The organism is Thalassobacterium maritimum (genome assembly GCF_031127805.1).
GTDB classification, from domain to species: domain Bacteria; phylum Verrucomicrobiota; class Verrucomicrobiia; order Opitutales; family Coraliomargaritaceae; genus Thalassobacterium; species Thalassobacterium maritimum.
Genome location: NZ_JARXHW010000005.1, coordinates 57,672 through 115,342, shown reverse-complemented (window position 1 = coordinate 115,342; position 57,671 = coordinate 57,672). Strand labels below are relative to the sequence as shown.

Here is a 57,671-nt window from a genome sequence, read left to right as displayed (position 1 = left end):
ACGAGCTATTGCTACCACGATATGATGCTGCAAGTGCTCCTGTCCCTGGCCGGAGAGGATACTACAGTCATGCTCATCTCAGATCACGGATTTGAAAGCGGGCGCCATCTACCTCGCAAGCTGCCCAACCAACCTGCCGGTCCCGCTCAAGAGCACAGCCCATACGGCATATTTTGCTTAAAAGGCCCCGGCATTCGCGGCGCTGAAGAAATACATGGTGCCTCGATTCTCGATATCACACCTACCTTACTGCAGCTATTTAACTTCCCCGTGGGGCGCGACATGGATGGCAAAGCACTCGTTAATTGTTTCGCCGAAAAACAAACAGTTCAGTATATCGATAGCTGGGATGAGGTCGAAGGCGACGCAGGCTGCCACCCTCCGGAAATGCAACTCGACACAGTAGAATCTCAGGAAGCCATCCGCCAACTCGTAGAACTCGGTTATATTGAGGAACCGAGCTCAGATGGGCAACAAGCTGTCGATGAGTGCATTCGTGAGCTGCAAATCAACTTAGTCGATGCCTACATAGATGGCGGTCGCTATACCGACGGACTGCAAGCCGCCGAAAAACAATGGGCACGCTGGCCAGATGATTCACGCGTCGGCTTACAAGTCATTCGATGCTACCTGTTTCTGAATGAAACCACCAAAGCCAGAGCGGCCTACGAAAAACTCGTTCAAACCAAGCTTAACTTGGCTCAGGCAGCGCAACAAGAGCTCACCCAACTAAAAGAAAAACTAGCAAGGGAGCACCAGCAGCAAGCATCTGAAGCAAAAGCCGAATCGCTTCCCTTCGTTCCCCCAGGACCGACTCCTAAAGAACAGCAACGAATCAGAAAGCTAGAAGGACTCATCTCAGACGATCAAATCAATATGCGTCACTTGGAGGCCACTCTCTTGCAATTGGAGGAAAAGCCCAAACAAGCCATCGCACGACTCAAACAAATCGAGGACCTCCAAGTAGCTCACCGTCCTAGCTTATTTAACAAGCTAGGCGAGCTGCACCAACAATTGAAACAATGGGATCTGGCCGAAAAATATTACTTAAAGTCCTTATCTACCTACCCGAACTCTCACAATGCGCACTATGGATTGGCCAACATTTATCTAGAACAAAAAAAATACTTTGAAGCAGCTGCTTCCGCCATAGCCTCGATCAAATTGATATTTCACAATCCACGCGCACACTTTATCTATGCGACAGCGCTCACGCATCTGGATATGCTCGATCTGGCAGAACAAACCTTTTTAACCGCGATCAGCCAAAGTCCGAACTATCCCGCCGCACACAGGCGCCTGGCGATTCTCTACGTAAAAATGGGCGAGACTGAAAAAGCTGCCCGCCACCAAGCTTGGGCAGAAAAGGCTAAAGCCCAGGCAGAAATGATACGAACAGAGCCACTCTCAGAGTCCAAGTGGTTGCCGCGTTTCCCCGAAATATGTACGCAGACAAACCGATTAGCAGCACCCAGCGATGATGTGCTCATCATCGTCTCCGGGCTCCCTCGCAGTGGCACCTCCTTAATGATGCAGATGCTACAAGCCGCGGGAATCAAGGTTGTGAGCGATGGTAAGCGTACCGCCGATGAGTCCAACCCACGTGGCTATTTTGAAGATGAGCGCATCAAACAACTCACAACCACTCGCAATAACAAATGGCTCCACAAGCACAAAGGCCAAGCGGTTAAAATCGTCGCACCACTCATTCCCAATCTCCCTCAGGATTTGGCCGCTCGCATCGTCTGCATGCATCGCAAGCCCGCAGAGATCTTAGCCTCTCAACGCAGAATGCTAGAGCGCGAACAATCAGGCGGAGCCATCATCGAAGATCGAGCCTTAGCGAAAGTATACTCAAAGCAGTTACAGGCAGTAAACGATATGGTGGCTCAAAATAAAAACCTGGAAATGCTCCCCGTCGATTACTCAGAGGTAATCAAACAGCCCGAGCAAATCGCACAGCAAGTCTGTGCATTTCTGAAACTGTCCGTAGACAGTAAAAAGATAGCAGCTGTCGTCGATCAAAGCCTCTACCGCAACCGCGATGAGTTAAAATAAATACAACTGTAAAAGTTCATTCCCTATAACAGTTCCAATAGCCATTACTGCAGCAGCCAAAATAGCATAACAACCTTGACAGCAAATAGATACCACCCATAACCTGACATCGCACCAAACCTTATAGCCATGATAAATAAAGCTGATAAATCCAAAATCACCGCTTCCTCCATCTCAGCTCTCATCGCATCATCCGCTTCAGGCGCGATTGAGGTTAACGTAATCAACCAGTCCTTTGATATCGAATCACTACCAGTTAGCGACCTCACTCAGTCTGCAACTCATAGCGTGTTCGTTGACCCTGTAAACACAAGTGGTTACATTGCGATTGCCTTTCTAGATAACCATGGAGATGGAAGCGCTCAAATTGATAGTATCTATCTGTATGCCTACAACCTAGGCTGGGCACAGGGCGCAACTTGGCACAACTTAGGCACAACAGGAGTCGTCAGCTCTGCGATGATGACAGGATACCCTGGAAGCTACACTGGATATTCCAATTTCGTCTATTTGCCCACACCGACTTACAATAATATAGTGAATGGAGCAAACAACTACATGGGCTTCAGCACTGAACGCGGAGGCTCGATTCTCTACGGATTACTTGAATACAGAATCGATTTATCTGATCCAAAGACTGCCCACGTGGACTTCCTCAACTCCTACATTGAAACCAGTGGTAGCAGCCTCGATATCGCCGCGGCAGTTCCCGAACCTGCAAATGCAGCAACCGGGCTAGGACTTTTGGCTTTAGGCGCAGCTGGCGTGCTACGGCATCGTCGCCAGTGAGAAGCAAAGCACTTGAGCCCTTCAACAGTGCCTGGATTGATGACATGCTCACCGAGATCCGCCAACGCACCTTCGCCACCACCCCTTCGGCCCTGACGAGCACAACGCATCGTGCGCATGCTAAAGCAGCTGGCACATTCAGTTGTGAGACGCATTCGCATGCAGCTCGCGTCCGTAAAATTCAGCGGGCTGCTTCCTACCGATGCGCAGAAACGCTGATCGAATCGGAGTTATTTGGACACCGCAAAGGCGCGTTCACCGGTGCCAACCAAGACGGCGCGGACCTCTTTGCCCGCGCAGGTGCCTACGGCACCGTGTTTTTGCATGAGATCGGCGACGTCAGCGAGTCCATACAGGTCAAACTTCCCCCAACAAACGCGCGGTTAGATGCGTATGAAATGCACCCAAATCTCGCCAGCGCAGAGCCACTCTAGCGGAGAAAGCCCCCTGTTCATGGCGACGGGTAAAGCCATCGTCACTCACATCGAAGCGTATTTGCTCGATCTCCAGCAAGTCCTCAGCATATGCGAGATAAACCGCCACACAATCGAATAGTATACTCGAGCGTAATGCGAAAAAATCGCAATGCATCCAAGACACACGCGAAGCGAAAAAACAATAATTTTCAATGATCGATCGTAACATCGGATCATCTGTCGCACTCCAAACACGACGATAATTCGCTCCATCCAAGATCACGGACCCGCAAGAGTCCAGTGGCGTGATCAGGATATCTCTCCACGGTGCAGACAGCACACGCCGAAGCGCTTCAGGAGCATTGCGGACATTCGATTCAGCCACCGCAGGCGCCTGCTCATGGTAGCCGAGATCGAAACTACCAAACATCCCCACCAGTCGGCAACGGCTCGCGATGCCTGGGGCACGTTCCAATGCAGCCGCGAGATTGATTGCGGGACCGATCGCAATGATGGTCACTGGCACCGGAGACGCGTCAATGAGCTCGATCATGCGCTCAACACCATCTTCCACAATCTCTCCAGGATAGTCCGCGAGTGCATAGCCCACCACCCAAGGCGCTTGATTGCGAGCGGGCAGCGGCGCATCTGTGACCGGCACACCGCAGCCGACCGGCACCTCGGTGCGCCCTGAAAGCTGCAAGAACTTGGCAACGATCCGACTACGGTAGCCACTGTCGCCGGCCTCGGTAAGTATCAGCTGAGGGTCTAGCTCGGGGCTACGAAGAAATTGCGCCAAGGCCCAAGTGTCGTCCATGTCCGAGCCTATGTCAGTATCAAAAATAACGGGAATGCGATCTGTAATCATGGGGCAATGGGGGTTCATTAAATCTTAAAATTTCGAGGCACAGCAGAACCAGACCTAAATTACGCTCGACTCGCAAGATATAGTTTTTTTTGAATACAGAGCCCCAGACGGCCGAAAGCCATCGCTCTGAATCTACATGTTTTTGAGACGTGTGCACGCATTTGCGCTCCGACAGCGATCTACTAGCTGCCGAAGCGCATCGAAATGTGCCATCCGCTGATTTCGCTAGCAGCGATCCGCTAGGCTTCCGCGCCGATGTTGGCGTGGAAGTTGTTGCCGGCAGTGGTCGCTTGAACGTAGCCTTTGCGGATGGTGAAATCGCCGAAGCGTTCGCCCTCTTCGCGCTCTTTGGCGTATGCAAGTAGGATCGGCTTGAGCTCATCGATGATCTGCTGGTGGGTGACGGATGTGCGGTAGAGCTTGTTTAAACGCTCACCGTCAAAGCCGGCACCTAGGTAGAGATTGTATTTACCGGGCACCTTGCCCACGAGGCCGATCTCACCCAAATACGGGCGACCACAACCATTGGGGCAACCTGTGGAGCGAATCACGATTTCGTCATTTTGCAGACCCGCTTCTTCGAGAATCACTTCCAAGTCGGAAACCAGTGTCGGCAAATAACGCTCCGACTCTGCCAGCGCGAGACCGCAAGTAGGCAGCGCCACACAGGCAATCTGACTGCGACGCATGCCGGACGCGCTCTTGTAGCCGTCCAGACCGTATTGCTCGACCATCGCATCGATGGTCGCCTTGTCTTCGGCCGCGACGTTACTGATGATCAAATTCTGATTGGCAGTCAGGCGGAACTCCCCCTTGTGCACTTTCGCGATCTCCAGCAATCCGGTCTTAAGCGGCTTGTCTGCGAGGTCGACGACACGCCCACCTTCGATGAAGAGACCGAGGTGCCATTTGCCATCCGCACCTTCAGTCCAACCATAGCGGTCGCAATTGCTGACAAATTTGTATTCGCGAGCCTCTTCCAGCTTATAGCCGAGACGGTTTTCCAACTCTTCGCGAATCCACTCCTTACCGAGGCGCTCCACGGTGTATTTGAAACGGGCGTTGGCGCGGTCTTCGCGGTTACCATGGTCGCGCTGAATCGTGACGATCTTTTCGGCCACAGCGACAACTTGCTCCGGTGTGCAGAAAGCGATGACTTCACCCAAGCGCGGGAAGGTCTTTTCGTTACCATGAGTCATGCCCATGCCACCACCTACGCTGACGTTGAAACCGAGCAGTTTGCCATCTTCAACAATCGCGATGAACCCGAGGCAATGCGCAAAGACGTCGACGTCATTGTATGGAGGAATCGCGATCGCGATCTTAAATTTACGCGGCAAATAAGTCGGCCCATAAAGTGGCTCAACCTCATCGCCCTTGCAGTCCTGCGAGCGCTCCGCAGCCTGCGGCACAGTCAGCTGGATCGGCTTACCGTCCAACCACATTTCAGAAAATGCAGGTGTCTGCGGCTTCAAATGCGCATCCACCTCGAGCGCCACTTGCTGCACCGCCGCATGCACTTCGGAAGCAAAAGGGTTGGGATTGCACATTACGTTGCGATTCACATCACCACAGGCGGCCAACGTTGTCATCGCCACCTCGTTGCAAGAATTGATCACATTCTTGAGGTTCCCCTTCAAGATGCCGTGCAATTGAAAAGCCTGACGCGTGGTGATCTTAAGCGTGTTAAAAGCGCAATAATTCGCCAGGTCATCCATCACGATCCACTGTTCGGGCGTGCACACGCCACCCGGCAAGCAAATACGAGCAAGAAAGGAGTAGGCTTTGTCCAGCTTATGCTTACGGCGATTCGCGCGCACATCGCGGTCGTCCTGCTGATAAATACCATGGAACTTGGAAACCTGCTGGTCATCAGCAGAAATGGAGCCCGTGGATACATCGGCCAGACCTTCAAGGATCGTGCCACGCAGATAGTTACTGCGAGTCTTGATACCCTCATTTTTGTGGAGTTGCGGAGCTGATTGGCTGTCAGAAATCATAATAAACCTCTTAGTAAGTGTCTCCCGTTCAGTGTTGCAAACGTAGAAACACCGCCAGGGAAAAAGAAATCTACTCGTAAACTGATTCTTTTCTTAGGTTTGTCACTCAAAAACCTAAGAAAAGACCGAAAAAGCAGAAAAAGTCTAGCATTTCGGTCGATGCGTGGTTTCATACCAGCTTTTCAAAAAGCAGAAATATGAGCACCACCGATCCAGTCGTTCCGCAAACAGCGCCGCTTGCCCCTGAGCAAGTCGCCTCGTTGAACAGCCTCCTCAAGGGCCTCCAAGCCGACCAGTTACTCTGGATAGAGGGCTTCATCAGCGGCCTACGCGCCGGAAGTGGCAGCGCGACGCCTGCCACAGTAGCACCGGCTGCGGCCCCCGTAGCCACACCAGAACTGACCGTGCTCTATGGCACCGAGTCCGGCAACTCCGAGAGTTTGGCCGATCTGACTGTGAAAGCAGCCAAGGCAGCAGGCTTCAAATCCAAAGCGGCCAACATGGCCGACCTCAAGCTCGGCAAGCTCAAAGACATTCAAAACTTGCTCGTCATCGTGAGCACCTGGGGCGAGGGCGATCCCCCCGAAACAGCAGCCGATTTCTACGAAGCATTCATGAGCGATAAAGCGCCCAAGCTCGCCGACACCCGCTTCTCGGTAATGGGCCTCGGCGACACCAGCTACGAGGACTTTTGCAAAATGGGCAAAGACTTCGACGCACGCCTGGAAGCACTGGGCGGCAAGCGGATCGCAGACCGCGTCGACGCGGATGTGGACTACGACGACGACTTTGCCAAATGGCACAAAGCGGCGCTAAAAGCGCTGAAAGCCGCCGCACAACCGGCCGCCGCCCCAGCCAGCGCCCCAGCACCGGCAGCCAAGCCGGCCGCCCCGATCAAATACTCTCGCAAGAACCCCTTCCCTGCCGAGCTCAACGAACGCGTGATGCTCAACGGCGAAGGTTCGGCCAAGGAAACCATCCACCTCGAATTCAGCCTGGAAGGTTCTGGCCTCGAATACCAAGCTGGCGACGCACTCGCCGTGGTTCCCCACAATGCGGAAGATGTGGTCGAAGACTTCATTCAGACCGCAAAACTTGACGCCGAGGGCCCCGTCCTAATTAAGGAGCGCGAATTCACACTGCGCGAAGCACTCACCAGTCAGCTGGACATCACTTCCCTCTCGATGCCCGTCATCAAGCGCTACAACGAGATCGCCAAGGACCCGAAGCTCACTGAGCTGCTAGATCCAAGCAACAAGGCAGAGCTACAGAGCTACATTTACGGCCGCGAGATCATCGATCTCTTACACGAGTTTCCTGCCAAGGAAATCAGCGCCGATGCCCTGGTCGGCATCATGCGCAAGCTACCACCACGCCTCTACTCGATCGCATCCAGCCCCAAGGCACACCCAGGCGAAGTGCACCTGACTGTCGGCGTGGTGCGCTACGATGCCCACGGCCGCAACCGCAAGGGCGTCTGCTCCACCTACTTGGCGGAACGGATCGCTGAGGGCGAAAAGGCCGACGTCTTCGTCACCCCCAACAAGCACTTCAAGGTGCCCGCCGACAATGACCTGCCGATGATCATGGTCGGCCCCGGCACTGGCATCGCTCCCTTCCGCGCCTTCATCGAAGAGCGCAAGGAGCTCGGCGCCAAGGGCGACAACTGGCTCTTCTTCGGCGATCAACACTACTTGACCGACTTCCTATACCAGACCGAGTGGCAGGACTACCTCGCTGACGGTATTTTGACTAAGCTCGACCTGGCCTTCTCACGCGACCAAAAGGAAAAAGTCTACGTGCAAGACCGCATGCGCGAGAACAGCAAAGAGCTCTACGCTTGGCTGGAAAAAGGCGCTTACTTCTACGTCTGTGGCGATGCCAGCCGCATGGCGACCGACGTCGACGTTGCGCTGCACGACATCCTCCAACAAGAAGGTGGCCTCAGCGAAGACGATGCCAAGGCCTACGTCAAAAAGCTTAAAGACGACAAGCGCTACCTACGCGACGTCTACTAGCACGGTTTTTACGCCCCGCCTGGCAATGGAGCATAGCTCATTGCCAGGCAGGCCCTAAAATCGAAGGCCATGCGCGAACTTAGCGCGACAAACCAAACAAACATCAACTTTGCCGAATTGTAGCCGAGTGCTTCAGCCTCGGTTCCGAAGGTCCAAAGCATCCGCTCCGGCATGACGCATACGGGGTCTAAAGCGCCCCGCCACTGCCGGCCTCACTCAAGCCGTAAGCTCGGACTACTCGTGATACCACGCTTCAACCAGCGCTTTCACCGCTTCGGGTGACTCCGCCGCCTCAAAGCTCAGCGAGGCCGAATTGATGCAGTAACGCAGCCCGGTCGGCTTGGGCCCATCGGGAAAGACGTGTCCCTGATGCGAGCCACAGACATTGCAGTGCACTTCGACACGCACCATCCCGTAGCTCATATCGCGGGTCTCCCCCAGTGTGCGCTCATCGATGGGACGCACAAAACTCGGCCAGCCCGTGCCGGAGTCAAACTTATCGGTGCTACTGAACAGCGGCGTATCGCAGCCGATGCAACGGTAGAGCCCGGTTTGCTTATTCGAATTGTAAGGATTTTGAAAAGGACGCTCCGTCCCCTGCTCACGTGCGACATGATACTGCAGATCCGTCAGGCGCTCCCGCCACTCTGCCTCCGTGCGTTGAACCGGATACTCACCGCTGGTCAAATCCACATGCGAAGGTAGGCCGCAGGCCGACGCACATTCGTTGACATTCACATCAGTCGTTGCGGGAGGAGTATTATTATCAGGCATAGCAAAAGAAAAGAGTGCACCGGCCAACAAGAGAAGAAGGACCACAGGGCCGACACTGCGGAATTTAAGATTCATATTCATAAAACCTAAGAGCCCCCAAACTAGCCAGTATTCCCACGAATGCAAATCACGAAGCCAGCGTAAGACAGGCGCCCCGCCTGTCCCCAATAAAGCGCCACGCCTGTCACCAATAAAGCGCCCCGCCTGTCACCCAGAGAGTCCCCCGCCTCTCACCCAACAAAGGCGCCCAACAGTCCCCCCAGACAAGTGTCCATCCCATGCGAAATAAACTTGAAGAATACGCAGCACTAAGACTTATGTACGCGCATGTCTAAAGTTATTATCATCGGTGCCGGGGGTGTAGGTAATGTAGTTGCGCAAAAATGCGCCCAACTCACAGATATTTTCACCGAAATCGTGCTCGCTTCGCGCACAGTCTCTAAATGCGATGCCATCGCAGCCGATGTGCTCGCCAAGACGGGCGTCACCATTCGCACCGCCGCCATCGATGCCGACAACGTCGCCGAGACCACCACTTTCCTCCAGGCCGAAAAGCCAGAGCTACTGATCAATGTCGCGCTGCCCTATCAAGACCTGACACTGATGGACGCCTGCCTCGCAGCTGGCGTGCACTACATGGACACCGCCAACTACGAGCCCTTGGACGAAGCCAAGTTCGAATACAAATGGCAGTGGGCCTACCAGGACCGTTTCAAAGAAGCAGGGCTCACCGCCCTACTCGGCTCCGGCTTCGACCCCGGCGTGACCAATGTCTTCTGCGCCTACGCACAAAAGCACCTCTTCGACGAGATCGAGACCATCGACATCCTCGACGCCAACGCCGGCGACCACGGCTACCACTTTGCCACCAACTTCAACCCCGAGATCAACATCCGCGAGATCACCGCCAACGGCCGCTACTGGGAAGAAGGCGAGTGGAAGGAAGTCGAGCCCATGAGCGTGCACCAGGTCTACGACTTCCCCGTCGTCGGCGAACAAGATGCCTACCTGCTCTACCACGAAGAGATGGAATCGCTGTGCCAGAACATTAAGGGCCTCAAGCGCATTCGTTTCTGGATGACTTTCTCACAAAAGTACCTCACCCACCTACGGGTGTTGGAAAACGTCGGCATGACCTCGATCGAGCCAATTGATTTCCAAGGCCAGCAGATCAAGCCCATCGAATTCCTCAAAGCCGTGCTGCCCGACCCAGCCAGCCTCGGCCCCCGCACCAAGGGCAAGACTTGCATCGGTTGCGACATCGTCGGCATCAAAGACGGCCAAAAGAAGCGCGTCTTCATTTACAATACCTGCGATCACCAAGAGTGCTACCAAGAGGTATCCAGCCAAGCAATCAGCTACACCACCGGCGTGCCTGCGATGATCGGCGCACAAATGATCTTAAAAGGCCTATGGCAAGAGCCCGGCGTCTGGAACATGGAACAGCGCGATCCCGATCCCTTCATGGAAGAGCTCAACCTGCGCGGCCTCCCCTGGCAGGTGATTGATCTGCCCCTGGAGAGCTAAAGAGCATCCACTACTGCGCACGTAATCCCGCCAGCAAGGCCTCGGTCTCGCGCTGGATGCCTTGGCGACACAGACGGCTGACTGGATAAATATCCTGCGCAGCGAGGTAGGCCGCCAGTGCGCCCGCATGATGCCCGTCCTCTGCTTGCCGTTCAGCACGGTCGACTTGGAGCACAAAATCCGCCACCCGCGGTGCCAGTTCGGCACGAGCCTGATTCATGGGGCCATCGCTCGAATCAATCTTGGCCGCTTCGACCAGTAGCTCCCAAGCCGCATAGGCTTCCCCTTGCTTCACGAGCTCCTGGCTCTGGCTGACCAACAAGTCAATTCGAGCCACCTGCTCAACCACTTCCATCAGCAGTGGACGACGCTGCGTATCTTCCGCCAAAGCAAAGCCGAGGTCCATACGACGCTCATATATCCCGCGCCGGTCCATCCGCTTATAGAGATCGTCGAAAATCTGCACCCCTTGTGAGCCAGCCGTGGCCAACTTGGTGGTTTCTTGCTGAAACTCGCGAATCGCTGGATTCGAAGGCCAAATATCGATCGCAGTCTGCAGCTCGGAGCGTGCCTTATCGATATCACCCAAATTACGATACTGTGAAGCTGCAAAAACCGCCATATCACTCATACTCTTGGCGGTCTCAACTGAGGACAGCACTCGGTTCTTGGGAAAATCTTCGGCCAAATCGGAAATACTCAGTGCCAGCTCCGAAACCCCGTCATAATCCTTGGCCTCCGCCAATTCACCCGCTTCAATCAAAGCACGATAAAGGTCAAGCATCGCGCGCCGCTGATCGGTCGGGATCTTATTCAGCTCGGTCAAATACTCTCCAAGGAAAAACACCTCCTGCAAGCGCTCCAATGCGATCAAATTGCGCTCTTCATTATAAGCCGCATTCACGGCATCCACCCCTTTGTTGACATCATTGATCGCCTCGCGCGCAATAAAAGTCATACTATCCACGGTGAAAGACAGGTCACTACCAGGCAGGAATTCCTGCAACTGCTCCTTGCCCACCTCAAGCGCCTGATGGGAACCTTTAAAGATCGATTGGTAAAAGCCTGCCAAGACCAAAGCATGCTCGAACCGGCGCTGTATCATAAAACTGACAATTTGACTTTGAAATTGTAGCTTCGCCTGCAGCCCGGTCATTGCCGACTGCGTCTCCAGCGCCAGAATCTTAGCCTCGGTCTCCGCCAGATCCAACATGCGAAAAGCAGCCTCCGAAGTGAGTGTCTCACTGCTATTGGCCGAGCTCTCACTATCATCACGCTGCCCTAAACTCGTCTCTCGTAAACGCTTCTCGCGAATGCTCTGCAGCGCCATCGCACGATTAGCGACCACTTCCTGCTGGTATTTTCGCAGCTGTTGGAGCTCCCGCTGATCCATACTGACGCCTCGGCTCTCTTTGCGAATACGCCACGCGTTAAAGACCTGATTGGCCACAATAGTGCTATTACCACCGTCGAGCTCGAAGCGGGACGCACGAAAGAGCAACTGCCATGTATCTAAAATCGCGTCGTCACTGTTATCGTTCGAGACCGCCAGACGCTCAATAATGTCCTCCATCAATTTCGCATATTGCGTCTCTTCTTCGGTTGGAGAGGCCAGTAAGAAACGTTCAAAGCGCGAGCGAAAAGCGCGCTGTTCGGAAAGGTTAAAACGCTTCCCCTTCCACTCGAAACTGCCATTCTCGAAATCCATCGAGTCACTGCTCGGATCAAACACACGGTTCGCCATTTCCAAGAAGGTATTACTCTCAAACATCCCATTCGCCGGTGCTGACATGCCCGCTTGTGCAGTTTGCGGCTGTGCTTGCGGCTGTGACGCCATCGAACTGCCCCCATTCATAGGAAAACCACCTTGCGCGAACGAGGATTGTGGCAACAGCCACAAAGCAATGCCCGATGCCAGAGCCAAGCCTAGAGGCTTCACTGGCAAAGACCGCCAAGCCCCCGCAATGTGGACTTCGCGCGCAATAGGAGTGAGACTCACCTCCTTTTGGCGATTAATATTTGCGCAATGCATCCACATAAATAAGTCCTCCCTGTTCAATAATGACCTGAAATTCATAGCGTTGCCCCACATGCAAGTTGCCTCCGACGGTTTCGGGCACAAACACAGGCAAACGCGCATCATGGCCCTCCGCCACAACTGCCAAGACACGCCCCAGCCCCTTTTCCCATTTCAACTGCTCATTAATCTGCGCCCGCAGCACATAACGATTGCCCAAGAAATCTCCCGGCTTCTCCAGATAGTTCTGAATCGGCAGCACCTCCAGATCCGAGCCAGCGCCCCCGCTGCAACCAGTCAGCCCAGCCAGCCCAGCCAGTCCGCCCCATCCGGTGAGCAGGCAAGCCGCCCATAAAGCACCACGTGAAATAGAAAATAAGCCAAGGCCTCGCAGGAAGCGGCGAATCAAGGGTATGGGGGAAAGCATGTAAAATGACATCGTAACAAAGTCGCAAAAGTTTCAATAAGAGTTAATTCCAACGTTTTTTCTGGCAACCCCAAAAGACCATCACGGCACCCATCAAAAAGTGTAACAACAAGATACTCGCCGCCAGCCCCGACGATGGAATCCATTCATTCGAGTCGACACGATAAGCATCATACAAGCGTGTGGCTCGCATGGAACCAAAATAGCCCGCCCAGCCCCAGTAGGCATTGATAAAAGGACGACACAGCCAAACCAACATATCCGGCAAGGCCAGCACGATACCAGAGAGTGGCAATTGGAAGCCGACTAAATACACAGAAAGCAAAGATGCCTTATCCGCCGAATTAAAGATCGCGGAAAAGCCGAGGCAAATGGCTGTCATTGAAACACAACTCAATACCAACACCCCCGCTTGCGGTAAACTTGCGCCAGGGAACTCACAAATATACTTCACAAAGCCCATCATCCAGAGCCCCTGCAGCACCGCAACGAATGAAGCAAAGATCAGCTTGCTAGACGCATAGGCCCCCGCACTGAGCCCTGCGAAACGCTCCTTTTCAAAAATTTGCCGCTCACCCGCAATCTCTCGCGCCCCGTTGTTGCTCCCCATCAAAGTCAGCAAAATGACTTGAAACAAGATTAGCCCCGTCACCAAAGAGGCCATCTCCAAAGCATCGACCCGATAGCGCAGGCTCGCTTCCATTTGCTCCAAAGCCCCGCCGCCCACATCCATAGACAAGCCGCGCAATTGGGGGATTCCATCCCAGGCAAAAATCGTCACCAATAAAGGAAAGCCCAAAGTGATCCCCAAGGTCAGCAACCAATAACCACGATCACGTTTGAAAAGCAGCGCACGTCGTATCAACAAGGTCCAGGTTTGCGCAAGCGCACCCGGCGCAGGCGGTGCCCGCACTGCTTCAATGGGCTCCGCAGGCGCCAAGCCAACAGACTCCTCGCCCCAGCGCGCACGCCAATGCTCGATGGAGTGCTCATTCAGCCGATCATAAAGGTGCAAGGCGTCGGGAATATTAAAATAAACATTCAGCGCCTCTAAAGTCCCCTGAAATACCACCGCACCCTCATAGACCACCGTAATCCAATCAAACACATCCAGCTTCGCCAAATTGTGTATGATACATATAAAGGTCTTCCCACGCTCATCGCGCAGCCTTTCCAACACAGCGAGAATTTGATCCTCCGAGCGCGGGTCCAACCCGCTGGTCACCTCATCGCAAACCATACATTGCGGATCTCCGACCAATTCCAAGCCCAGCCCCAAACGCCGAAGTTGCCCCCCGCTGAGATCCGAAACACGCTTATCACGATGTTCTGCCAGCCCGATACGTCGCAAAATCTCCTCCAGTCGCGCCAGCTTAACTGCGCGATCACGCACACATAGATCCAGCGCATAGCAGAGCGCCTCCGCCACCGAGAGTCGCTCATGAGCAATACTAAACTGCGGCGCAAAAGACAGCTTTCCCAGCAGATCCGAACTCTGCCGAACTGGCTCCCCCGCATAACTGATCGCCCCCTCACTCGGTAAAATGCCCAGCATCGCTTTCACCAAAGTCGTCTTGCCGCAGCCCGACGGACCAATTACCGCATTCAGCCCCCTCGGCTTAAAGAGCGCCGTGGCTCGATCCAAAATGCGTACACCAGCGGGCTGTATTTCAACGGTAAGATCCTTACAAGCTAACATTATTGAAACAAATTACCTTTGCCCACGATCAAAAGGCCAGCATTTTGATTCTTATGTTGTCATTACGAAATCTCCTGCCTGCCCTACTGCTCACGGTCTTGACCTGCCAACTCTCCGCAGTCTCCATCACCACCCGTGGCATCAAAAATCCTGCAATCTATGGAATCGAGTTTCCAGGCGACACACGCGCTTACTACGGTAAAGAAGATCATATTCAATCCATCTCCAGCCAAGAGTATATCACCGCCAACTTCCGGGTCACTGAACTAAACATCGTCACCCAAGGCACCGCTCTCGTGCGCATTTACCACAGCCGCCCACTACGCATCGGCGAGTTGCAACAAGCGATGAGCAACGCCGTCGACGCAGCCAGCACTCCCGGCGGCTCCTCGATCATTCAACGCCCGCTGCCCGCACAAATACAGGCCATGGCCGACCGCGCCGCCGGCATCACCGACGCCGTGACAGGCACCGAAGTGATGAAGGAATATCCCATCGCCACCCACGCGCACACTATCGAGTATCGCATCGGCAGCCGCAAAGAACTGCTCGAACTCCACGAACAAGTCAAAAAGCACTGGCTCAAAGAGCCCGCCTACTACGAAGGCGGCCAGATCGTCGACGAATCCGAAGCCGTAGAGACCAAAATGAAACCCCGCCACCTAGGCGGCACACTATTCAAAGTAGAACAATAAAAGAAGTTCGAATCTAACGTAGCGTGCTCGCTTGCATCTAATGGCTCAAGTGCTCGCTTTCAGTTGAAAATGGCTGAATGCGATCAAGCTCGACGCGGGGGAACCAATTGATGACTGCGGCGGCTTGACCGAGTTCGGTGTCGGGGCAACGCACCACCAAGAGTTTAAAGAGTCGGTCGGCCTCAGAGGGGTCGCGGTATTTGATCCAGCTGCCTGCCACACAATAGATGCGGGCGGCTTGCTCGCTGTTGTTGGGCAATAGGCTGGCCCCGAGCTCTGCCAGGCGCACGGCGCGATAGCGGTAATGGTAGCGTTTATCTGGCAGTATTTGGGTTTGCTTGGCTCGATCCACTTCCTCGCCGCTGGGCTCATTGATGGGATTTCCGTAGCTGTAGAGCCTATTTTGACGTGCCAGCGCCACATCCCCCCACTCCAACGAGCCTTCGGTCCAGGCGTAATCGGGCGCGAGCTCGGCGGCGAAGAGTAGCATGCCGTATTCACGCATCAAGCATGCAGCCTCCCAAAAATGACGAGCACGAGTGGCGGCCTCTTGACTCAAGTCGTTTGCGGAGCGCATGGCCTGCAAATAGGCCTCGGCTTGCTGGCGGGCATCGGGCTGAAAATGCTCAAGCGCTAGCTCAAATCGTCCTTCGCGCATTAAGCGCCGCGCCAAGAGTGCATGGGGATCACCATGATAATGGTCAGACTCTTCGCCAAACTCGCTGAGACGGCTCTGCACCCATTGAATTAATTCATCGATCGACAATAAACGCTCGAGCACGTAAGCGCAATCTTCCCAACTGTCGGCATTCCAAAAGCAATCGGCGGCTTCGACGAAGCGTGCCTCGCGCATCATGAGCAACCCGAGTTCGCCCCAGGCGCGTGAGGTGCTCAAGCGCCGCCAGTCGGTATCGGACGCCTGCATGTCTTCGGTGAGCGCGAGCAGCAGTGTGCGCCCTTCCTCGATACGCCCGGCTCGTAGCAGTAGCTTACTTTTGACCCAGAGTGCGAGTGCATCGCTGGCGGCGGCATGGCTGATCCACAAGCGGGCCGCGCTGAGGTTGTTCTGCTGGTACTCCATCAGAGCAAAGCGCCCAGCCTCTGGCAGATGTATTTTTTCGATATCAGGTAACAAGCGCAGGAAGCGCTCGCGCAACTCTGTGTTGGCTTCATCGTCTCGCTGAACCAGTAAATACGCGGTCAGCACGGCGCGACTGGTCTCGTCTGCTAACAAGGAGGCGAGCTTACGGTCATGACAACGATACCATATATCGCGCGCGACGAGTTTCAGACTTTGCTCGGCATTTTCATAGCCGGCGGCCCATTGCCGTAGGTAGAGTTCGATGGCGGCTTGGTAGTCCCCCTGATCTAAATACACGCGTGCTTCGCGCCCATAGCTGGCAGCGGCCAAGCCCTGCGAGTCGGGATAGCCGGCCTCGACGAGTTCGCGCACTTGTGGGAAATACGTGAGCGCGGCTTGCGGGCATGCCTTTGCAATCATGTAAGCCGCCATGACGGAACGTTGCTGCCGCTCGGCGGCGGGCAAGTCTAAGATGGCTTGCCAATTCTCACGCGCGGTCTGGTGCTCGCCCTGATAGTACGCGAGCGCTGCTTCGAGATAGAGCGCAAACTCGGCCGGCAAGCCCTCGGGCACAACTAGCGCATCCAAGCTAATGGGCTCGGGCGTGTCATCGGAGCCATCGGAGTCATCGCGATAGGCGGAGCGGCCGGGATGCTCATAAGCATATTTGATACGATTCAAGTGCGAACGAAAGCTCTGGTAATCGGCCACGATGGCATCAGCAGCGTCCTCTGTTACTTCGGCAAGGCTGAGCGAGGCGCGCAAGGCCTCCAGCGAGGACTGCCCGCCCAAGGGTTCGCTCTCTAACTGCGCCTGATGCGGCACGGAGTCTGGTAAGAGGTGGCGCAGTTCGTAGCGGAAGCCAACCTGGGGCGGCTGGTAAAAGACATCATCATTGCGCAAGACATAGGATTCCGGCAGCCAGGGACCACAGGCCTGAGCGAGCGGCAAGAGACTCAGCCAAATTAGGCTGCCGAGTGTGAGCGTGAAACTGTGCTTAGTCGTCATCATCATTTAAAATTGTAATTTGCAAGTTGGCGGCGTCCTGAATGCGCAACCAACCGATCGTCCAGCGTGTGCCTTGAGCTAAGAGCGGGGCTTCCATCCGAGTGGGCCATTGCCAAAGTAGTGCCTGCTCGGAGAGTGCCCGCACATTGTAATGACGCTGCCCATCCCAGGCCAGCGCCTCGCCACTGCGCCAGGAGAGCTGCACCGCACGCGGTGGCTCCGCGGCGACTTCGGAAGCTTGCAGCAACTCGATCTCCACCAGTCCGTCGGCTTGCACGCGAGCCTGGGCTTGCCAGCTGGCACTGGCGACGCTGCCTAGCATGACTGCCTGCCAAGTGCCGGGGTCCCAATTGTAGCTTTCCTGCCCGATCGGTAAGCGATACCAAATCACTCCACGACAGGTAGCGGGGCGCGCATGCTGCAATTGACGCACTAAGCCGGCCATCGCCTCAGGCTCAGCGCGCAGCACGCGGTAGCTCCAAGCTGGATTTTTTACCGGCGAGGCATTTTCGCCCGCCACCTCGACCAATTCGCCAGAGGCCGCGTAGCCCAAACGGTAGGCATAGGTCGGCAGTGCGACGTGATATGGCTTCACGAACTGCCCCGCCTGCTGCACCCAGCGCTGCGCAAGCTGAGGATCGCACAGCGAGGCATCTGAATCGATGCGATCGGCCCGCTGCACGCTGTGCACCTGCAAGACAAAGTGATCGACGGGCACCAACAATTGGGCGAAGGCAGCAGAACGCTCCATCCAGGTAGGTAAAGTGGTGATCGAAAGCGCAGGGCCGTCCAGTTGTGCGCGAATTAGGTGCAGCCAGTGGGCGTAGCCCTCAAGCTGGCGGGTCGCACAGTCGAAATCAATTTCTACCGCGGCCGGCTCGATGCCAGCCGCGCGAGCCCGGCGCAATGAATTCGCCACAGTGTCGAGTAGGCAGCGCGTCATGGCTTGATCCTGCTGAAAGGAGCCTGAATAGACGGCGGCTCGAATGGCTAAAGTGATCGGTAAACCACGCGCTTGCAGCCGTGCCCAATCGGGCACGATCTCTACCCGGGTCGGCTGAGCGGAGTCGCTGAGCTTGATTTCGGCACACAGCACAGTGAGGCCATCGAGCGCAGTGGTCTGCTCCGCGACCGCGGTGGATACCGCGGGAGTCCAGGCTCGCTGCCACAGATAGGCGGCCTGACTCATCTCGGCCCGAACACTGAGCAAGAGTGCCGCATAGATCAAAAGAACCGCCGTGAATCGTCGCATCCCAACAAATTAGAGATACGGGACAGTCAATAGCAAGCGAGCGTCTTTGATTGTGAATATCTTTTGCCGTCGCAAGCGACTCAGACGATGACAGCGCCTAGGACAAGCCGCGTTCGCTCGCTTCGACGAAGGCTAAAAAGGTTTGCACGATGGCGCAATCGCCGGCCATTTCCGCGCGCAGTTTTTCAGCGGCTTGGCGGCGGTTGAGACCTTCTTTATAAAACATTTTAAAGACACGGCGCACGAGATTGACATCCTGCGCCGTGAAGCCGGCGCGTTCCAGGCCGACCTTATTCGTCGTGCGCACCATCGCAGGGCTACCGTCAGCAATCATATAAGGCGGCACATCTTGCACCACCTTAGAGGCGGCGCCCACCATGGCGTAATCGCCCACGCGACAAAACTGATGCAAGCCGGCGCCCCAGCCCACATTGACATGATCCCCGAGTTGCACATGCCCTCCGAGGGCTGCGTGGCTACTCATCACCAGATGATTGCCCACGATACACTCATGCGCGATATGACTGTAAGCGAGTATCAGATTATGATCCCCGACGATGGTCTCGGTATTTTCAGTCGTGGCACAGTGCACGGTGGTGAACTCGCGAAAGACGTTACCGTTGCCCACACGTAGACCGGGGCAGCCGCCCCGATATTTTAAGTCGTGAGTTTTCCCGCCAACATAAGCGTAGGGGTGCACTTCGTTATCCTCACCCATGGTGGTGGCCCCATCGACTGTGGCGTGGTGCATCACTTCGGTGCCTTTGGCGATTTTTACCTGAGCACCGATGTAGGCGTAGGGCCCGACGATGACACCCGGCTCTAGCTCAGCGCCGGGTTCGATAATTGCAGTCGGATGAATGTCCGTTGACATGAGAATATGTGTTAGAATTAATCCGTAGCGTCCGCCAGCATGAACATCAGTTCGGCGCTAGAAACAACCTTGCCGCCAACGGTGCACTCACCCTTGGCAGTGGCGATTTTGTTGCCGCGAATTTTAATCAGCTTCACGCGAATCTCAATCGAATCCCCCGGCTCCACCGCTTGACGGAATTTCACCTTATCCACGCTCATGAAGAAGGCGATCTTGTTTTGCTCGACGGGCAGCTTGCGCAGCAGCAAGACGCCAGCGGCTTGTGCCATCGCCTCCACCTGGAGCACGCCAGGCATCACAGGACGGCCGGGATAGTGTCCCTGAAAATAAGGTTCGTTGATGGTGACGTTCTTGAGCGCGACCAGCTCGTCTTCGCTCACGATCTCGATCACGCGGTCGATCATCACGAATGGATAGCGGTGCGGCAAGATGTCGAGCACCCGACGGATGTCCATGACGGTCTCGGCAGAATCGACAGAAACGAGCTTTTTCTTACGCTCTTCCTTGCGCTGCTTGGTGCCTTTAATCTTTTCGATGAGCTTCTTTCGCAGAACTTTGGAAAGCTCTGCATTCAGTGCATGACCGGGGCGCACACCAACAAAGTGCGCCTTAATCGGCATACCGACGAGGGTAATATCGCCGATAATATCTAGCATTTTATGACGCACAAACTCGTCCTTAAAACGGAGCGGTTCCTTGGAAAGAATCTTGTCGCCCTTGATCACAATGGCGCTGTCGAGGCTGCCGCCCTTAATTTTACCGAGTTTGAGCAGCTCCTCGATATCCTCATAAATGGTAAAGGTGCGAGCGGGCGCGACTTGCGCAATGTAAGTCTCGGGGTCGATATCGAGACTGAGATGTTGCGTGTGAATGCCGCGGTCGTCGGCTGAGGTGCACGTGATACGAAATCCATCGTGCGGCAGCGCGATGATGGAGGAGTTGCCGCGGGTGACGGAGACGGGCTCTTCGAGCACGAAATATTCACGCTCCGCGTCTTGCTCCACAGGTTCCGCTTGCTGAATCAAGTTGACGAAGTGCTTTGCGGAGCCGTCCAAGATCGGGGGCTCGCTGGCATCCATCTCGATCACGACATTATCCACTCCGCAACCACTCAGGGCACTGAGCACATGCTCGATGGTGTGCACCTTGGCGTGACCATCCGCGATGGTAGTGCTACGCACAAGGTCGTCCACCAAGTCGATGAGTGGCTTGAGCTCTGGCTTACCGAAGAGGTCGATACGACGAAAGATCACGCCGGTATTTTCCGGAGCAGGTTTGAGTGTCAGGTTAACATCTTCGCCTGTGTGCAGAGATTTGCCCTTGATGGAAACTTCCCTCAGTATGGTGCGTTGTTTCATAAAAAATGGATAATTCGGTGTGCCAAGCAGTTAAGCCGCTCGCCTGTAAAAAACGTGTGAGCCTATGCTCGGTGACAATTATGTAAAGCTTGGGTTTTGGGTGCTAGAGGAGCGTATTGATGTCGATCACGGTCATGCCCGCATTACGTGCGGCTTGCACGCCCAGATCAGTATCTTCGAAAGCGTGGCAGCGCTTAGGGTCCACCCCGATCAACTCGGCTGCACGCAGGTAGGTATCGGGCGCAGGTTTGGGATTTTCCACATCATCGGCGCCGACGATAGCGCCAAACCAATCGGCAATGCCCAGCGCTTGCAAAATCTTATCGGCCACCCAGTGAGGGCTCCCCGTCGCAATGGCCATCGGGATCAACTCGCGGTGAAACTCGGCGATCGCCTTGACGGGCAACACAGGCTGCACGTCTTTGAGCAGATCGAGAAAAAGCTCTTCTTTAGCCTCGGCCACTGCGACAGCATCGACGCTTTTGCCCTGTTCCTTGGCTAAGAGCTCTACGATCACCGCAGCGGGCACCCCACCGAGGGCATAAAAGCGTTCTTCTGGGAACACGATGCCATGGGCAGCCATCGACGTCGACCAGGCGGTGAAGTGCGTGGGCATGGTGTCCGCGAGCGTGCCATCCATATCGAAGATGAGGCCGTCGTAGTGGTCGTGTAAATTGATCATAATATTTGCAGAAGATATATTTCTGCACAGACAGAAGACAGCAGCCGCAAATCAGTCAACGCCGGATCAGCCCCAGAAATGGGAGGTATTTAACGTTGCGGCCTCCACTTCCTTCGAAATCCTCTCCTGCACAGGCCATTTATACGCACTGCACATCATGCTCCGCTCACTTCGTAACGCATTCATTACAGGCATCGTCGTCGTCCTCCCGTTGGGGGTCACGATCATCGTCATCAATTTTCTGTTGGAACGGCTAGGCACCCCGGCGAGTAATTTCTTTTTTTGGTATCTGGACCCAGAGTGGCGCGATAAGCCGATCATCGAGTTCGGGCTAGAGGCGATCTCGGTATTGGTCGTGTTTTTATTGATCACGCTGCTAGGCTATGGCTCTCGCTTCGTGCTCGGACGCATTATCTTGAATGGTCTGGAGCGCCTATTGGACCAAGTGCCCTTTATCAATACAGTGTATCGCACCGTCAAACAGATCGTGGACACCTTCGGGCAACAGAAAAAAGCCGTGTTCCAAGAGGTGGTCTTGATTGAATACCCGCGCAAGCGCTGCTACGCGCTGGGCTTTTTGACCAGTAAGGCACGCGGCGAAACGCAAGAGGTCACAGGTGAGCATATCGTCAACATCTTCATCCCCACCACGCCCAACCCGACCAGCGGCTTTCTCCTCATGTTGCCCGAGGAGGACATCACCCGCCTGAGCATGAGCATCACCGACGGCATGAAACTCATCATTTCGGGCGGCGCACTGGTGCCCAACCCCAAGACTGGCGAGAACGTCCAAATCGAAAACCCGCCACAGGCGAAGGGCAACTCTCCGATCGATCATGCTTGAGCAAGAAGACGTGCTCGTGCTCAAGACGGAGCCCTCTGGCGAGTCCTTCCTGAAGCTGCACCTGCTCTCGATAGAGAGCGGCATCTTTCTGTGCTTAAAACGCCGCCCAAAGCAAGCACACACATCCACCACCCCCGACCTCTTCGATCGGGCTGCGCTCATACTGGAACGCTCACAACAGGGTACCATGCGCTTCGTCAAAGAGTATCAACTCACCCAACGACGCGAACAAATTGGCCAAAATTACCACAGCCTACGCCATGCGTGCCGACTGAGTGCCCTGCTAGTCGCCAATGCCACACATATGCCTGAGTCCGAGCGTTTATTTAGCCTAACTGAGCGAGCGCTGAACGCGTTTGCTGCCGGCAAAGCGCCCGAGGTCGTATTATTTAAAAGCCTCTACTTACTACTCAAAGACGAAGGTTACCCCGTCCGCGAGTCTTGGTGGCCCACGCTCCACGATGAATGGCGCAAGCACGCCCGCCAATTACTACGCGAACCGGCTCCCGCTCGCCAAGAACAGGCAGCTCAAAAATCTTGCGAGCGCATCGAGCAGCATTTGTCGCAATGGATGCGCTACAACACCGACTTAATCTTACCTGATTAAAAATTTGTCATTGTGCGGCCCAGCCGGCTCCGACTATGAATAGCAGCTACCCCGCCAGAATCATACACTATTTATGAAGTATTTTCTCCTAATCTTCCTCAGCTGCCTCGGGCTCAATCTGTTCGCTCAAAACTTGACTCCTGGAATGAGTCCACTAGCAGTCGAAGCTAAAATCGGCAAGCCTATCTCGACGATGGAGATCGCCGATCGCTCGGTTATCATATACGCCGATCAGCGCAAACTAGAATTCAAATCTGGCAAACTCGTAAGCGAGAATGGAGTGAAACTACAAGCGCCGACAGCCAGCTTGCTGAACGCCCAAGACAACTCAGAGCTCAAAATCGACATTCCCGTCATCCGCAACGACATGACCATCACCGAGAGCATTCAAGCGGAAGAACAAGCCGCCGACCAGCTAGACCAGCTCTACAACTTTGGCGGGATCAACGACAATCTCGACGCAGCGATCGAAAACTACGAAAGCGCCCACACATCCAGTCCCACCAACCAGGCCCGCGAACACCTGCGCGACGTGCTGATCGGCTTCATTCTCGAAATCATCATCACCTACATTGTGCTCCAAATCGCGTTCAGCCTGAGTGGCTTTCCTTGCTTATTTTACCAGATCGCCTCACTGAGCCTCGCAGTCGCCGTCGTGGGAGCCGGCTTGGATTACTTGCTTAGCATCGGGCTATTGAACCCCATCCGTCTGGGCCTCAGTTTCATGCTCTTACTGATATTGATACGTCAATTCACCGATGTGCGCGAATGGGCCACCGCCATCCGAATTGCTATATTAGCCCGCATGATCTCGATCGCCCTAATGTGGCTCTCGCTGGCGGGACTCATGGTGCTGTTTGGCCTCTAGCAAGCCTGAAAATACCCCTTCAAAGGCAAAATACATGCTCCACAGTCGCGTAGGCGGCATTTTCATTTATTCACTTCGGTTTGACAAAATGGCGCTAGGCGACCTTCTCTTAGCCTATGTCCAAACAAGGCGTCATTCTCCTCAACCTCGGCTCGCCCGATTCCACCGAAGTCAGCGATGTGCGCAAGTATCTGCGCGAATTCCTCATGGATGGGCGCGTGCTCGATGCCCCCTACCCCATTCGCTGGTTCCTGGTCAACTGCCTCATCCTACCGACACGCCCGCGGGAATCTGCAGAGGCCTATTCTGAAGTCTGGCTGGACGAAGGCTCGCCACTGATCGTCACCTCGCGCCAGCAACAGGCCGCCCTCGCCGAAAAGATCGACATCCCGGTCGGCCTCGGCATGCGCTATGGCAACCCATCGACGCCCGATGCTCTGAAAGAGCTACTGGATCAAGGCGTCGACGACCTCTTCATCATCCCGATGTATCCGCACTACGCGATGTCCAGCTACGAGACCGCAGTGGTGGCGCTAATGGACGCCGCGCGCGAGATGAAGCCCGACCTGAAAACGACACTACTGCCGCCCTTCTACCAAGATCCGGGCTACATCGATGCCATGGTGGAGCGCGCCATGCCCTCGCTCAAAGACGGCGACTTTGACAAATTGGTCTTTTCCTTCCACGGCATCCCACAACGTCATCTCGTCAAAGGTGACCCTTCCCACAGTCATTGCCTGACCACCCATGACTGCTGCAATACCTGCCACCCGGCGCATGCCACTTGCTACCGCCACCAGTGCGCGATGACTGTCGAAAAGTTCGTCGCAGCCGCCAAGATCCCGAAGGACAAGTACATGATCACCTTCCAAAGCCGCCTCGGCCGCGAGCCTTGGCTGCACCCTTACACTGACAAGGCATTGGAGCAATTACCGAAAGACGGCCATAAAAAGGTCAAAGTAATGTGTCCGGCCTTCACTGCTGACTGCTTGGAAACACTGGAAGAAATCGCCATGCGCGGACGCGAGAGCTTCCTCGAATCCGGCGGCGAAGCGTTTGAGCAGATCCCTTGCCTCAACGAATTGCCCGCATTTATCGATTTTCTAGCAAGCAAAGTCAAAGACTGGCAGAACGGCGCCTACGAGACTGCCCACGCCACACCGCCCGCCTACGTGGCACAAAAATAATAATCCTACTGTAGGGGCTTCATTGATGACGCCCGCGTTAATTAAGCTCTGATTCTCAATAGGCTTCGCTCTAAAGCGCGAAAAAGTGAATAAAGTTGACCCAAATCCGATGTCAGACACAATGTCTACCATGAAATCAATCAACACGCGCGAGCTGCAGAAGCACACCCGAGAGGTGCGTGAACGCGTCGTCGCGGGCGAGTCACTGCGCTGGGTCATGGGTGAAGACACCGTGGCCTACATCACACCCGCCCAAGAAACGAAAGAGCCAAAGCCATGGCCGGATTTGATGGCACGGCTCAAGAGCATTTACGGCGACCGTCCAAGACCGATGGATAACATGGGGTCCGACATTGTCAGCGAAGGACGCGGTGAAAGATACTAGCCTCTACTTCGACACCAGTTCCCTACTCAAACTTTACAACGAAGAAAATGGAAGCAGGGAAGTGATCGCCATCGCACAATCGCAAGCAATCATTCCTCTCAGCTTTATTGGTGAAATGGAGCTAAGAAACTCTCTGCGCGTCCTTTATGGTCGCAAGCGAATACACGCCGAAGAATTAGAACAAGCACTCCTCTACATCGAGGAAGACATCGCAAGCGGCAGACTACAACGGCTACACCCAGATCCCCTGCGGATCGAAAATCAGTGCTTCGAGCTCTCTCGGCTCTATTCTGCAGATAATCTTTGTCGCACACTCGACATTCTTCATGTTGCCACAGCGATCATTTCCAACATTAAACACTTTGTGACTTGCGACAAACGCCAAGCGCAACTCGCCGCCGAAGTCGGCCTGAATCTAAGCTATATCGACCTTTCCAAAACTTTATAAACTCAATCCCATGCTCAACGAAATCGCCATGACAGATCGAAACGCCTTTGCGGTGGCCGCGGCCATCTATGGCGGCGCGTTCGCGTTTGGCTTGGCCGCGCTGCTGATGCGCCGCGCCTATCCGCGCAGCGTCATGTTTGCACTGCTGATGGGGGGCTTTCTGATTCAAACCCTAGGCCTGAACTTGCGCGGTGCGGCAATCAAAGGCTGCCCGCTCGGCAACACTTTTGAGATTGCACAGTTCCTAGCCTGGTCGCTGGTTTTGCTCTTTTTCATCATCGGCCCCGCCTTCCGTTTGCGCTTGCTCGGATTTTTCACCGCGGGGCTGGCCACCTTACTGGCGGCAGGTGCCTTCATCGTGCCCTCCTGGGATCGCGCCTACCCGCCCGGCCTCTTCGGTGGCAACCCTTGGATCGAACTGCACGCCGCACTCGCCATCTTTAGCTACGGTGTTTTCGCCATCCTATCGCTGGTATCTATCATGTTTCTGATCCAGCAACACGGGCTCAAAAAGAAGCAATTCAAAGGCCTCTACCAATACCTGCCCTCCGTGCAACAATTGGATCTCATGGCCAAACGCCTACTGATCACTGGTGTAATTGTTCTCAGTGCCTCACTGATCTTTGGCTCCATATTTTGGGTCAATAACCACGAACTAGTGCCTGTATTTAAACTCACCGCGACTTGCCTAATCTGGCTCGGATATCTCACCGTTTTCGTGCTACGCATTCAAAAGAAACTCGTCACACGGCGCCACGCGATAGCTACGATTATACTCTTCGTGCTAGCAATCGCCTCACTCTGGCCGGTGCAATCTGCCCGCGATTCCGAACCTCAAGCGACTGGAGCGCCCCTCCGCGTCGAGCGTTAAGCACATTTCGTATTGGTCATGAGCGACGTATTGCAATCTCTGTTTGTGCTGGGCACCTCGCACCACGCGACGCCACTGGATGTGCGTGAGCGCTTTGCACTCACACAGCCACAGGCACTCGAACTACAACAACGACTGCACGCACACGAAGGTATTCGTGAGTGCTTAGTGCTCAATACCTGCAATCGCCTCGAAATCTACGGGCTGGCCGATCGAATCGAACGCGTGGATGAAATTCGTGAACTGTTTTGCGAGAAGCAAAACGTGCCGATCGAACTCTTCCAGCAATACGCCTACAGCCATAATAACCTCGAAGCGCTGCAACACGTGCTCGAGGTGTCCACCGGCCTCGACTCGCAAATGGTCGGCGAGACCGAAATCCTCGGCCAACTCAAGCAGGCCTATACCAAAGCACGCGACGCCAAGTGCACGGGCAATGTGCTCAACCGCCTCTTTGAAAAGAGCTTTCAAGCCGCCAAAGCCGCCCGCTCGCAGACCGGCATTACCCGCGGCCAAATCAGCATCGGCAACGTCGCTGTCGATCTAGCCAGCCGTATCTTCGGCCAGCTATCCAAAAGCCGCGTACTGCTACTCGGTAGCGGTGAAGTGGGCGAAAAGACCGCGCAAGCGCTCAAGAGCCGCGGCGCCGACGACATCGCAGTCAGCAGCCGCACCTTCGAGAATGCTCACAAACTGGCACACGAACTCGGCGGCTCTGCGATTGATTTTGAAGATTTCAAAGCGCAACTGGAACACTTCGACATTGTCATCTGCTCCACCGCCGCACCCGGCACCATATTGGATCGCAGCATCATTGCGCAAAGCATGAAACGCCGCCCCGAGCGCCCTTGCTTCCTCATCGACCTGGCCCTCCCCCGCGACATCGATCCCGCCGTCGAAGACATTGAAAATGTCTACCTCTACAATCTTGACGACCTATCCACCATCGCCAACGAAAACCTGACCGCCCGCAAAGCCGAGATCGATAACGCCCGCGAAATCCTAAAAAAGCACGCGTGGAACCTCTGGCTGCAGCTCCGCCGCCGGGAACTCATGCGCCGAGCATGAGATACACACAAGGCCACTTACTTTAGCTGAACCTAATCAGACAGTTGAGCCATTTCGAGCGCGTGTTCCAAACCATCCGGCTGCTGTGAACTAAAAGGAAGTAAACATAGCGTGACACAAGCAAGCGCGACTAAGGGGCGTAGCGCCAAACGCCCAGTCTCAACATAGTTACGACTCTGACTGCGCACGCAAAGAGCAAACACAGCGACTGCGATCGCAGACTCTAGCAGGCCCCAAACAGTCCCAGCAAAAAGCAGATGCGCGATTGAACCGCCCAGCATCACACTGACACTCAACGACGCAGCCATGATAGAGATAAAAGATGCGAAGGCCAAAGTGCCCACCTGAGCGACATCAAGTTGAGGCGCACGACGCCCTTGCAGTAAACGGAAACAGCCATATGCCACCCAAGGCGCGACCACCCCCATGTTTATAAAATTGGCTCCCAAGGTGCTCCAAGAGCCATCACCCAAGAAACCGACCTGCAAAGCCAGGATCGCTGCCATCGACAACATTGTCACTGAGGGACCAAAAAAAATAGCGAGTAAAGACGCCCCCACCAAATGGCCGGAGAAACCAAATCCGATCGAGCAATTCACCATCTGCGCCAAAAAGACGAAAGCACTCATCCCCAGCAAAGCCGGCACTTTCTTTGCCGGCAACTGCTTGCGTGCGCCATAAAACGCCGCCGCCAACGCAATCGCGCCCCCAGCGCTCGTTAATAAAGTCGTCGATGTATCCAGTGTGCCTTGAGTTAAATGCATAGTCAGTGGGTATTTAGTTAAAATAAGTCTGTGCGCGCAATAACGCGTGAGGAAATTTTTGCTGCGTTTGTTTGATCAGCAGATTTCGAACCAAGAAAACTGTTTTGCGCAGACTAATCCCATCTGCAGCAAGAATTTTAATCCCGAGCCCCCCGACACGCAAGGGGCTGGCTCCGATGGTCGCATCCGGCGTCTCTAACTCATGCAAAGTCTGAACCACATCGCCCAAGACTTCCGGACTTAAAAAATAAAAACTAGCGTAGCTGCCACTAGGATACATTGCCTGCCAATCGGATAAGTCGCCCCGGTCTGGTTGACAACTGAAATTCTCGTAAGCAAGCAAGCTGCCTTCGCGATAAATCCGTAATTGTGAACGCCATTCGGTAAACTCGAAGGCTTCGCCAAAGGCGGCACGCCCTGGAGTCACCACCTCGCAGAGCAGCACGGTCGCATCTGCAGCCACGTCCACTCGCGTCACCTGTCGTAGCGCCGCACCTTTCTGTAATATCAAAGGCGCGGGCCAAACATCAAGCGTGGCTCCAGCCTCTACAGTATAGTGCTGTCGCACTGTGGCATACCCCGCATGCATGGTATGCACGCGACAAGCAGCAGGACTGATTAAAGCGGCCTTGGCACCAGCCGCCACTGTCGCTTCGACTTCGAGCTGATCGTTATCCAGCAGTCCGGCGGTAGGGCTGGTCAGAATACTGATCTCCCAATCATCGGCATGATAGGCCTTAGCCAAATGCAGCGGCGGCCGCACCCATTGCCCCGTCAATCGTGTTCCCAACTCGGGCGCCCAGGTATACCGCAAACGCGCGCCTCCCAACACACCTGTGCGGGTCGAAGCATTCTCTGTAACTGTTGTCGACATTAAGCTTTAATGGCAAAAAAGCACTCTTGCTCCAGCCAGGCAATGACGGCATCCAACCCCTGATAACTCTTCAGGTCGCAGAAAACAAAGGGACGCTCGTCGCGCTGGATTTTTGAATCGCGCGCCATCACATCAAGGTCGGCACCCACATAGGGTGCGAGCTCTGTTTTGTTAATAATCATGAGGTCGGAATAACGAATCGCAGGCCCACCTTTACGCGGGATTTTATCGCCCTCCGCCACATCGATCACATAGATAAAGGCATCGACCAAATCGGGTGAAAAGGTTGCCGACAAATTATCGCCACCGCTCTCCATCAGCACAACTTGGGTGTCCGGATGCCGCAGGATGAGATTCTCGATCGCGACCTCATTCATACTGGTATCGTCTCGTATCGCGGTGTGCGGGCAGCCCCCGGTCTCCACCCCCAAAATGCGGCTGGCTTCCAGGGGACTGTTGGCCACTAAAAACTGCTCATCTTCTTTAGTATAGATATCGTTGGTAATCGCGACCAGCGAGTAGCGCTGATGCAGTTTTTCGATCAGCCGTAGGAGTAACATCGTCTTACCGGAGCCAACAGGGCCACCAATACCGATACGAACAGGGCGTGTGGGATTTGAATCTGTCATATTAAATCGTATTAAGAAATAAAAAGTCTGGAAAAAGCGGTGGCATGACGAGCTGAAGCGATGTCAAAGGCTGGGGCAAACCATCCGGCAGCCTCGCGTTCGACTTGCTTAGAGGCTGCCACCCAGTCTGGCAATTGCTCCAGCCCTGCCGCCAGTGCCAACTGTGCCGACTCGGGACTGATGCGTAGCAACTTAATCGAAGCGGACACAAAATTTGCAAGGCTTTGATACGCATAGGTCATCAACCCTGCCTCATTAGGCACGTTTAAAAGTTCGAATTGTAAGGCAGCGACCACTAGATGATGCCCGCGAGCGCGCCCAGTGGCAAAAGCAGCCGAATAGGTTTCGATCTCAGGTGATGCCTGCCATAGTTTCTTTAAAAGTCGTAAACGCCCGCGGCCCTGCGAGATGCTGGCTTCACGAATTTCGCTCGCCCACTTCCAAGCGTCAATTTCTGCATCTAATACCAAGACAGTCGCCCAATCTTCAGCGACGATTGCTTCGCGCACGTAGCGTAAATAAGGCAATTCCAAACGCGCCAAAGCGGGGCCCGCATGCTCCTGAAAAAACTGCACCAAGTCGTCACCAGTCTTAAACTTACAAGTCGCCGCCCACTGCTCCAGCCCCATTGAGTGCGCATAGGCCCCGGTCGGAAACAACGGATCCGAAACTTGTAAAAGTGCCGGCACCCACGCAGCGCGATCGCAACACTCTTGTTCTTGATGATTAGACGTCATCAATGGCTATGCCCGTGCCCGTGACTATGTCCGTGCTCGTGACTATGGTCATGATCGTGTGAGTGCCCCCCTTGTTTGCTGGGTTGAAACACTCGTTGCACGCGGTGATAGTGAATATGCTCGCGCTCTAGCATTTGCTCAACGGCCAAATCGTCTTGCACCAGCACGCCCTCTTCGCTGAAAGCAGCCTTAAAATGTAGGTTACCAATCATCCAGCCAATCCACGCGGCCTCTTTGGCTTCTTTAAGCGCGATTAGAAAACAGTCCTCCGCGCTTTGCTCGATCACATAGGCGACCGTATCCGTAGTCCAAATACAGTCGCCGTGCGCAAGTGATTCGTTCACATCGAAGCCGAAATCAGTACCATCGGCGGCCGCACCACGCCAGCGGCGGCGCGCTAATTTATGACGATCGACAACTAGCGGAACGTTGACTAGACCCTCGGGGATCGAAGGGAGTGCCTGGGTAATTAAATGCATGGCTAGAATAAGAAATAGCGCTGGGCCATAGGCAACAAATTTGCAGGCTCGCAGCTCAAAACTTCGCCATCTGCCGTCACAGTGTAGGTCTCTGGATCGATTTCGATATCGGGCAAGTAATCGTTGAGCACCATGTCGTGCTTTGAGATCTGACGCGTATTGGCGACGGGGCGAACGAGCTTTTTCAAGTCGAGCTGATCAGGCACCCCAGCGTCGATCGCCGATTGGCTCAAGAAGGTGATGGAAGTGCTCGAGACTGCTTTGCCAAAGGCGGCAAACTGTGGCCGGTAATACATGGGCTGGGGCGTGGGAATCGATGCATTGGGGTCCCCCATATTTGCTGTCGCGATCAAACCGCCCTTAAGCACTAGCTCTGGCTTCACGCCAAAAAAAGCGGGCTTAAACAGAACGATGTCTGCCAGTTTGCCCACCTCCAAGCTACCAACATCGGCCGCACAACCACAAGCGATGGCGGGATTGATGGTGTATTTAGCGATGTAACGCAACGCGCGAAAATTGTCCGCGGCAGGGTGGGTCTCGGACTCTAGTTTGCCAAACTGCTTCTTCATCTTATCCGCGGTCTGCCAGGTGCGAATGATCACTTCGCCGACACGCCCCATCGCCTGACTGTCACTGGACATAATGGAAATGGCGCCGCGATCGTGCAAAATATCCTCGGCGGCAATGGTCTGCGGGCGAATCCGTGACTCAGCAAAGGCCACATCCTCGGGAATCTTTGAGTCGAGGTGGTGGCAGACCATCAGCATGTCGAGGTGCTCGTCGATGGTGTTGACGGTATAGGGACGAGTCGGATTAGTGGACGAGGGCAAAACATTAGGCAGGCCACATACTTTTAAAATATCTGGAGCATGCCCACCGCCCGCACCCTCCGAGTGGAAGGTATGAATGACGCGATCCTTAAATGCGCCGATGGTGGTTTCGACGAAGCCGGACTCGTTGAGTGTATCGGTATGGATCGCCACTTGCACATCAAGTTCATCGGCGACGCTCAAACAGTGATCAATCGAGCTCGGAGTGGTGCCCCAATCTTCGTGCAGCTTCAGCCCCATCGCGCCAGCCTGCACTTGCTCGCGTAAGGCTTCGTGGTTAGAGGCGTTGCCCTTCCCCATAAAGCCAAGATTCATCGGAAAGGCTTCGGCGGACTCTAGCATTTTATGAATATTCCAAGCGCCGGGTGTGCAAGTCGTGGCGTTGGTGCCTGTGGCGGGCCCCGTGCCACCGCCGATCATCGTGGTGACACCACTGGTCAAGGCTTCATTGATTTGCTGCGGACAGATAAAATGAATGTGTGAATCAAATCCACCTGCAGTCACGATATGCCCTTCTGCGGCGATCACCTCAGTGCTGGCACCGATCACCATGCCCTCGCTCACACCAGTTTGAATGAGGGGATTACCCGCATGCCCAATGCCTGCGATGCGACCTGCTTTGACGCCGACATCGGCTTTGATCACTCCCAAGATCGGGTCCACAATGGTGGCATTTGTCAGAACTAGGTCGAGGCAATCAGCCCCAGTGGCCAGCGGCGATTGTCCCATGCCGTCACGGATGACTTTGCCGCCACCGAACTTAACTTCATTGCCATAGCCACCGGCTTCGGCGATCAAGTCCTTTTCAACTTCGATGAACAGTTCTGTATCTGCAAGACGGACTTGGTCCCCTACGGTAGGACCAAACATTTCGGCATATTGGCGGCGGGTAAATTCAAGACTCATAAGAATGAATGACTGATGACTAATAAATGAGGGCGGATCATTGAGGGCGAAAGCTAAGCGTCGAGCGGTGCATCGACCTTGTTATTCAATCCATAAACGATACGTTCTCCGGCGAGGGCAACCAACTCGACTTCGCGGATATCGCCCGGCTCAAAACGCACCGCGGTGCCAGCGGCGATGTTTAAACGGAAGCCCTTGGCCGCCTCGCGATCAAACTCGAGCGATTCATTGACCTCATAAAAATGAAAATGACTCCCAATCTGCACGGGGCGATCCCCCACATTGGACACTTTGAGAGCGAGGGTTTTCAGGCCCACATTACCAGTCAGTAAGGCCTCAGGGTCGGAGTATTTATATTCGCCAGGAATCATCGGATCGGATTGTGAACAGTGACTAGTTTAGTGCCATCAGGAAAAGTGCCTTCGACCTGAACTTCATGGATCATTTCAGGCACGCCTTCCATCACATCCGCACGCGTAAGAATCGTCGTGCCGTAACTCATCAGATCTGCGACCGTCTTACCATCGCGTATCCCTTCGAGTATCTCGTAAGTAATGACTGCGATCGATTCTGGATAGTTAAGCTTTAAACCACGCGCTTGCCGGCGTCGCGCCAGATCCGCCGCCACGACGATCATTAGCTTTTCTTGTTCTCGGGGTGTGAGGTGCATAGATAATTGGAAAATTAAACAGTCAGGTACTTGCCGATCACATCAGCTGTCAGTTCTTCGGACTCGCCCGAAAGAACCACGCTGCCACGATCAAGAATGTAAAATTCATCACTCGCAGCTTTAGCGAAATCGAGGTACTGTTCGACTAAAATAATACTTAAATTGCCCCGTTTCTTGAGCAGGTGGATGGCATCCTCAATCTGATCGATAATTGACGGCTGAATCCCTTCAGTCGGTTCATCCAGAATCAATAGTTTCGGATTCGTCAGGATCGCGCGTCCAATCGCGAGCTGTTGTTGCTGTCCGCCAGAAAGCACCCCGCCCTTGCGCCCCAGCATCTCTTTGACCACTGGAAACAATTCATACACCTCATCCAAACGCTCGCGCCCGGCCTTGCCAGAGATACTGATACTCACCTCCAAATTTTCCTGCACCGTGAGATTGGGAAAGATGTCCCGCCCCTGCGGCACATAGCCCAAGCCCATGCGTGCGCGCTGATCCGAGCGCAAGGAGCGGATCGACTGTCCCTCAAACGTAATATCACCTTCCGTCTTAGGCATCAGTCCCATGATGCTACGGAGCAGCGAAGTCTTACCGACTCCATTGCGCCCCAACAGTGCCACGACAGAATTGGGTTTTACGACCATATCGATACCACGCAAAATAATCGATTCATCATAACTGGCCTTCAAGCCCTCCACTGTGAGAAGAGGCGTGACCGCGGGAGTTTCAGATTCAGAAATCATAGAGTCGTTCAATTATTTATTTTCGTCCTTCTTGCCTTGGCGTCCAAGGTAGACTTCGATCACCTGCGGATCGGATTTAACGTGGTCAAAGCTGCCGTCCTTAAGCACGTGGCCCTGATGCAGCACTGTCACCTTACGAGCGATCTGCCGGATGAACTCCATATCGTGCTCGATCACGATCAGGCTATGCTTCTTTTCTAGGCTCAATAAAAGCTCCCCCGTGCGCTCGGTCTCCTCGTCGCTCATACCCGCTGCGGGTTCATCGATCAATAAAATGCGCGGATCTTGCGACAGCAACATGCCAATCTCCAACCATTGCTTTTGACCGTGCGAAAGCATACCCGCCAAATCATTGACTCTCGACTCGAGGCGGATCGTTTTCAAAACCTCCATGATACGATCACGGTCCTCAGCACTTTCCTTGTAGAATAAGGTCTTTAGCACCCCGCGTGGACGATTGAGCGACAACACCAAGTTATCATACACCGTGTGCGATTTATACACACTGGGCGTCTGGAACTTGCGGCCGATACCAAGACGGTTAATTTCAAACTCCTTTAACTTCGCGAGGTTGATATCGTGTCCATCATTTCCGTGCATCGTGACAGAGCCCGAATCCGGACGCGTGCGCCCGGTAATGATGTCCATAAAAGTGCTCTTACCCGCGCCATTAGGGCCGATGACGGTGCGTAGCTCGCCCTCTTCTAGGTAAAAGTTTAGATCGTTGATCGCCTTAAAGCCATCGAAGGCTTTATTCACGCCCGAGACTGAGAGAATGAGCGGCGTATCCCGGTAAAGTGGATCATGGTGCTGAGTCGTCATCGTAATTATGCCTCCGTAGTTTGTAGTGAACGTTGCTGCGCGATCTTACTTTTTACTTGCTGATACACACCCACAATTCCATTGGGCATAAACAACACCACACAAACAAACATGCCGCCCATAATGATCAGCCAGTAGTCCGGAAAGGCCTGAGTTGTATAACTCTTAAATAAGTTCACGAGGATCGCACCAATGACCGGCCCCCACTTGGTGCCACGGCCCCCAACTGCAACCCAGACGACAACCTCCAGCGACTTCGCCGCTTCCATAGCACTCGGATTAATCCCACCGACTTGCGGCACATAGAGCGCACCCGCGGCACCTGCAATCATTGCAGAGAGCACAAAGATCACGAGTTTGAAACTAGTCGTGGAATACCCCGAAAAAAGCACTCGATTCTCAGAATCACGAATCGCTTGCTGCACCTTGCCCAACTTCGAAGCCAGCAGCCCCGATGTAATTAAATAGGTAATCAATAATAAGAGCGCCGAGGCAATGTAGAGCCAGCGCGTGGTGCTCGCATCATTTATGCTCGCTCCTAGAATGTCCTTAAAGTCGGTAAAGCCATTGTTGCCACCAAAAGTAAAATCATTGCGGAAGAACAACAAACAAACCGCATACGTCAGCGCCTGGGTCAGGATTGAAAAATAGACTCCCTTGATCCGCGAGCGAAAGGCCAAAAAGCCAAAGATCATGGCCACCAGACCAGGCACCCACAACACGGCGCCTACCGTGAACCAGAAGCTGTAGAAAGGCTGCCAGTGAATCGGCAATTCCTGATAGCCGAGGAAGACCATAAAGTCGGGCAGGGTGCTCTTATAGGCCCCCCGCTCTCCAATCATCAGCATCAGATACATGCCCATGGCATAGCCCCCTAGCGCGAAAAACAAACTCTGGCACAAACATAACAAGCCCGTATAGCCCCAGAGTAAATTCAAGCTCATCGCCAGGATTGCATAAGTGAGATATTTGCCCCAGAGCGAAACCTGGAAGGCACTCATAGAGAGAAAGCCAGATTCAGGCCCCCAAGCATTTAAGCTCGGAATCAGCATCAGCAAACCTGCCACGAGGCAGAAGATTCCAATCTCTTTTTTATTTTCAGATGAAAGTATCATTATCGGTCAAAATTGAATTAATCGTCGAGGCTGCGAGAACGCGTTGGGAACAAGCCCCCAGGCCGCCATTGCAGAAAGAGTATGATCACGAAGAAGACCGTAATCTTCCCCATCACGGGACCCAGCGAAGGTTGTAGTAATTGATCCACCAGTCCGATGCCCATCGCCGAAATGCCCGCACCAAGGAGATTGCCCACACTACCGATCACCACCACCATGAAACTATCCACGATGTATTGTTGTCCCATCAGAGGGCCGACGTTACCGATTTGCGAGAGCACGGAACCTCCCAATGCCGCCAGGCCGCAACCAAGCGCAAAAGTCATCGAGTTGACCCGTGCCACAGGGATCCCCAGACTGCTGGCCATACTGCGATTCTGCATTACCGCGCGAATGTGTAGCCCCAGATTGGTTTTGCGCAACAAAAGCCAGGTCAGCACCACCACCATCAGCGCCACCAGCATAATAAACAAACGTGTATAGCTCATACTAAAGCCTCCCACACTCAAGTTCCCCATCAGCCAAGTCGGGTTATTGACCTGCACATTGGCCGCGCCAAAGATCAAACGAAAGCCCTGCTGCATGACCATCGAAATGCCCCAAGTGCAGAGCAAAGATTCCAAGGGACGACGGTATAAAAACCGTATGATCGTTTTCTCCAGCAACAAACCAATGGCCGCTGCCATCAAAAAGCTGAGCGGTAACGAAACGACAAAATACCAACCAAAAGCCTCACTCCCGAGGCCCCATTGATTCATGAAAAAAGTTTGCACCATAAAAGTGGTATAACCACCAATCGCGACAAACTCTCCGTGCGCCATATTAATGATGCCCATCAAACCAAAGGTAATCGCCAAACCAAACGAAACGATCAACAAGACCGAACCCGTGCTAAACCCTCGAAAAAAGCTACCAAGGAACTCCATGATCTTTACATGCTCCTCAATGACAATCAGTGCATTAACAGATGCCAGCGCTAGAGGTCCCTGAGCCCTCGAAGCCTCACGCTCCGCTTGCAAAACCTTTTCGATAAATCCGCGCGCCGCGACCGACTTCATCTTCGTCAAATCTTTAACCGCCGCAAGCTTTTGGTCCGCATCTCCATTCTTCAATAAACTAATCGCTAAAGCCTCTTCAATCGCCTGCTTCACCTCACTCGCAGGCTCTACTAGTAAGCGAGCTTCCAAGGCTGGAACAAATTCTAGTTTTTGACTGCGCCCCATTTTTATCGCAGAATCGATACGTACTTTAGCATCCTCCGCCTTGAGCCCCAGCGTATCAATAATGCTCTTCATCAATTTACGCACCTTTCGCGAGGCCCGTTCCTTCTTAGCACGATCGGCTTCTTCTGGCGACAAGGACAGGACCTCCCCCGTCGCCACCAGCGTCCAGTCCTGCTCGCCAGTAAACTGCAATAATTGTAAGCGCTCATTCGATTCCAACGTATAAACGCCCCCAGTTCTCCAGGCTTCATAGATTTCAGCGATCACGGGATCACCGTACTCCGCAATTTCCTCAATCAATGCCGACTGGGCGTCGCCTGTTGCCAATATCAGCTCGGACATGACCAAACGTGCACTTCGCTCCTCTGCGGACAAAACTCCACAAAACAACAAACTAGCAAAAACATATAGCAATTTTCGCCGGGCGCATCGACTAGAGGCAAATCTTAATACAGAAATCATATGCAACCTCTTCAGCATTTTTCGGGCACAATTAACTATTCTTACAAATAAAAGTTGAGGCCTGCGGAAATTAATCCACAGGCCTCGCCTAACAAAACAATACTACAAACAAAAAGTAATGCTATTTAAAGGTGCCTTTCAACCAAGGCTCACCATAAACATCAGGAATAGTTTCAAGAATTTCGAACTGACCATTCTCCAATGTCTCACCAATATAAACGGTCTTAGTTACGTGATGATTCTCTTGGCTCGTCACCGTGCCGCCAGGACCTTCAAAGGCGATACCACTCTCAAGAGCTTTGATCACAGCTTCTGGCTCAAATGTGCCCGCCTTTTCAACAGCAGCCTTCCAAAGGTAGACTCCGTTATAAGAAAGAACCATAGGTGAGCAAGTCACACGACCTTCCTTCTGAACCGAATCCGGTGCTTTCGTGGCCAACCATTCTTGGAAGTTTGCCTTAAAGCTATTATTGGCATCCGAATCGATGGACATAAAGTAAGTCCAGCAACCGAGGTGCCCCACTAGATCCTTTGCAGGCAAACCACGAAATTCATCTTCAGAAAGGGAGAAAGAAACAATCGGGCAATCATCCGAGGTAATTCCTGAAGCAGCGATTTCCTTAAAGAAAGGAACGTTCGCGTCACCATTAATTGTATTGATCACACATGCATCACCCGATGCTGCGAAATCTTTGATCTCAGCAACAATCTGCTGAAAGTCAGTGTGGCCAAATGGCGTGTAATTACCAGCGGATACAGCGACATCACCCTCATAGCGAATACCACCACCAATGTTCTCAACAGGAATCCCCTTAGAAAGCAGATATTCAAAAAGAACGATATTAGTCGTTTGCGGATACACATAGTCCGTGCCAATCAGATAGAACTTTTTGTAGCCCTCTTCGAGCAAGTAGTCCACTGCAGGAATCGCCTGCTGGCCCACTGCTTCAGCGGTATAAATAATATTGGGAGACTCTTCCTCACCCTCATATTGTACCGGGTAAAAGAGCAAACCGTTGTATTTCTCAAAAACCGGCAATACGAATTTACGACTCACAGAAGTCCAGCAACCAAAGGTCGCCGCAACTTTGTCCTGCGCTAAAAGTTGCTCTGCTTTTTCAGCGAAAACCGGCCAATCAGAAGCACCGTCCGCAACTACAGGCTCAATCATTTTACCCAGCACACCACCGTTCGCATTGATCTCATCAAAAGTAAATAGCAGAATATCGCGTAGCGATGTTTCCGAGATCGCCATCGTGCCACTCAACGAGTGAAGCACGCCGACTTTAACAGTGTCTTCTGCCTGGACGCTTGATACCATCGTAGCCAGCGCAACTGTCCCAGTAGCCACTAGCTTTGATATACTTGGAAGGATTTTTTTCATATAATTTCTTATTAATTTAATGGTTAGTCTAGTCGTCGTATAACAACAGAACTAACAAAGCGCTTACCGTGCCAATTAATCTAAATTACAAACTTTCACACATCCAAATATAACTTTGATAATTAGCCAAAAGAACTCGTCATAATCTGCAAAAAAAAGCCCTTCACACTAGGAGCATGAAGGGCAAAATAAAACCAACACTAACTACTACAAGTTAGGAATCTCAACCTCAATAAGCTTGGACTTATAAAAGCGAACAACACCTTCGACCTTTTCTCCAGTGGCCACTCGCCGCCCCTTATAAGTATAGACGACGTCAACCCGTTTATGCATCGAAGGCTCATCCAAAGTAGGTATTCCCAAAACAGCGACCACGGCCTCCGGACTCATCCCTTTGGTTAAGCCTCCCCACTTCTCAGCATTCATCCACGGATAATTCACATCCTCCTCCTTTGATTGAATAGTTTTCACCACATTCTCAATCAAGGAATCTCTATCATCTTGATTCATTGGCATCGAAGCAACCACCTCCGCAGCTAAGCTTTCCACCTGTGTATTTTTCACAACACGAAGACTCGCCTCCAGTTTTTGCACCCGCTGAGCCAAAGCATTAAATTCATCTCGCGATACATCCTGCGCCTGCAGAGCAGTGGATAAAAAAAAGATGGAGCTACAAACAAGCACGCTCAGAGAACAATAAGATGTATATTTTTTCATAATTATAATGTTAGTAAAAAAAAGAGGCCTCACTATTAAAATGAGGCCCCTACGAATCAATCCAATATCAAGCTTATATTAATTAGAAGCTATAGATAAGCTCAGCAGCTAGCGTTGTCGCATCCTCATCGTCAACTTCTTCATAGGAAATCTCTAGCAGTCCGAAAACATTATCGGAAAAAGAGTAGCTAGGAGAGAATGTGTAACGATCAAATTCGATACCGTCCTCATAATCACCACCAGAATAACGGAAAGTAACACCGGCATCACCAAATGAGTAATACACAAGTGCCATATAAACATCCTCAGGACGCTCTTCACCTACAGTGAAGTCATCTTCCCAATCATTTCCAGTATACTCGACCGCGAAAGTGAATGCATCAATTTCATAACTCGCCCAAACATTGATCGTTTCATAACCAGGATCGTCTGCGTAAATCGCCTTAACAGTCAGACCTTCAACACCAGTAAAAGCCGCCAAGAACTCATAGCTTTGCTTCGCATCATCCGAATCTCCGATCCATGCACCAAACGCATAAGCATCAGTTACGTAGTCAGCGGAAGCGCCTACTGCATAGCCAGCAGAGTATACATACCCCCCGCCGATCCCCTGCGCACTGTATTGATAAAGACCTGTCGCATCAAAGGTTTCAAAACCTTGGTAACTCAATATATTACCCGCAGTGAATGAAAGCTCATCACTGTAAGCATATGTAATGGTCACAGTTTCAAACTCAGCAGACGCATTCGTCTCAGTTTCAGTCGTGAAGGTATCATCAGCAGTTCCCGGAAGCCCATCAACACCATTGCCTCGTGTAGTTTCAGAACTGGAATCGCTATTACTATCAAAGGATATTTCAGCTACAGCCGACCACTTACTTTCAGCGGGAGTAAAAGCTAAACCGAGCTCAAACTCAGCAACTGCAGTTTCAGTATCACCCGAGTCATCGCCATCAGTCAGCGCCATGTCAATATAACCATATGCACTCAGATCATCTGTAAGTGGAATCTCAGCATTTGCAACGGAGCCCAAAAATGCAGCGCCCGCAAGCGATGCAATAAGTTGTTTTTGTAATTTCATATTCTGATTAGTTTAACTGCCTTGTTGTTGTTGTTGTTGTGCTATTTTTTTTTGCACAAACGTCACTTAGCTAAACCGATGCCAACTCCACAAAAAATCACATTATCAACTCTAATAAAAACCTCTTCAAATTAATACAACTCATACATGTAAATACTAATCAATAAACCTACTCATGAAGTTTAAACAGAAGTGCACCCAATACAACGAGGATCAAATAACGAGTATAGATTAGACTACTAACGAAGTAATTACAGACATTTACTTCACATCAAAACTGAGCTAAGCATCGCCCCAAAAGCCAACAAAAGTTCGGTCACATTCTAGAAAAATTTATTGAGATCTCTTTTGTAAAAAAATTGTAGTGTGCCACATCACAATGTACTAATTTTGCTCACCACGCCCCAGCTGTGCGCAAAAAAGAAACGGTACTATGCTCTGAAATTGATCAAAACTCGTTTTTCGAAGCAGTCTTGCACTCCTACAAGTCTACCCGAATGCTGACTGCACATGGACTACCCACTCAAGCCACTTCGTAATATCACAGATCCCGATGCACTCATGGAACACTTCCTTGAATATGCATTGATCAAAGGCATTGAACTCTACCCCGCGCAAGAGGAAGCGATTCTGGAAATCTTCTCCGGCAAAAATGTCATCCTCAACACGCCCACTGGCTCCGGAAAATCGTTGGTGGCGGCGGCACTGCACTTCTTATCCGCATCACTGGGCCGTCAATCTGTCTACACATGTCCAATCAAAGCATTGGTCAATGAAAAGTTCCTTGCCCTCTGTCGCGACTTTGGCCCCGAAAATGTCGGCATGATGACCGGCGACGCCAGCGTCAACCGCGGAGCCCCCATCCTCTGCTGCACCGCCGAGATCTTGGCCAATATCGCGCTACGTGACGGCGATCAGGCAAAAGTCCATGATGTGATCATGGACGAGTTTCATTACTATTCCGACGGAGAGCGCGGTGGCGCTTGGCAAGCTCCCCTACTCACTTTGCCTCAATCACGTTTTTTGCTAATTTCGGCCACATTGGGTGAAACGCGCTTCTTTGAACGCGAACTCGAGCGCGTTACCGGCAACGAGTGCGTCACCGTATCCAGCACCGAGCGCCCCGTGCCATTGGAATTCACCTACGTCGAAGATCCGCTCACTGAGACGCTGGAGAAACTGCAGGCGGCCAACAAGTTTCCGGTCTACATTGTGCATTTCACCCAACGAGCGGCATCCGAAACCGCACAAAGCTTGCTCAGCATTAACGTCTGCAGCAAAGAGGAAAAAGCGATTATCACAAAGGAGTTACAAGGCGCCTCCTTCAGCAGCCCCTTTGGCAAAGAGATCAAGAAACTACTGCGCAGTGGCATCGGTCTCCACCACGCCGGCCTACTTCCCAAATACCGGGTGCTGATTGAAAAGCTGGCACAGAAAGGCCTACTCAAAATCATTTGCGGCACCGACACCTTGGGCGTAGGGGTGAATGTCCCGATTCGCACGGTGCTATTCACCCAACTCTGCAAATATGGAGGCGTCAAAACCAGCATTCTGACCGCACGCGACTTCCACCAAATCAGTGGACGTGCAGGCCGCAAGGGCTTCGACGACCACGGCTACGTCGTCGCCATGGCACCCGAGCACGTAATTGAAAACAAGCGCTTGGAAGCCAAAGCAGCCGCTGACCCGAAAAAGAAGAAAAAGCTAGTCAAGCGCAAGCCACCCGAACGCGGATTCGTGCACTGGGACGAACAAACTTACCAACGCCTGCAAGGCGCTCCCGCGGAACCGCTCACTTCCAGCTTCCAGGTATCCCACAGCATGCTACTCAATGTGCTCAGCCGCCAAAGCGACGGCTGCGCCGCCATGCGCCAACTCATCCGCGACTGCCACAATTCCGAACAGTCCAAGAAGAGCATGCGCAAACAAGCCTTCCAGCTATTCCGTGCACTCACCGACCGCAACATCATCGAGATCATGCCTAAGGGCAGCGAACCGAAACTACGCGTCAACCTTGAACTTCAAGACGACTTTTCGCTCAATCAAACACTCGCGCTCTATTGCATCGACACACTCGGCCTGCTCGACACCACCGCGCCCGAGTATGAGCTCAAGCTGCTCAGCCTGGTGGAATCTATTCTAGAAAACCCCGACATCATTCTGCGCAAGCAGCTCGACAAGCTGAAAGGTGACAAAGTCGCCGAGATGAAAGCCGCCGGCATCGAATACGACGACCGTATGGAAGAGCTGGAAAAACTCGAATATCCCAAGCCCGAGAGCGAATTCATTTACGAAACATTCAACCGCTTTTCCGCCCTACACCCTTGGGTCGGCGGCGAGAACATTCGCCCCAAATCAATTGCCCGCGAGATGTTTGAGCGCTACAGCAGTTTCGCCGACTACGTCAAACTCTACGGGCTCACCCGTGCGGAAGGTCTGCTACTACGCCATCTGACCAATGTCTACCGCGTGCTCACCAACACCATTCCGCCCGCCTTCAAAACCGAAGCCGTGAACGAAGTCGTCACTTATATCGAGACATTGCTACGCATCACCGATTCCAGCCTATTGGATGAATGGGAGACACTCAAAGACCCCGACTATAAGCCCAATAGCGACGAAGCCCTCCCCGCGCCCACCGGCCCGAGCGATATCACTCACGACCGTGAAGCCTTCACCCGCCTCGTGCGCAACGAAGTCTTCCGCTTTCTACGCATGCTAGCCAACAAGGAATATCAAGAGATCGACGAACACTTTCCACTCGACCAGATGTTCCCCGAAGCCCGCTGGAAATACACCGCACTCAGCAACGCAATGGAAGCCTACTACGAAAGCCACGAATGGATCCGCCTCGATCCCGGCGCGCGCAATAAAGCCAACACCAAGATCACCGAATCCGAAGACCGCACAAGCTGGCTCATCGAACAAACCTTAGTCGATCCCGAAGAGCTCAACGATTTTCAAATCAGCTTCAGCCTTTCAATGACGGAAGCCAAGGAAAGCGGCACGATTAAGATCGTGCCCTTAGAATTAGCATCGATTGCAGAGTAAGCGCCCGAACGTGACACATCAAAACCACAGCCAGAATCCAGGGTAAAAAGCCCCCACGCTCCGAGCACCGCCAGAAAGAACGAGAGACAGGCCTAGCCAAAGACCTGTCGCTTCAAGATTTATGAAGGACGAATTCAGCCCGACGAGTTTTCCTCAGGTAATTCTTCACAAGATGGTATACATTCGAGGCCATTATCCCACAAGGCTCTTTCCGAGCAAAAAAGATGCGCCTGAGGCTTGATGGAGAGTTCGCTGTCGAGACTGCCAGCCGGCACCATCAGCATGGAGCCTCCTGCGAGTCGATGCGGTAAAGCCGAGCCACAGTGCGAGCAGAAGCTTTTCGCATGACAGCTATCCGGCAATTGATAACTGCGAACTTGGTTTTCGCCAGATAGCCAACGTAATTTAAAATCCTGACTGAACAAATTCGCAGCGTGAGCCGAACCCGTGTCTTTACGGCAACGATCACAGTGACAGAGATAGAAATTCTCAAATTCGCCCTCAATTTCATACACCACCTCTCTGCAAAGGCAGGATCCTTTATATACTGTAGTCATCACGCATTTAGAAAAGAAAGCTGAGAGCAAACGCAAAATCAAAGATTCATGGAAAACTGAATGCCCCCCCCCCGAACCAAGGAAGTCATCCCGTCTGATGTGCCCCAATATTTGAAATCATTCTAGGGGCACCCAAAACAATCCCTCGAATATAGCAGTAAGCCAAGCTGTCGTTTTTCATTGATGTTACATAATTGTAACCTTAGCTGAAGCATTTGCATCAAGCCCACTATCTATGTTTTCAACACTCCTCGCAATTTTTGGTAGTCTAGGACTCTTCCTCTACGGGATGAAGGTCATGAGTGAGGGCCTGCAAAAGGTCTCCGGCGAGGGGCTTCGAAGCCTCATCGCAAATATGACGCGCAATCGCCTCTCGAGTATCATCAGTGGCACCCTAATGACCACACTGGTACAGTCATCAAGCGCGACCACAGTGATGATCGTCAGCTTCGTGAATGCAAAGCTACTGACTCTACGAGAGTCCATTGGCATGATCATGGGGGCGAACTTAGGGACCACCACCACCTTCTGGATCGTCGCCCTACTCGGCTTTCAATTCAGCCTGAGCTCGATCGCTCTGCCCTGCATTGGCATTGGTGTTGCGATGATCTTCTTCCACACGCCCAAGGTGCGCAACGGGGGCGAAGCACTGATCGGTTTCGGGATTTTATTTCTAGGCCTCAATTTCCTCAAGAGCTCCGTTCCTGACATCGCAGCGAATCCCGAGCTATTTTCTTTCCTAGCCGATTGGACGGGCCATGGGATTGGATCCGTGTTCATTTTCTTTGCTTTCGGAACGATTTTAACGATTGCGGTGCAGTCGTCATCTGTAGCTGGTGCCATCACTTTGACCCTGGTCGCTAAAGGCTGGATTGGTTACGAAGATGCGGCTGCAATTGTGCTAGGTGAAAACGTCGGCACCACCATCACCGCAAACCTCGCAGCCATGACTGGGGGCGTGGAAGCCAAACGCGCCGCCCGCGCTCACTTCCTATTGAACATCATCGGTGTCTGCTGGATGCTATGTGTCTTTACTTTCTTCACTAAGTTTATCGATCAAATCACACCTGGTGCCGCCGATGATCTGACGCACACCCTCTATCACCTCGCTGCGTTTCATTCGATCTTCAACCTTATCAACATCTTAATCTTATCATGGTTCGTACCACAGCTCGCCTACCTCGCGAGTAAAATGGTGCGCGACCAGAGCTACCTGGGTCTCGACAAAGCGCACATTCAATACCAAGCCCCCAACCTACCGCAGACGGGCGAAATTAACTTAGCCGAAGCTGAACGTGAGATTCAGCGGATGGCGGAGCTCACTCGTGAGATGTTTGCTGGGTTTAACGAAGTTTACGAATCTCCCGAGATTGACTTAGGCAGCCGTGTAAAAGAGCTCAAGGCCATGGAAGAACGTAGCGATCGCTTAGCTTTCGACATTACTCAGTATTTGATTTACTGCACCTCATCCGAGCTCAGTCGCGAGCGTTTAAACGAAGTCACCGTCATGCTTCGAGTCATTTCAGAACTCGAGGAAATTTGCGACAACACACTCGACTTGGTCAAACTCGCGGAACGAAAATATCAAAAGAAACGAGTGCTTCCTGAAGCCACCCAAGCAGCCATTCGTAATTTCAGCAAGCCTGTCGACCAGTTCATGGGCTTCTATATTCAATGCCTGAGCAAAAAAGTGACCACTGCCGATATAGAAACAGCCCTGCAACTGGAAGAAACGATCGACTCCTCTCGCAAGAAGCTTCGCCGCGAAGCTGTGCGTCGCATGAACGATCCAGCTAATATTAAGTCTGAGATGCTCTATATTGATATTTTGAATAACATTGAGAGTATCGGAGACCACTCGCTCAACATCCTACAATTACTGAATCAAATCGACTAAAGCTCAGGGTTCCGCGCCCGCGACGCCCCCCAAAAAAGCCACAAGTCTCATGCATCTGCTCAAGCAGCAATGAAACTAGCTGCACACAGTCACAGACAGAGAACGGACAAGCAGTATTTCTCAGCTAAATGAGAAAATCTGCACGCTGTGTTGTTTTTCCTGCGTGGGCCCCTTATTATATGCGGCATGAAACACTACGAATATCAAAAGAGCTTGAAGACTATCTGGGAAGCTGCCGTCGTCACTTACGAAGGAGGCAACCATGAGCCGGACAGCTACTTCGACGATGCGACATTGGCTGAACTAGCTTCGATAGGCCTCAACACGATGGATGTGTATGACTATGTGGAAGATTACCTAAGACACGGGGCCCCCGACTTCGAAACCTTTCTTATGGTCAGCGAAGCACGCCGCGACTACTTTTTGACCATGCAAGGAGGCAAAGCTTCCTGCAACACGCTCGACTCCAGCACATTACCGGCAAAAACTGATGAAGCCGCAGGAATCGTGTGGCTGCCACGTATCATTCAAAAAGCATACGGCAAGCTACGCGGTGAGCTTCCCCCGGAGACAATGTATGGTTGCAGCGGCGATCAGCGTTTCTTCAAGGAGCACGACATTCACCCCGCAGAATTCCTGCGCGCAGCTTGGGCCTACGAAAATAACGCCGACAAACTCATCGAATGGGTGATCGCTCGCAAATCCGCGTAGTTGACAAGTTCCGAAAATCCACCACACAGGGCAACTAATATGAAAATCATCGCATACCTAAAACCTACCTGCGGCTGGAGCATGGGCGTTCGCGCTATCATGAAAAAGTACAGCCTCGAATACGAAGACCGTGACATCATCAATAACGCAGATCAGTATGCGGAAATGGTGGAAAAGTCCGGCCAACCACTCTCTCCTTGCGTAGAAATCGACGGCACCATGCTCGCCGACGTGAGCGGCGAAGAGGTCGAAAATTACATGCTGAGCAACGGGCTCGTCTCGGAAAACAATACCGAAGCCGAGGCACCGACCAATGCACCGTGCACCGATGAGGAGCACGAAGCCATGCGCTCCAAGACGGTACGCTTCTTCTAAGAAGCGACTCCGTCCCTAATCCGAACGATAAAAAACCCTAAAATTTGGGTTTTTGGGCCATTTCTACCGCTATTTGGCGCGAAAAATGGTCTTCAAGCGGTTAGATTGGGTAATTTTCCTAGACAGCTAACTCCGAGTCACTAGTTTGCTGTTTCTTTTTGACTCTACACACAGGAATCTCACTTGCGTGAGCAGGTTTGCTGACTGCTGCAGAAAGCGACCGATACCACATAGCACATTTTTTTAGACAGATATGGATAACACTTACACTCCACCCACAGCACAGGGATTATACGATCCTAAGAATGAACACGAAAACTGCGGCATCGGCCTGATCGTCGACATGAAAGGCCGTAAGTCGCACGACATCGTCAAGGGTGCGCTGGAAATTTGTGTCAACCTCGACCACCGCGGTGGTTGCGGTTGCGATCCGATCACTGGTGATGGAGCAGGCATCTTCATCCAACTGCCACATAACTTCTTCAAAAAGGTCTGCCCCACAGAGTGTGGCTTTGAAGTGCCAGCTGAAGGCGATTACGCTGCAGGCTTCGTATTCTTGTCAAAAGATGCTGAGGAGCGCGCGCACGAAGAAAAAATCATCGAAGAGATCGTCGTCGAAGAAGGCCTCAAGATGATCGGCTGGCGCGATGTGCCGGTTCGTAGCGAAATCCTGGGTAAAGCCTCCGCTGCCTGCGAGCCTTGCATGCGTCAGTTCTTCGTATCGCGCGAATCCGTTGAAGCGGGTCTCGCCTTCGAACGTAAACTCTACATCATCCGCCACCTTTCGACCCACCGCATCCGCTACTCTGGCGAGGACGACGATGCGATGTTCTACATCGGTTCGCTCTCGAGCCGCACCATGACCTACAAGGGCATGTTGACTACGGAGCAGCTCGAAACTTACTTCCCGGACCTGTCCGACGAAGCCATGGATTCCGCGCTGGCGCTGACACACTCGCGTTTCTCAACCAACACTTTCCCTAGCTGGCCACGCGCACAGCCGTTCCGCTACCTTTGCCACAATGGTGAAATCAACACCGTGCGCGGCAATGAAAACTGGCTGCACGCTCGTGAAATGCAGCTGGCCAGCGAAGTATTCGGCGATGATCTTAAGAAGATTCTGCCAATCATCCGTGAAGACGGCTCCGATTCCCAGAAATTCGACAACTGCCTAGAGTTCTTGGTACTGTCTGGCCGTAGCTTGGCACATGCCATGATGATGATGATTCCCGAGCCTTGGGAACGCCACAAGAGCATGCCACAATACAAGCGCGACTTCTATGAGTTCCACGCCTGCATGATGGAACCTTGGGATGGTCCTGCTTCGATGGCGATGTCCGACGGCGTGCAAGTCGGCGCGACGCTCGACCGCAATGGTCTGCGTCCTTCGCGCTACTATGTAACTGCCGACGACAAGGTCATTCTAGCCTCCGAAGTGGGCGTTTTGGAAGGCATCGAGCCTAAGAACGTAGTCAAGAAAGGCCGCTTGGAGCCAGGTCGCATGTTCCTAATCGACATGGAAAAAGGTCGCATCGTAGGCGACGAAGAGCTGAAAGAGCAAATCGCCTCCGAGCAACCTTATGGCCAATGGCTCAAGGAAAACCTCGTCAATTCCGAAGACCTCCCCCCTGCTGAAGGCATGGTGGAAGATGACTTCGAGACGCTCGAAACTCGCCAAAAAGCTTTTGGCTACACCTTTGAAGACATGCGCTTCATTCTGGCCCCCAGTGCGGAATCGGGCAAGCAACCGCTCGGCTCCATGGGCAACGATGCGCCACTGGCGGTGCTGTCGGATCAGCCGCAGCTACTGTATAATTACTTCAAGCAACTCTTCGCACAGGTCACCAATCCACCGATTGACCCCATCCGCGAAGAATTAGTCACTGCCAGCGTCAGCTTTGTGGGCTCCGAAAGCGATCTCACTCGCCCCGGCCCTGACAGCTGCCGCATGATCAAATATGAATCTCCTCTGATCGACCGTCGCCAACTGGCACAGCTGCGCAACATCGACCTGTCAGGTTTCAAATCCAGTCGACTACCAATTACTTTCGAAGCGGCTGAAGGCGGCCTCGACGCGGGACACAACAGCATTTCCGAGCCTCGCATCTCCGGCAAGGGTCTGGAAGCGGCACTGGAGCAACTCTTCGAAAATGCAGACGCTGCCATCCGTGATGGTGTCAACATCCTCATCCTTTCCGACCGCAAGATTGGCCCGAAGAAGGCGCCGATCCCTGCACTACTTGCAGTGGCGGGCCTCCACCACCACCTCGTTCGCCAAGGCACACGCACTCGCGTATCGATCGTGTTGGAATCGGGTGAGCCACGCGAAGTGCACCACTTTGCACTGCTGCTAGGCTATGGCGCTGACGTGATCAACCCCTACATTGCATTGGAAACCGTTCGCCACTTGGTCGAGCGCGGCGATGTGAAGGTCGACGCTGACAAAGCATGCCAAAACTTCCTTAAGGCCAACCTCAACGGTGTGATCAAGACCATGTCCAAGATGGGCATCTCGACGGTCGCATCCTACCGCGGCGCGCAGATCTTTGAAGCCATTGGCCTCAACGAATCCGTCATCGAGAAGTATTTCACTAAGACCGCGACTCGCATCGAAGGCATTGGCCTCCCATGCATCGCAAAAGAGACACACTCACGCCACCGCAAGGCCTTCGCACCACGCGACGACGAGCGCGGCGATGCGCTCGACACTGGTGGGATCTACCAATGGCGCGCCGGCGGCGAACGCCACCTCTTCAACCCGATCACCATTCACAAGCTGCAAATGGCGACTCGTTTTGGCGATTACGGCGTATTCAAAGAATACTCCAACGTCATCAACGACCAGTCCAAGGAGATGTTCACCATCCGCGGCTTGATGGACTTCAAGTTTGACGAGTCCAAGGCGATCCCGATCGAAGAAGTCGAGCCGATCGAAGCCATCATGAAGCGCTTCAAGACAGGCGCGATGTCCTACGGTTCGATCTCCAAGGAAGCCCACGAAGCCATCGCGATCGCGATGAATCGCATCGGTGGTCGCTCTAACACCGGTGAAGGTGGCGAAGATCCCGATCGTTTCACTCCGGATGCAAACGGTGACAGCCGTCGCTCTGCGATCAAGCAAGTCGCTTCCGGACGTTTCGGCGTGACCAGCCACTACTTGGTCAACTCCGATGAAATTCAGATTAAGATCGTCCAAGGCGCGAAGCCTGGCGAAGGGGGCGAACTGCCCGGCCACAAGGTGCTACCGCAAATCGCCAAAACTCGCGGCACCACTCCTGGCGTGGGACTCATCTCCCCTCCTCCGCACCACGACATTTACTCGATCGAGGATTTGGCGGAGCTGATCCACGACTTGAAGAACTCCAACGTCAAAGCACGTGTCAATGTGAAGCTGGTATCCGAAGTCGGTGTCGGCACCATTGCTGCGGGTGTGGCCAAGGCCAAGGCCGACGTCATCCTCGTTTCTGGTTACGACGGCGGCACAGGTGCTTCGCCTCGCTCTTCCATCCAGCACGCAGGTGCCCCATGGGAGCTCGGCCTCGCTGAAACCAATCAAACATTGCTGCTCAACGACCTACGCTCTCGCGTGGTGGTTGAAACCGACGGCCAGCTCAAGACAGGCCGCGACGTCGCGATCGCTTGTTTGCTCGGCGCGGAAGAATTCGGCTTTGCCACCACCGCACTGGTTGCACTCGGTTGCTTGATGATGCGTGTTTGCCACAAGAACACTTGCCCGGTCGGTGTCGCGACTCAGAACCCTGAACTGCGCAAGAAGTTTAACGGCGATGCAGAAGCCGTGGTCAACTTCATGAAGTTCATCGCTGAAGAAATCCGCGAAACCATGGCGAAGCTCGGCTTCCGCACCATCAACGAAATGGTCGGCCGCGTGGACAAACTCGAAATGCGCCAAGCCATCGACCACTGGAAGGCCAAGGGACTCGACTACAGCAAGATTCTCTACCGTCCGGACGTAGGTCCAGAAGTCGGCACTTACTGCCAGATGAAGCAAGATCACCTGCTCGACCGTTCGCTCGACATGCGCGAGATCCTCGAGCAAGCGCAACCTGCGATTCAAGAAGGCAAGCCAGTCGAAATCAACCTACCGATCGTGAACATCAATCGCGTGGTCGGCACCATCACCGGCGCCGAGATCTCACGCAAGTATGGCGCAGAAGGGCTGCCGGAAGATACTGTAAAGGTCAACCTCACCGGTTCTGCAGGTCAATCACTCGGCGCGTTCTGCCCGAAGGGTATGACCTTCACCGTGACAGGTGACACCAACGACTATCTGGGCAAAGGCCTCTCCGGCGCAAAGATCGTGGTGCGCCCCGATCCGGAATCCTCATTCGTCGCACACGAAAACATCATCACAGGTAATGTTTGCTTCTATGGCGCCACCAAGGGTGAAGCCTATGTTGCCGGTATGGCCGGCGAACGTTTCTGCGTGCGTAACTCAGGTGTCGAAGCAGTCGTCGAAGGCGTGGGTGACCACGCACTCGAATACATGACAGGCGGCATGGTCATCAACCTCGGCACGACCGGCCGTAACCTCGGCGCTGGTATGTCCGGCGGTGTGGCTTACGTCTACGACGAGGCAGGCGATTTTGTTCAAAACCGCTTGAATCCCGACATGGTCAACGTCTATCAGCTGATCGAATGCGGCGACGAAGAAATGAACCTGATCAAAGCCAAGATCGAGAAGCATGTCGCTTACACCGGTTCCAAACGCGGACAAAGCATCCTCGACGACTGGCCCGAATCGGCAGGTAAGTTCCTCAAGATTCTACCACAGGACTACGAGCGCGTGTTACAAGCCGTCAAACGCGCCGAAGAGCGTGGCCTCGCAGGCGACGACGCAGTCCAAGCCGCATTCGAAGAAAACGTGAAAGCCGGCCACTAAGCCGCCCTCACCTTCACACTTAAACACCTTCACACTTATACATTATGGGTAAAGCAACTGGATTTATGGAATTCGAGCGCAAGACGATTGCGAATCGTCCGCCACTCGAACGCGTCAAGGACTGGGATGAAATTCACGAACACTTCGACGAAGAAAAAGTACAGACACAGGGCGCACGTTGCATGGACTGCGGCACGCCTTACTGTCACACAGGCATGACACTGGCCAACATGGCGAGCGGCTGCCCCGTCAACAACCTCATCCCCGAGTTCAACGACCTCGTTTATCAAGGCAAGTGGCAAGACGCTTACGAGCGCTTGATGAAGACCAATAACTTCCCCGAATTCACCGGCCGCGTCTGCCCCGCACCTTGCGAAGGCTCTTGCGTGCTCGGCGTGATCGAGCCCCCTGTCACCATTAAGGACATCGAGTGCTCCATCATCGACAAAGCTTGGAACGAAGGTTGGGTCACCCCCACACCTCCCAAAGAGCGCACCGGCAAGAAGATCGCAGTCGTCGGCTCTGGCCCTGCAGGTCTTGCAGCCGCGGATCAGCTCAACAAGGCCGGACACCTCGTTACCATCTTCGAACGTGCCGACCGCCCAGGCGGCCTACTCATGTATGGTATCCCCAACATGAAGCTGGAGAAGCAAGTGGTCACACGCCGCACCGAGTTAATGGAGGCTGAAGGTGTCGTGATCAAATGTGGTGTTGAAATCGGCAAAGACATTCCAGCCAAGCAATTGATGGAAGAGTTCGACTCGGTCGTACTTTGCTGCGGTGCCACCAAGCCACGTGACCTTCCGATCGAAGGTCGCGAGCTGACCAACATCCGCTTCGCCATGGAGTTCCTCGGGCCCAACACCAAGGAGCTTTGGGACATCAAGGACGGCAAGTCTGAGCAATTCACAGAGCTCGCCAAGGGCAAGAACGTCGTGATCATCGGCGGTGGCGACACTGGCACTGACTGCGTGGGCACATCACTGCGCCACGGCTGCAAGAGCGTGACTCAACTCGAGATCATGCCCAAGCCTCCCACTGAGCGTGCAGCCAACAACCCATGGCCCGAATGGCCCAAGACTTACAAGATGGACTACGGCCAAGAAGAGGCTGCAGAGATCCAAGGCGAAGACCCACGCCAATACCTCGTAACCTCCAGCAAGTTTGAGGGCGATGAAGAAGGCAAGGTCAAGGGCGTGCACATCCACAACATCGAGTGGACCAACGACAACGGCCGCTTCATTCCTAAGAAAGTCGAAGGCAGCGAGCGTGTGCTCGAAGCCGAACTCGTGCTCCTGGCAATGGGCTTCCTCGGTCCTGAAGCAACGATTGCTGAAGAGCTCGGCCTCGACCTTGACGCCCGCTCCAATGTGAAAGCAGACTACGGCACATTCAAAACCAACATCGAAGGTGTCTTCGCTGCAGGTGATATGCGTCGTGGGCAATCACTCATCGTGTGGGCCATCAACGAAGGCCGCGCCGTGGCACGCGAGTGCGATAAGTTCCTAATGGGCAGCACCAAGCTTCCATAAGCGGAGCATCACAATCATTTCCAAAAGGCCGCACCTCGAAAGAGTGCGGCCTTTTTTGTAAGTTCGTGGCGGGGCTCCTTAGACCCCGTTTTGCGCCGTGCAGCGAGCGACAGTTTTCCGCGAATCGGAACCGAGGCTAAAGCACTCGGCTACGGCTTAGATGCACACGGATCCAGTGACGGGGCTCTTTAGACCCCGTTTTGCGCCGTGCAGCGAGCGACAGTTTTCCGCCAATCGGAACCGAGGCTAAAGCACTCGGCTACGGCTTAGATGCACACGAATCCAGTGGCGGGGCTCTTTAGACCCCGTTTTGCGCCGTACAGCAAGCGACAGTTTTCCGCGAATTGGAACCGAGGCTAAAGCACTCGGCTACGGCTTAGATGCACACGGATCCAGTAGCGGGGCTCTTTAGACCCCGTTTTGCGCTGTGCAGCAAGCGACAGTTTTCGACCAGTCGAAACCGAGGCTAAACCACTCGGCTACGGCTTAGATGCACACGGATCCAGTGGCGGGGCTCTTTAGACCCCGTTTTGCGCTGTGCAGCAAGCGACAGTTTTCGACCAGTCGAAACCGAGGCTAAAGCACTCGGCTACGGCTTAGATGCACACGAATCCAGTAGCGGGGCTCTTTAGACCCCGTTTTGCGCTGTGCAGCAAGCGACAGTTTTCCGCGAATCGGAACCGAGGCTAAAGCACTCGGCTACGGCTTAGATGCATACGGATCCAGTAGCGGGGCTCTTTAGACCCCGTTTTGCGCTGTGCAGCAAGCGACAGTTTTCGCCAGTCGAAACCGAGGCTAAAGCACTCGGCTACGGCTTAAATGCATACGGATCCAGTAGCGGGGCTCTTTAGACCCCGTTTTGCGCTGTGCAGCAAGCGACAGTTTTCCGCCAATCGGAACCGAGGCTACGCCCCCATTCCCATCTTGCCATCTGAAGCCGTTAGAGATTATCTCCCCCCCATGTCAGGACGATTCAGATCCGAGTGCCGACGTATCATCTTCCAATCCACCCGATGGGATGAGAAAGGCTTCGATGTGGTCCTCATATTAGCGATCCTATTGAGCGTCGCTCTCGTCATGTGGGAAAGCGTTCCCTCAATCTCGCCAGAGACACGCCAAGTCTTGTATATCCTAGAGTGGGTCATCACCGGGCTCTTCACTCTCGAATACATTTTCCGTCTCTATGTATCCGAAAAACCGATAAAATATGCTCGCAGTTTCTTCGGTGTTGTCGACCTGCTGGCTATATTACCAACTTACGCGGACCTACTGCTCCCTGGAGCACACTACTTGATGCTGCTGCGCGTTTTACGGGTATTACGTATCTTTCGGGTGCTCAAGTTGGCTAAATATATCGGCGAAGCCAACACGCTGTTGCGTGCAATGCGCTCCTCGGCACGCAAGATTGCCGTTTTTGTATTCGGTGTGCTGATCTTAGTACTCATCCTGGGCTCGCTCATGTATCTGATCGAGGGAGCTGAGCACGGTTTCACCAGCATACCAAAGAGCGTGTATTGGGCCATCGTCACCCTCACCACGGTCGGCTATGGCGACATTTCTCCGCAAACTCCGATGGGCCAGTTTTTTGCCTCCGTCATCATGATCATTGGCTACGGAATCATCGCAGTGCCCACCGCCATCGTCACCGCAGAAATGACAAACCCACGCCTAGCAGATTCTGGATCGGATCCAGTTTGCCCCGCCTGCGGATGGGAAAACCACGATCACGACGCCACATTCTGCAAGGTGTGCGGCGACAAACTACCAGAGCCGAGCTCGCCCACCGCGGGCATCGATGCCATGAGCAAGTGACTCTCTAGGCCGAGCCACAAAAGCAAGCATCCTAATAGGAGCCGTAAGCCCACCGACTAAGCGCCTTGCCAAGTGGCATATTTTCTATTTGCTATGTGCCTGTGAAACTAACTGCCCCTGATACGATTGAATACATCTTCGGACTCGGAGAGAAAGAACTCGTTTTCACAATCGGCATAAGTAAAGCCTCGACCCACACACGGCCCCCGATGCCGATCCCACTCCCCTACCCCGAGTGGACCAAACTGGAATCAAATCAATGCCCGAACTGCCCACTCACAAGAGCCACTTGCCAGTATTGCCCTGCAGCCGTTCGCGTTCACGAAGTGCTAGAAACTTTCAAAAACTCCACTTCTTTCGAAAAGATTGATCTGAGCGTCGTCACTCACAGACGCGTTTTTAAGCAAGAATGCGACTTGCAAAGCGCACTCAACTCGATGCTCGGCCTACAGCTGGCGACTAGCGGCTGCCCCGTGTTAGAAAAGCTGCGTAGCATGGCAAACTTCCACATGCCCTTTTGTTCCTTCGGAGAAATGCTGCATCGCACAGTCAGCGCCTACCTGACACAGCAATTTTTCGTTTACAAGGAGGGTGGTGAAGCGGACTGGGACTTGAATGGCTTAAAAAGCTACTACCAAGAGCTCGAAATATTGAATCGTGCATTTTCTGAGCGCATCCAAGTGCTCGAGGAAAGTGATGCCGCCTCAAATGCCATCATTATGTTTTTCGCAGCATCCATCATAGTCGCTGATGCCATCGAGGACGGCCTCATGGAATACAAGGACTACTTCACGGGCAAAAGCGCTCAGCCACCTAAAGGGGAGTAGGCAATCCTCTCTCTCGATCGCTGGCAGACAACTGCGCGACGCGCCCCGAGCTTGCTCAAGAGTCGCGAGGCAGACTCGCAGCTCGCTCAATGGAACACAGTGAAAATACCCCTGACTGAGCCTTGATGCCGCCTCTTTTTTCCTTTAGGATGTAGGATTCATCCAAACAGATAATTAACTATGGAGTCCATCCCCAGCATACGCGTCAAAGATCTCACCCGCCAATATGGCGCGTTGACCGCGATCCATAAAGTCAACTTTACCGTCAACCCAGGTGAAGTGGTCGGCTTTCTAGGGCCCAACGGCGCCGGAAAAAGCACCACCATGCGCATACTTTCTGGCATCATGTCCGCCACCTCCGGCTCAGCTTGGGTGGGCGGCACCTGCGTGGCCCAAAACCCGCACGAGGTGAAGCGCAAGATCGGCTATATGCCCGAAAACAACCCGCTGCCAGACGACATGCGGGTAGTGGAATACCTACGTTTTCGAGCCCGCTTAAAGGAGGTGCCCAAGCGCAAACTCCGCGCCTCTGTGCAAGAAGCGATGGAGATCTGCGACCTAGCCCGCACCGCACGTCGCAAAATAATCGGCACCCTTTCCAAGGGATTTCGCCAACGTGTTGGCATTGCCGACGCCCTACTCGGCGACCCGGAAGTGATCATCATGGACGAGCCGACCATCGGCTTGGATCCGCATCAAATTCAAGGCATTCGAAAGTTGATCGATAACCTACGCGGCAAACACACGGT

General features: G+C 53.4%; 50 protein-coding genes (2 of these 50 cut by a window edge). 23 read left to right on the top strand and 27 right to left on the bottom strand.

Annotated elements, in window-relative coordinates; genetic code table 11:
* The 3 genes from QEH52_RS03865 to QEH52_RS20675 form a co-directional block, all read left to right on the top strand.
* Positions 1-2,058, top strand: partial view of an alkaline phosphatase family protein gene (locus QEH52_RS03865; protein WP_308948735.1) — the 3' portion only. It extends 768 nt beyond the left edge of the window; the window shows 2,058 of its 2,826 coding nt (coding positions 769-2,826); its start codon lies beyond the left edge, outside the window; it ends in the stop codon at positions 2,056-2,058.
* Positions 2,059-2,187: 129 nt separating this feature from the next.
* Positions 2,188-2,847 carry a PEP-CTERM sorting domain-containing protein gene (locus QEH52_RS03860; protein ID WP_308948734.1) on the top strand — a complete coding sequence of 220 codons (660 nt, stop codon included), beginning with the start codon at positions 2,188-2,190 and terminating at the stop codon, positions 2,845-2,847.
* Positions 2,844-3,281 carry a sigma 54-interacting transcriptional regulator gene (locus QEH52_RS20675; RefSeq protein WP_308948733.1) on the top strand — a complete coding sequence of 146 codons (438 nt, stop codon included), beginning with the start codon at positions 2,844-2,846 and terminating at the stop codon, positions 3,279-3,281. The genes QEH52_RS03860 and QEH52_RS20675 overlap by 4 nt, the downstream gene beginning before the upstream one ends.
* Here QEH52_RS20675 and QEH52_RS03850 read toward each other — a convergent pair.
* Both QEH52_RS03850 and QEH52_RS03845 read right to left on the bottom strand, forming a co-directional pair.
* Positions 3,205-4,131, bottom strand: coding sequence for a nucleoside hydrolase (locus QEH52_RS03850; protein WP_308948732.1), 927 nt, complete (start codon positions 4,129-4,131; stop codon positions 3,205-3,207). The two genes, QEH52_RS20675 and QEH52_RS03850, sit on opposite strands and share 77 nt — an antisense overlap.
* A gap of 239 nt (positions 4,132-4,370) precedes the next feature.
* A complete protein-coding gene (locus tag QEH52_RS03845) occupies positions 4,371-6,131 on the bottom strand; it encodes an NADPH-dependent assimilatory sulfite reductase hemoprotein subunit (RefSeq protein ID WP_308948731.1) in 1,761 nt (586 codons plus the stop codon).
* 197 nt (positions 6,132-6,328) lie between these two features.
* Here QEH52_RS03845 and QEH52_RS03840 point away from each other — a divergent pair, with 197 nt between their 5' ends.
* On the top strand, positions 6,329-8,149 hold the full coding sequence (locus tag QEH52_RS03840) for an assimilatory sulfite reductase (NADPH) flavoprotein subunit (RefSeq protein WP_308948730.1): 1,821 nt from the start codon (positions 6,329-6,331) through the stop codon (positions 8,147-8,149).
* Positions 8,150-8,383: 234 nt separating this feature from the next.
* On the opposite strand, the gene msrB is transcribed toward QEH52_RS03840, so the two are convergent.
* Positions 8,384-8,998, bottom strand: coding sequence for a peptide-methionine (R)-S-oxide reductase MsrB (gene msrB / locus QEH52_RS03835; protein WP_308948729.1), 615 nt, complete (start codon positions 8,996-8,998; stop codon positions 8,384-8,386).
* Positions 8,999-9,250: 252 nt separating this feature from the next.
* Between msrB and QEH52_RS03830 the strand changes: the two genes are divergently transcribed.
* Positions 9,251-10,450 (top strand): saccharopine dehydrogenase family protein, encoded by a 1,200-nt coding sequence (locus QEH52_RS03830; protein WP_308948728.1) that lies wholly within the window; start codon positions 9,251-9,253, stop codon positions 10,448-10,450.
* A gap of 10 nt (positions 10,451-10,460) precedes the next feature.
* On the opposite strand, the gene QEH52_RS03825 is transcribed toward QEH52_RS03830, so the two are convergent.
* Genes QEH52_RS03825 through QEH52_RS03815 form a run of 3 tightly spaced genes read right to left on the bottom strand, consistent with a single transcriptional unit; the run spans position 10,461 to position 14,593 of the window.
* On the bottom strand, positions 10,461-12,449 hold the full coding sequence (locus tag QEH52_RS03825) for a hypothetical protein (protein ID WP_308948727.1): 1,989 nt from the start codon (positions 12,447-12,449) through the stop codon (positions 10,461-10,463).
* A 13-nt stretch (positions 12,450-12,462) separates the two neighbouring features.
* Positions 12,463-12,894, bottom strand: coding sequence for a hypothetical protein (locus QEH52_RS03820; RefSeq protein ID WP_308948726.1), 432 nt, complete (start codon positions 12,892-12,894; stop codon positions 12,463-12,465).
* Positions 12,895-12,937: 43 nt separating this feature from the next.
* Positions 12,938-14,593: an ATP-binding cassette domain-containing protein gene (locus tag QEH52_RS03815; protein ID WP_308948725.1), complete on the bottom strand. Its 1,656-nt coding sequence runs from the start codon at positions 14,591-14,593 to the stop codon at positions 12,938-12,940.
* A 53-nt stretch (positions 14,594-14,646) separates the two neighbouring features.
* On the opposite strand from QEH52_RS03815, the gene QEH52_RS03810 reads away from it, so the two are divergent.
* A complete protein-coding gene (locus QEH52_RS03810; protein ID WP_308948724.1) occupies positions 14,647-15,288 on the top strand; it encodes a hypothetical protein in 642 nt (213 codons plus the stop codon).
* 37 nt (positions 15,289-15,325) lie between these two features.
* Here the strand turns inward: QEH52_RS03810 and QEH52_RS03805 are convergent, their stop codons facing one another.
* The 5 genes from QEH52_RS03805 to QEH52_RS03785 form a co-directional block, all read right to left on the bottom strand.
* Positions 15,326-17,383, bottom strand: a complete 2,058-nt coding sequence (locus QEH52_RS03805) for a hypothetical protein (protein ID WP_308948723.1) — start codon at positions 17,381-17,383, stop codon at positions 15,326-15,328.
* Entirely contained in the window at positions 17,367-18,629 is a 1,263-nt protein-coding gene (locus tag QEH52_RS03800) for a DUF3142 domain-containing protein (protein ID WP_308948722.1), read from the bottom strand. Before QEH52_RS03800 ends, QEH52_RS03805 begins: the two co-directional genes overlap by 17 nt.
* A gap of 97 nt (positions 18,630-18,726) precedes the next feature.
* Positions 18,727-19,503 carry an acyl-ACP--UDP-N-acetylglucosamine O-acyltransferase gene (lpxA, locus tag QEH52_RS03795; protein ID WP_308948721.1) on the bottom strand — a complete coding sequence of 259 codons (777 nt, stop codon included), beginning with the start codon at positions 19,501-19,503 and terminating at the stop codon, positions 18,727-18,729.
* Between the two features lie 17 nt (positions 19,504-19,520).
* Positions 19,521-20,861, bottom strand: coding sequence for a bifunctional UDP-3-O-[3-hydroxymyristoyl] N-acetylglucosamine deacetylase/3-hydroxyacyl-ACP dehydratase (locus QEH52_RS03790; protein ID WP_308948720.1), 1,341 nt, complete (start codon positions 20,859-20,861; stop codon positions 19,521-19,523).
* A gap of 103 nt (positions 20,862-20,964) precedes the next feature.
* Positions 20,965-21,543 carry an HAD family hydrolase gene (locus QEH52_RS03785; protein ID WP_308948719.1) on the bottom strand — a complete coding sequence of 193 codons (579 nt, stop codon included), beginning with the start codon at positions 21,541-21,543 and terminating at the stop codon, positions 20,965-20,967.
* A gap of 157 nt (positions 21,544-21,700) precedes the next feature.
* On the opposite strand from QEH52_RS03785, the gene QEH52_RS03780 reads away from it, so the two are divergent.
* From QEH52_RS03780 to hemA, 8 genes are all read left to right on the top strand, one after another.
* Entirely contained in the window at positions 21,701-22,387 is a 687-nt protein-coding gene (locus QEH52_RS03780; RefSeq protein ID WP_308948718.1) for a DUF502 domain-containing protein, read from the top strand.
* Complete coding sequence (locus tag QEH52_RS03775; protein WP_308948716.1) at positions 22,380-22,994, top strand: hypothetical protein; 615 nt, start codon at positions 22,380-22,382, stop codon at positions 22,992-22,994. Before QEH52_RS03780 ends, QEH52_RS03775 begins: the two co-directional genes overlap by 8 nt.
* 145 nt (positions 22,995-23,139) lie before the next feature.
* A complete protein-coding gene (locus QEH52_RS03770) occupies positions 23,140-23,862 on the top strand; it encodes a hypothetical protein (RefSeq protein WP_308948714.1) in 723 nt (240 codons plus the stop codon).
* Between the two features lie 116 nt (positions 23,863-23,978).
* On the top strand, positions 23,979-25,049 hold the full coding sequence (hemH, locus tag QEH52_RS03765; RefSeq protein ID WP_308948713.1) for a ferrochelatase: 1,071 nt from the start codon (positions 23,979-23,981) through the stop codon (positions 25,047-25,049).
* Between the two features lie 130 nt (positions 25,050-25,179).
* The gene (locus QEH52_RS03760; RefSeq protein ID WP_308948712.1) at positions 25,180-25,434 is read left to right on the top strand and encodes a hypothetical protein; all 255 of its coding nucleotides are present in this window, start codon (positions 25,180-25,182) and stop codon (positions 25,432-25,434) included.
* Positions 25,421-25,882: a type II toxin-antitoxin system VapC family toxin gene (locus QEH52_RS03755; protein ID WP_308948711.1), complete on the top strand. Its 462-nt coding sequence runs from the start codon at positions 25,421-25,423 to the stop codon at positions 25,880-25,882. Before QEH52_RS03760 ends, QEH52_RS03755 begins: the two co-directional genes overlap by 14 nt.
* Positions 25,883-25,910: 28 nt before the next feature.
* Positions 25,911-26,753: a cytochrome C assembly family protein gene (locus tag QEH52_RS03750; RefSeq protein ID WP_308948710.1), complete on the top strand. Its 843-nt coding sequence runs from the start codon at positions 25,911-25,913 to the stop codon at positions 26,751-26,753.
* Positions 26,754-26,771: 18 nt separating this feature from the next.
* On the top strand, positions 26,772-27,821 hold the full coding sequence (hemA, locus tag QEH52_RS03745; protein WP_308948709.1) for a glutamyl-tRNA reductase: 1,050 nt from the start codon (positions 26,772-26,774) through the stop codon (positions 27,819-27,821).
* 32 nt (positions 27,822-27,853) lie between these two features.
* Here hemA and QEH52_RS03740 read toward each other — a convergent pair whose 3' ends face one another.
* From QEH52_RS03740 to QEH52_RS03670, 15 genes are all read right to left on the bottom strand, one after another.
* Positions 27,854-28,585 carry an energy-coupling factor ABC transporter permease gene (locus tag QEH52_RS03740; RefSeq protein WP_308948708.1) on the bottom strand — a complete coding sequence of 244 codons (732 nt, stop codon included), beginning with the start codon at positions 28,583-28,585 and terminating at the stop codon, positions 27,854-27,856.
* Between the two features lie 13 nt (positions 28,586-28,598).
* Positions 28,599-29,459 carry an urease accessory protein UreD gene (locus QEH52_RS03735; RefSeq protein WP_308948707.1) on the bottom strand — a complete coding sequence of 287 codons (861 nt, stop codon included), beginning with the start codon at positions 29,457-29,459 and terminating at the stop codon, positions 28,599-28,601.
* Positions 29,459-30,088, bottom strand: a complete 630-nt coding sequence (gene ureG, locus QEH52_RS03730; protein ID WP_308948706.1) for an urease accessory protein UreG — start codon at positions 30,086-30,088, stop codon at positions 29,459-29,461. The genes QEH52_RS03735 and ureG overlap by 1 nt, the downstream gene beginning before the upstream one ends.
* An 11-nt stretch (positions 30,089-30,099) precedes the next feature.
* The gene (locus QEH52_RS03725) at positions 30,100-30,825 is read right to left on the bottom strand and encodes an urease accessory protein UreF (RefSeq protein WP_308948705.1); all 726 of its coding nucleotides are present in this window, start codon (positions 30,823-30,825) and stop codon (positions 30,100-30,102) included.
* Positions 30,825-31,304: an urease accessory protein UreE gene (locus QEH52_RS03720; RefSeq protein ID WP_308948703.1), complete on the bottom strand. Its 480-nt coding sequence runs from the start codon at positions 31,302-31,304 to the stop codon at positions 30,825-30,827. The genes QEH52_RS03725 and QEH52_RS03720 overlap by 1 nt, the downstream gene beginning before the upstream one ends.
* Before the next feature lie 2 nt (positions 31,305-31,306).
* The gene (ureC, locus tag QEH52_RS03715) at positions 31,307-33,040 is read right to left on the bottom strand and encodes an urease subunit alpha (protein ID WP_308948702.1); all 1,734 of its coding nucleotides are present in this window, start codon (positions 33,038-33,040) and stop codon (positions 31,307-31,309) included.
* A 53-nt stretch (positions 33,041-33,093) separates the two neighbouring features.
* Positions 33,094-33,411, bottom strand: coding sequence for an urease subunit beta (locus QEH52_RS03710; protein ID WP_308948701.1), 318 nt, complete (start codon positions 33,409-33,411; stop codon positions 33,094-33,096).
* Positions 33,408-33,710: an urease subunit gamma gene (locus tag QEH52_RS03705; RefSeq protein ID WP_308948699.1), complete on the bottom strand. Its 303-nt coding sequence runs from the start codon at positions 33,708-33,710 to the stop codon at positions 33,408-33,410. The genes QEH52_RS03710 and QEH52_RS03705 overlap by 4 nt, the downstream gene beginning before the upstream one ends.
* 14 nt (positions 33,711-33,724) lie before the next feature.
* Entirely contained in the window at positions 33,725-34,456 is a 732-nt protein-coding gene (gene urtE / locus QEH52_RS03700; protein WP_308948698.1) for an urea ABC transporter ATP-binding subunit UrtE, read from the bottom strand.
* 12 nt (positions 34,457-34,468) lie between these two features.
* Positions 34,469-35,278, bottom strand: a complete 810-nt coding sequence (gene urtD, locus QEH52_RS03695) for an urea ABC transporter ATP-binding protein UrtD (RefSeq protein WP_308948697.1) — start codon at positions 35,276-35,278, stop codon at positions 34,469-34,471.
* Positions 35,279-35,283: 5 nt separating this feature from the next.
* Entirely contained in the window at positions 35,284-36,393 is a 1,110-nt protein-coding gene (urtC, locus tag QEH52_RS03690) for an urea ABC transporter permease subunit UrtC (protein ID WP_308948696.1), read from the bottom strand.
* A 17-nt stretch (positions 36,394-36,410) separates the two neighbouring features.
* Positions 36,411-37,958 (bottom strand): urea ABC transporter permease subunit UrtB, encoded by a 1,548-nt coding sequence (gene urtB / locus QEH52_RS03685; protein WP_308948695.1) that lies wholly within the window; start codon positions 37,956-37,958, stop codon positions 36,411-36,413.
* 241 nt (positions 37,959-38,199) lie between these two features.
* Complete coding sequence (locus QEH52_RS03680; RefSeq protein ID WP_308948694.1) at positions 38,200-39,462, bottom strand: transporter substrate-binding protein; 1,263 nt, start codon at positions 39,460-39,462, stop codon at positions 38,200-38,202.
* Between the two features lie 207 nt (positions 39,463-39,669).
* Complete coding sequence (locus QEH52_RS03675; RefSeq protein WP_308948693.1) at positions 39,670-40,179, bottom strand: hypothetical protein; 510 nt, start codon at positions 40,177-40,179, stop codon at positions 39,670-39,672.
* Between the two features lie 82 nt (positions 40,180-40,261).
* Positions 40,262-41,260, bottom strand: coding sequence for a hypothetical protein (locus QEH52_RS03670; protein WP_308948692.1), 999 nt, complete (start codon positions 41,258-41,260; stop codon positions 40,262-40,264).
* 510 nt (positions 41,261-41,770) lie between these two features.
* On the opposite strand from QEH52_RS03670, the gene QEH52_RS03665 reads away from it, so the two are divergent.
* Positions 41,771-44,311 (top strand): DEAD/DEAH box helicase, encoded by a 2,541-nt coding sequence (locus tag QEH52_RS03665; protein ID WP_308948691.1) that lies wholly within the window; start codon positions 41,771-41,773, stop codon positions 44,309-44,311.
* 134 nt (positions 44,312-44,445) lie between these two features.
* On the opposite strand, the gene QEH52_RS03660 is transcribed toward QEH52_RS03665, so the two are convergent.
* Positions 44,446-44,868, bottom strand: coding sequence for a GFA family protein (locus QEH52_RS03660; protein ID WP_308948690.1), 423 nt, complete (start codon positions 44,866-44,868; stop codon positions 44,446-44,448).
* A 235-nt stretch (positions 44,869-45,103) separates the two neighbouring features.
* Between QEH52_RS03660 and QEH52_RS03655 the strand changes: the two genes are divergently transcribed.
* From QEH52_RS03655 to QEH52_RS03620, 8 genes are all read left to right on the top strand, one after another.
* Complete coding sequence (locus QEH52_RS03655; RefSeq protein WP_308948689.1) at positions 45,104-46,765, top strand: Na/Pi cotransporter family protein; 1,662 nt, start codon at positions 45,104-45,106, stop codon at positions 46,763-46,765.
* A gap of 186 nt (positions 46,766-46,951) precedes the next feature.
* A complete protein-coding gene (locus tag QEH52_RS03650) occupies positions 46,952-47,476 on the top strand; it encodes a hypothetical protein (protein WP_308948688.1) in 525 nt (174 codons plus the stop codon).
* Between the two features lie 39 nt (positions 47,477-47,515).
* Positions 47,516-47,851: a glutaredoxin family protein gene (locus QEH52_RS03645; protein WP_308948687.1), complete on the top strand. Its 336-nt coding sequence runs from the start codon at positions 47,516-47,518 to the stop codon at positions 47,849-47,851.
* Between the two features lie 253 nt (positions 47,852-48,104).
* Entirely contained in the window at positions 48,105-52,751 is a 4,647-nt protein-coding gene (gene gltB / locus QEH52_RS03640) for a glutamate synthase large subunit (RefSeq protein WP_308948686.1), read from the top strand.
* Positions 52,752-52,795: 44 nt separating this feature from the next.
* Positions 52,796-54,283 carry a glutamate synthase subunit beta gene (locus QEH52_RS03635; protein WP_308948685.1) on the top strand — a complete coding sequence of 496 codons (1,488 nt, stop codon included), beginning with the start codon at positions 52,796-52,798 and terminating at the stop codon, positions 54,281-54,283.
* 960 nt (positions 54,284-55,243) lie between these two features.
* Positions 55,244-56,095, top strand: a complete 852-nt coding sequence (locus QEH52_RS03630) for an ion transporter (protein ID WP_308948684.1) — start codon at positions 55,244-55,246, stop codon at positions 56,093-56,095.
* Between the two features lie 101 nt (positions 56,096-56,196).
* Positions 56,197-56,922, top strand: coding sequence for a DUF6901 family protein (locus QEH52_RS03625; protein WP_308948683.1), 726 nt, complete (start codon positions 56,197-56,199; stop codon positions 56,920-56,922).
* Between the two features lie 180 nt (positions 56,923-57,102).
* Positions 57,103-57,671, top strand: the 5' portion of a protein-coding gene (locus tag QEH52_RS03620; RefSeq protein WP_308948682.1) for an ABC transporter ATP-binding protein. It continues 427 nt past the right edge of the window; 569 of the gene's 996 nt are visible here — the first part of the coding sequence; its start codon is at positions 57,103-57,105; its stop codon lies off the right edge, out of view.

What these genes read in the sequence shown, in the direction of transcription:
- QEH52_RS03735 (WP_308948707.1), bottom strand. Translation starts at nt 29,459, where the DNA reads ATGTCGACAACAGTTACAGAGAATGCTTCGACCCGCACAGGTGTGTTG.
- QEH52_RS03785 (WP_308948719.1), bottom strand. Translation starts at nt 21,543, where the DNA reads ATGATCAATTTACACGACCACTACGACGGCCTCATCTTCGATATGGAT.
- QEH52_RS03850 (WP_308948732.1), bottom strand. Translation starts at nt 4,131, where the DNA reads ATGATTACAGATCGCATTCCCGTTATTTTTGATACTGACATAGGCTCG.
- QEH52_RS03650 (WP_308948688.1), top strand. Translation starts at nt 46,952, where the DNA reads ATGAAACACTACGAATATCAAAAGAGCTTGAAGACTATCTGGGAAGCT.
- QEH52_RS03720 (WP_308948703.1), bottom strand. Translation starts at nt 31,304, where the DNA reads ATGCATTTAATTACCCAGGCACTCCCTTCGATCCCCGAGGGTCTAGTC.
- ureC (WP_308948702.1), bottom strand. Translation starts at nt 33,040, where the DNA reads ATGAGTCTTGAATTTACCCGCCGCCAATATGCCGAAATGTTTGGTCCT.
- ureG (WP_308948706.1), bottom strand. Translation starts at nt 30,088, where the DNA reads ATGACAGATTCAAATCCCACACGCCCTGTTCGTATCGGTATTGGTGGC.
- QEH52_RS03810 (WP_308948724.1), top strand. Translation starts at nt 14,647, where the DNA reads ATGTTGTCATTACGAAATCTCCTGCCTGCCCTACTGCTCACGGTCTTG.
- QEH52_RS03860 (WP_308948734.1), top strand. Translation starts at nt 2,188, where the DNA reads ATGATAAATAAAGCTGATAAATCCAAAATCACCGCTTCCTCCATCTCA.
- urtD (WP_308948697.1), bottom strand. Translation starts at nt 35,278, where the DNA reads ATGACGACTCAGCACCATGATCCACTTTACCGGGATACGCCGCTCATT.
- QEH52_RS03710 (WP_308948701.1), bottom strand. Translation starts at nt 33,411, where the DNA reads ATGATTCCTGGCGAATATAAATACTCCGACCCTGAGGCCTTACTGACT.
- QEH52_RS03740 (WP_308948708.1), bottom strand. Translation starts at nt 28,585, where the DNA reads ATGCATTTAACTCAAGGCACACTGGATACATCGACGACTTTATTAACG.
- gltB (WP_308948686.1), top strand. Translation starts at nt 48,105, where the DNA reads ATGGATAACACTTACACTCCACCCACAGCACAGGGATTATACGATCCT.
- QEH52_RS03680 (WP_308948694.1), bottom strand. Translation starts at nt 39,462, where the DNA reads ATGAAAAAAATCCTTCCAAGTATATCAAAGCTAGTGGCTACTGGGACA.
- QEH52_RS03645 (WP_308948687.1), top strand. Translation starts at nt 47,516, where the DNA reads ATGAAAATCATCGCATACCTAAAACCTACCTGCGGCTGGAGCATGGGC.
- QEH52_RS03775 (WP_308948716.1), top strand. Translation starts at nt 22,380, where the DNA reads ATGCTTGAGCAAGAAGACGTGCTCGTGCTCAAGACGGAGCCCTCTGGC.
- urtB (WP_308948695.1), bottom strand. Translation starts at nt 37,958, where the DNA reads ATGTCCGAGCTGATATTGGCAACAGGCGACGCCCAGTCGGCATTGATT.
- msrB (WP_308948729.1), bottom strand. Translation starts at nt 8,998, where the DNA reads ATGAATCTTAAATTCCGCAGTGTCGGCCCTGTGGTCCTTCTTCTCTTG.
- QEH52_RS03675 (WP_308948693.1), bottom strand. Translation starts at nt 40,179, where the DNA reads ATGAAAAAATATACATCTTATTGTTCTCTGAGCGTGCTTGTTTGTAGC.
- QEH52_RS03770 (WP_308948714.1), top strand. Translation starts at nt 23,140, where the DNA reads ATGAGTCCACTAGCAGTCGAAGCTAAAATCGGCAAGCCTATCTCGACG.
- QEH52_RS03800 (WP_308948722.1), bottom strand. Translation starts at nt 18,629, where the DNA reads ATGCGACGATTCACGGCGGTTCTTTTGATCTATGCGGCACTCTTGCTC.
- QEH52_RS03750 (WP_308948710.1), top strand. Translation starts at nt 25,911, where the DNA reads ATGACAGATCGAAACGCCTTTGCGGTGGCCGCGGCCATCTATGGCGGC.
- QEH52_RS03815 (WP_308948725.1), bottom strand. Translation starts at nt 14,593, where the DNA reads ATGTTAGCTTGTAAGGATCTTACCGTTGAAATACAGCCCGCTGGTGTA.
- QEH52_RS03725 (WP_308948705.1), bottom strand. Translation starts at nt 30,825, where the DNA reads ATGACGTCTAATCATCAAGAACAAGAGTGTTGCGATCGCGCTGCGTGG.
- hemH (WP_308948713.1), top strand. Translation starts at nt 23,979, where the DNA reads ATGTCCAAACAAGGCGTCATTCTCCTCAACCTCGGCTCGCCCGATTCC.
- QEH52_RS03635 (WP_308948685.1), top strand. Translation starts at nt 52,796, where the DNA reads ATGGGTAAAGCAACTGGATTTATGGAATTCGAGCGCAAGACGATTGCG.
- QEH52_RS03790 (WP_308948720.1), bottom strand. Translation starts at nt 20,861, where the DNA reads ATGAAACAACGCACCATACTGAGGGAAGTTTCCATCAAGGGCAAATCT.
- hemA (WP_308948709.1), top strand. Translation starts at nt 26,772, where the DNA reads ATGAGCGACGTATTGCAATCTCTGTTTGTGCTGGGCACCTCGCACCAC.
- QEH52_RS03670 (WP_308948692.1), bottom strand. Translation starts at nt 41,260, where the DNA reads ATGAAATTACAAAAACAACTTATTGCATCGCTTGCGGGCGCTGCATTT.
- QEH52_RS03655 (WP_308948689.1), top strand. Translation starts at nt 45,104, where the DNA reads ATGTTTTCAACACTCCTCGCAATTTTTGGTAGTCTAGGACTCTTCCTC.
- QEH52_RS03805 (WP_308948723.1), bottom strand. Translation starts at nt 17,383, where the DNA reads ATGATGATGACGACTAAGCACAGTTTCACGCTCACACTCGGCAGCCTA.
- QEH52_RS03630 (WP_308948684.1), top strand. Translation starts at nt 55,244, where the DNA reads ATGTCAGGACGATTCAGATCCGAGTGCCGACGTATCATCTTCCAATCC.
- urtE (WP_308948698.1), bottom strand. Translation starts at nt 34,456, where the DNA reads ATGATTTCTGAATCTGAAACTCCCGCGGTCACGCCTCTTCTCACAGTG.
- lpxA (WP_308948721.1), bottom strand. Translation starts at nt 19,503, where the DNA reads ATGTCAACGGACATTCATCCGACTGCAATTATCGAACCCGGCGCTGAG.
- QEH52_RS03830 (WP_308948728.1), top strand. Translation starts at nt 9,251, where the DNA reads ATGTCTAAAGTTATTATCATCGGTGCCGGGGGTGTAGGTAATGTAGTT.
- QEH52_RS03845 (WP_308948731.1), bottom strand. Translation starts at nt 6,131, where the DNA reads ATGATTTCTGACAGCCAATCAGCTCCGCAACTCCACAAAAATGAGGGT.
- urtC (WP_308948696.1), bottom strand. Translation starts at nt 36,393, where the DNA reads ATGATACTTTCATCTGAAAATAAAAAAGAGATTGGAATCTTCTGCCTC.
- QEH52_RS03840 (WP_308948730.1), top strand. Translation starts at nt 6,329, where the DNA reads ATGAGCACCACCGATCCAGTCGTTCCGCAAACAGCGCCGCTTGCCCCT.
- QEH52_RS03760 (WP_308948712.1), top strand. Translation starts at nt 25,180, where the DNA reads ATGAAATCAATCAACACGCGCGAGCTGCAGAAGCACACCCGAGAGGTG.
- QEH52_RS03705 (WP_308948699.1), bottom strand. Translation starts at nt 33,710, where the DNA reads ATGCACCTCACACCCCGAGAACAAGAAAAGCTAATGATCGTCGTGGCG.
- QEH52_RS03820 (WP_308948726.1), bottom strand. Translation starts at nt 12,894, where the DNA reads ATGCTTTCCCCCATACCCTTGATTCGCCGCTTCCTGCGAGGCCTTGGC.
- QEH52_RS03660 (WP_308948690.1), bottom strand. Translation starts at nt 44,868, where the DNA reads ATGACTACAGTATATAAAGGATCCTGCCTTTGCAGAGAGGTGGTGTAT.
- QEH52_RS03780 (WP_308948718.1), top strand. Translation starts at nt 21,701, where the DNA reads ATGCTCCGCTCACTTCGTAACGCATTCATTACAGGCATCGTCGTCGTC.
- QEH52_RS03665 (WP_308948691.1), top strand. Translation starts at nt 41,771, where the DNA reads ATGGACTACCCACTCAAGCCACTTCGTAATATCACAGATCCCGATGCA.